This is a genomic window from Streptomyces sp. NPDC002825, assembly GCF_040295385.1.
Classification (GTDB): Bacteria; Actinomycetota; Actinomycetes; order Streptomycetales; family Streptomycetaceae; genus Streptomyces.
In genome coordinates, this window is sequence record NZ_JBEOVH010000017.1 from 57,266 (window position 1) to 114,433 (window position 57,168).

Sequence of the window (57,168 nt, forward strand, 5' to 3'; positions counted from 1 at the left end):
CGGCGCGGTCCCGGGTGACCCGGTCCTGCAGGCCGAGGACGAGAGCGGCGGCCTCGTCGACGGTGATCAGGGCGTCGTCCGCGGCGTCGTCCGCGGCCGTGGAGCCGGCGGGCCGTCCGGGGGCGATCTGCCGCACCCGACTGGCCGTGCCCGGCGCACCCGCCGCACCGGCCCTGCCCCTCGTTCCCTCGGGGCGCCCCGCGTTCTCCTGCCTCTTCGGGTTCACGAACCGACGGAGGACCTCGCGGGCGAGTCGCAGTGTCCCTTCGCGCAGCTCCTCACGTCCCTTTTCTTCGGCCCCGTCGATGATCCGGGGGACGATCGAGGCGGCAGCCGTGTCGAGAGCGGCCCGCTGCTCCTCGTCCGCGGGCCCGCCGCGCGGCTTCAGCCGGTTCTCCATGTCCCGCAGGGAGCCTCGTACCTGCACTCCGGCGTAGGTGGCGGCCGCCGCCATCACCGAGGTGCCGCTGAGCGCGAGTGGGGTTCCGTCGGGCGGGCAGCAGCGCTGGTCGGGGCAGCAGTACGAGAAGTAGAGACCGTCGGTGATGCACAGGGCCTCGTAGACGGGGATGTCGAGGGCGCCGCAGGCGGTCCGCAGTCGCTGCGCGAAGGGCTTCAGCCGCTCCATGACCCTGCGGCCCGTCTCGCCGGGAGCGGGGTCCTGGCAGAGGAAGACGACGATGCCGTCCGGCCGGTCGCCGGACCGGGCGCCTCCCTCGACGAGGCATTCGGCGAGGTGGTCCGCGGTGGACGCCCACTCCCGTGGCGAGCGCGGGATTCCGAGCCTGACCCGGCCTCCGAAGCGGCCGTGCTCCCCGTGGAGGGCGACCAGGACGACGGAGTCCGTGGGATGGAAGCCCAGCACGAACGGCAGGGCGTCGGCCAGCTCCGCGGGGCCGCGCAGGGTGATGCGCTGGGCACGGGAGAGTCCATTGGATTCGTGGTGATTCGCGTTCATGGTCAGGACGGTCTCGCGATCTCCCGAAATCCGAAACCCCTGTGGATAACTCCCGGAACGGGGCATCCGCCGGACCTCGAGTTGTCCACAGGTTCGCTCTCTCATTCGCGCGATGTCCGAGGCATCGGGTTGCATGGAGGCATGACCCAAGCAGCCCCGCTGGAAGACCGCGCCGCCCTCCGAGCCGCCGCCGACGCCGTGCTCGCCCGTCTCGTCTCCGACCCGACGGGCAGGGCCAGACTGCGCGAGGACCAGTGGCGGGCCATCGAGGCCCTGGTCGCCGACCGGCGCCGGGCCCTGGTGGTGCAGCGAACCGGCTGGGGCAAGTCGGCCGTCTACTTCGTGGCGACTTCGCTGCTGCGCGAGCGCGGCAGCGGGCCGACCGTGATCGTCTCCCCGCTGCTCGCGCTCATGCGCAACCAGGTGGAGGCGGCGGCCCGGGCGGGCATCCGCGCCCGGACGATCAACTCGTCGAACACCGAGGAGTGGGAGACGGTCCAGGAGGAAGTCGCCGCCGGCGAGGTGGACGTGCTCCTGGTGAGCCCGGAACGGCTCAACAATCCCGACTTCCGCGATCAGGTCCTGCCCCGGCTGGCCGCCGCCACCGGGCTGCTCGTGGTCGACGAGGCGCACTGCATCTCGGACTGGGGCCACGACTTCCGGCCCGACTACCGCCGGCTGCGGACGATGCTGGCCGACCTGCCCTCCGGCGTTCCGGTGCTGGCCACCACCGCGACGGCGAACGCCCGGGTGACGGCGGACGTGGCCGAGCAGCTCGGCACGGGCGCGGGCACGGACGCCCTCGTCCTGCGCGGGCCCCTCGACCGGGAGAGCCTGAGCCTCGGCGTGGTCCGGCTGCCGGACGCGGCACACCGCCTGGCCTGGCTCGCCGACCACCTGGGCGAGCTGCCCGGCTCCGGCATCATCTACACCCTGACGGTCGCCGCGGCCGACGAGGTCACCGCCTACCTGCGCCAGTGCGGGCACATCGTGTCCTCCTACACCGGCCGCACGGAGAACGCCGACCGGCAGCAGGCGGAGGACGATCTGCAGGCCAACCGGGTCAAGGCGCTCGTGGCGACCTCGGCCCTCGGCATGGGCTTCGACAAGCCGGACCTGGGTTTCGTCGTGCACCTCGGGTCGCCGTCCTCCCCCATCGCGTACTACCAGCAGGTGGGCCGGGCCGGGCGAGGGGTGGAGCACGCGGAGGTGCTGCTGCTGCCCGGCCAGGAGGACGAGGCGATCTGGCGCTACTTCGCCTCGGTGGCCTTCCCGCCCGAGGAGCAGGTGCGCCGCACCCTCGACGTGCTCGCGCAGGCCGGCCGGCCCCTGTCCCTGCCCGCGCTCGAACCGCTGGTCGAGCTGCGCAGGACGCGTCTCGAGACCATGCTCAAGGTCCTCGACGTGGACGGCGCCGTGCACCGGGTGAAGGGCGGCTGGGAGAGCACCGGACAGCCCTGGGTGTACGACACCGAGCGGTACGCCTGGGTGGCCCGGCAGCGGGCCGCCGAGCAGCAGGCGATGCGCGACTACGCGGCGGCCACCGGGTGCCGGATGGAGTTCCTGCGGCGCCAGTTGGACGACGAGGAGGCCGCGCCGTGCGGCCGCTGCGACAACTGCGCGGGGATCAGGTTCGATCCGAAGGTGTCCGAGACGGCGCTGGACACGGCCAAGGGCGAGCTGGGGCGGCCCGGCGTGGAGGTCGAGCCCCGGAAGATGTGGCCCACCGGGCTCGCCGCGGTCGGGGTCGACCTGAAGGGCCGTATCCCGCCCGGGGAGCAGTCGTTCGGCGGCCGGGCCCTGGGGCGGCTCTCGGACATCGGCTGGGGCAACCGGCTGCGTCCGCTGCTGGCCGACGGCACTCCGGACGGGCCCGTGCCGGACGATGTCGTGCAGGCGGTGGTGCACGTGCTGGCGGACTGGGCGAAGGGACCCGGGGGTTGGGCCTCCGGTGCGCCGGACGCGCCGGCCCGGCCCGCCGGTGTGGTGACGGTCGCCTCCCACCGGAAGCCGCGTCTGGTGGGTTCGCTCGGGCAGCGGATCGCCGAGATCGGCAGGATGCCCTTCCTGGGCGTGGTGGAGTACGCGCCGGAGGCGGAGGATCTCCGGCTCTCGCGGACGAACAGCGCCCAGCGGGTCGTCGGTCTGCAGCGGACTCTGACGGTCCCTCCGGAGCTGGCCGGGCGGCTGGCGGGGGCGGGTGGGCCGGTTCTCCTCGTGGACGACTTCTCCGACACCGGCTGGACGTTGGCGGTGTCGGCGCGGCTGCTGCGACGGGCCGGAGCGGAGGGCGTGTTTCCGCTGGTGCTCGCCGTCCAGGGGTGAGACAGGAGGGAGAACGGGGAGTGAACAATGGGCAACTGGGCAGGGATATGAGTGGCATACCGACTCAATCCCGTCAGCGGTCTCAATTGCTCGTTGCCGCTCGCGCACGGGCCCGCAAGAATTGGGAAACCGCCCCGCACGGCCCGTCAGCGGTCCGGAAGGACTGTGCCGTGGTGCGCCCTCACCCGACCTTGCCCGCCCAGCGGGCGCGTATCCGAAGGGAGGACCGTGACCCTCGGATTCGCTCCGCCCACAGCCGCCTCGCTCAGATCGTCGTCCCAGTCCGCCAGCCGCCTCGCTCGGATGCTCGAACCCTCCGAGTGGGCCGCGGCGGGAATTCCCCTGCTGCGCAACCCTCGTGAGGTCGTCAGCGGCCTTCACTCACGGCACGCGCCCACGCCCTCGACGGCGGTCATCGCCGTCCTGGACCACGAGGAACGGCTCGCCGCCAGCGCCTCGTTCGTGCGCCGCCCCGTCGCGGCGGACGGCTGGGAGTTCCGCAACGCGCTCCTCGCGCATCTGCGCCGGGTCATTCCCCATGACCTCCGCAGACGCGCGCCCGTGCGGACCGCGGTTCTGCTGTACTGCCGCGAGGGCGACGAGCGCTGGACGGAGGAGGACGGAGCCTGGATGTGGGGGCTCCGGGACGCCTGCACCCTGCACGGGCTCCGCTGCGGCGCGTACATCACGCTGACCGGCGGAGGCTGGCAGGTGCTCGGCGAGGGCCGGGGAGGCCGGCGGCCGAGCTCCGACTCGCTTCCCCTGCCGCTGGGCGACGGGCCGGCCGAACTGGGCCTGCTCGCACCGAGAACCGCGAGCGGCGCGACCGAACCCCTGCGCCGAGCGGCCGCACGCTGATCGCACGGACCGCGCCGGGCCCCCGCCGGGCCCCATGGGGTCCGGCGGAGGGGCGGTCGGTCAGACGCCGGCGCCCAGGAGCGCGGTGATGCGCTGCGGGTCACCGCAGACGACGAGCAGCGCCCCCGCGCGGGTCATCGCCGACGGGAGGGCCCGGGCGGCCGACTCCTCGTCACCGCCGTTGACCGCGACGATCACCACGGGGCGGGCGGCGGCCCGCTCCACGGCCGCCGCGTCCGCGAAGAACACGTCGTCGCCGCTGTCCTGTTGGGCCCAGTAGGCGGCCTCACCGAAGGACAGCTCGTGGGCCGCCCACGGGTGCGGGTCACCGGTGGTGAGCACCAGGATCTCGCCGGGCGCCCGCCCGCTCTCGAGGAGCAGGTCCAGGGCCTCCTCGGCGGCGTCGAGCGCGCCGTCGACCGGGGCCGGGATCAGCTGGAGCTGCGGAGTGGATCGCCGGTCGGAACGATTCTCCGCGGACGTGGCCGGAGACTGTCCGGCACCGGGGTGCGGCATCGGTGCCGTGGGCCTGGCCGGGCCGGGACCGGGGCGTCCGGGACGCGGAGAGGCCGCGGAACGCGGGCCGGGTACGGGACGGGGGGTCGACGCGGGGCGGCCGGCGGCCGCGGTGGCGCGGGGACCCTGGGCGCTCTCGTGAATCTGAGGCTCCTCGGGGATGAGAGGCATGAATGGATGTTTATCAAACGCCGCTGCGCGGAGCACCGGCGGGTGGGCACACATGTGCACCCCGGCCACGTGGACGGCCCTCTCGGACAGGGCCCCCGTGACCGGAAGTTCAGAAGTCGAAGCCGAGTTGGCCCCCGCTCTCCAGCGCGGCCGCCTCGGCGGAGAGGCGGACCTTTTTGAGGTGGCGCCACTGGGGCAGCGCGTCCAGGTACGACCAGGAGAGTCGGTGGTACGGGGTGGGCCCCAGCTCTTCGAGCGCCGCCTTGTGGACCGGCGAAGGGTAGCCCGCGTTGGCGGCGAAGGCGTAGGCCGCGTACGTGGCGCCCTCGGCCTCGAGCTCCGCCATGAGGGCGTCGCGCCGGACCTTCGCGATGACGGAGGCGGCCGCGACGGCGATGCAGGACTGGTCGCCCTTGATCACCGTACGGACTTGCCAGGGGCTGCCGAGGTAGTCGTGCTTGCCGTCCAGGATCACCGCGTCGGGCCGCACGGGAAGGCCTTCGAGGGCCCGGATGGCCGCGAGCCGCAGCGCCGCGGTCATCCCGAGTTCGTCGATCTCCAGCGGAGAGGCATCGCCGAGCGCGTACGCGGTGACCCAACCCTCGAGCTCCGCCGCCAGCGCGTTCCGGCGCTTGGGGGTGAGCAGCTTCGAGTCGGTGAGCCCCTCGGGGGGCCGGCGAAGGCCGGTGACGGCCGCGCACACCGTGACGGGGCCGGCCCACGCTCCGCGTCCGACCTCGTCGACCCCGGCGACGATCTTGGCGCCGGTGGTGGCTCGGAGCGACCGCTCGACGGTGTGGGTGGGAGGTTCGTACGGCATGGCGCCAGACAGGTTACGCCGCCTGACGCCACCCGCGATACCCGGATTCGCCACAGACGCCCGGAGGGCCGTCACATCCGGTCCGGATTCCCACCCCACAGCCCGCCGGCGCCGAAAGACCGCCCCTCAGCAGTCCCCGCCATCCGGACCGGCTCAGGCACGCAGCAGCGGCACCATGATCCGGTCGATGACATCGGCGATCTCACCGTCGGACCATTCGCTTCCGCACACCTTGGACCGGTACATCATCATGGCGGGAATGACATCCAGGACGAGATCGTCGATCGCGTCGGCCCGCACCTCTCCGCGCGTGATGCCGCGCTGCAGCACGTCCTGGAAGAGCCGTTTGGACGGTTCGATCACACCCGTCTCGATCAGCCCATGGAAGCGTGCGGCTGCCTCGGCATCGCATTCGTGAAGCACGGAACGCAGGGCGAAGCCGGGCTTGGAGTACATGACGTCCCTGACCTGGCGGCACAGCTCGTACAGGTCCTCACGCACGCGACCGGTGTCCGGAGCCTCGTCCAGCGACGGCAGTCCGGCCTGAAGGGCGTCCGCGACGAGGTCTTCCTTCGAAGGCCACCGGCGGTACACCGCGGCTTTGCCCGTCTGCGCGCCGACCGCGACACCCTCCATCGTGAGGCCGCTCCAGCCGACGCTGCCCAGCTGGTCGAGCGCGGCCTCCAGGATGGCCCGCTCGAGAACGGGCCCGCGGCGTCGCAGCGCCGCCCCCTCCGGCCGGGCGGCGGCCGTGGAGCGCGAAGTAACCATCAGGATCTCTCCGTTGACGCGATTCGATTCGTCGGCAGTGCCCAGTGAACGGTTGCGTTCACTGAGGGGGACTCACTACCGTGGCGAACAGTGAACGGGTGCGTTCACTAATTCTTCCGTGGGGGATCCATAGTGACAACTTCTCCGGTGGACACACAGACCAAGGACGAGCCAGGTCACGCCGCCAGTCGGCCGGGCATCGCCTTGACCGTCATCGCCGCCTGCCAGCTGATGGTCGTCCTCGACGCCACCATCGTGAACATCGCACTGCCGCACATCCAGGACGCGCTCTCCTTCTCGACCACCGACCTGTCGTGGGTGCTGAGCGCCTACACGCTCACCTTCGGCGGCCTGCTGCTCCTCGGCGGACGCGCCGGCGACATCCTGGGCCGCCGCCGGGTGTTCATGGCCGGAATCCTGCTCTTCACGTTCGCCTCGCTGCTCGGCGGCTTCGCCCAGGAGCCCTGGCAGCTGCTCGCGGCGCGGGCCCTGCAGGGCGTCGGCGGCGCGATCGCCTCGCCCACCTCGCTCGCGCTGATCACCACGACGTTCCCCGAAGGACCGGAGCGCAACCGGGCGTTCGGCGTGTTCGCCGCGGTCTCCGCCGGTGGCGGTGCGATCGGCCTGCTCGCCGGCGGCGCGCTCACCGAGTGGCTCGACTGGCGCTGGGTCTTCTTCGTCAACGTGCCGATCGGCCTGCTGATCGCCTTCCTCACTCCGCGCTACATAGCCGAGTCCGAGCGTCACCCGGGCCGGTTCGACATCGCGGGCGCCGCGACCTCGACCCTGGGCATGGCGGCGCTGGTCTACGGCTTCATCCGGGCGTCCGAAAAGGGCTGGAAGGACGGCCTGACCATCGGCTCCTTCGCCGCCGCGGTGGTCCTCCTCGTGGCCTTCGCCGTGGTGGAGTCGCGCGCCAAGGAACCGATCACCCCGCTGCGCATGTTCGCGGACCGCAACCGCTCGGGCACGTACGTGATCATGCTCAGCCTGTCGGCCGCCATGTTCGGCATGTTCTTCTTCATCGTGCTCTGGGTGCAGAACGTCCTGGGCTACAGCCCGGTCCAGGCCGGACTCGCCTTCCTGCCGGTGACGGTGGCGATCGGCGTCGGCGCGGGGCTCGCCCAGCGGCTGCTCCCGGTCCTCGGCCCCAAGCCGTTCATGGTCACCGGAGCGACGCTCACCGGCGTCGGCCTCGCCTGGCTGACGTTCATCTCCTCGGACAGCAGTTACGTCACCGGGGTGCTCGGCCCGATGATCGTGTTCGGCTTCGGCATGGGCCTCAACTTCGTGACGCTCACGCTCACGGCCGTCTCCGGGATCGCCCAGCACGAGGCGGGCGCCGCGTCGGGTCTCCTCAACGCGACCCAGCAGGTCGGCGGCTCGCTCGGCCTCTCGATCCTGGTCACCGTCTTCGGCACGGCGAGCCGCGAGGAGGGCGAGAAGCAGCTGCCGGACTTCCTCGCGCACTCGACGCCCGAGCAGCAGGCCGAGGCGCTGAAGGCGAAGGAGCTGCCGGCGCCCTGGGGCCACGAGGTGCTGACCTCCGGCATCTCCTCGGCCTTCACGGCGGCGGTCGGCATGGTGCTGATCGCACTGGTCACGGCCGTTCTGGTGATCCGGGTCCGCAAGAGCGACCTGGAAGCACTGAGCGGCCGCGCCGAGGCCGCGGGCCCGATGGCCTAGGGACACGCCGAGGCCCCGGATCCGGTGGCCCGGGGACGCCCGCGGCCGAGGCCCCGGGCCAAAGGGCACAGCCACGCACACGTACCCGAAGCCGGAGGTCCGACGGCCCGGCCACGCGCACGCGTACCCGAGCTCCCGGGGCAATAGCCACAGCCACGCGCACGCGTACCCGATCGCACCGATGTCCCCCGCCCCATTCGGAGGCGGGGGACATCGCGCCGTTTCAGGCCGTGCCGTCCGGGACCCACCCCGGAAGTTCCTCGGTCTGTCGCAGCCACTCCTCCGGCGGCGCGCCGCCCGCCGCGGCGACCACGCCACCGGCGATGGCGCAGGTCGTGTCGACGTCGCCGCCGACCTGCGCGGTCGTCCAGAACACCCGCTCGAAGTCGCCGAGCCCGCGCGCGGCCGACCAGAGCGCGAAGGGGACCGTGTCGTGGGCGCTGGTCCGCCGTCCGCTGCCGAGCACCGCGGCGACCGTGCTCGCGTCGTCGTAGTCGAGCATGTCGCGGGCCCTGCGCAGGCCCGCGCCGACCGCGCTGCGCGGCACCAGGGCGATGACCCCGTCGAGCAGGGCCTCGGGCGTGGGCGGCCCGGCGGGGTCGGCGGCGATCGCAGCCGCGGCGGCGACGGCCATGGTCCCGACCACGGCCTCCCGGTGCTGGTGGGTGGTGTACGCGGAGATCTCGGCCTGGTGGGTGGCCTGCTCGGGGTCGTCGGCGTACCAGGCTCCCAGCGGGGCGATCCGCATCGCGGCGCCGTTGCCCCAGGAGCCCTGCCCGTTGAAGAGCGCGGCGGCGAGTTCCCGCCAGTCGCCGCCCTCCCGGATGAGCCGGAGCATCCGGTTGACCGCAGGGCCGTAGCCCCGGTCGAAGTCGTGGTGCTCCGCGAAGGACAGGGCCAGGGCGTCCTGGTCGATCCGGTGGTGGCGGGCGAGGACGGCCAGGACGGAGCAGGCCATCTCGGTGTCGTCGGTCCACTGCCAGGGGCCGGCGGGCAGCTCGCGCCGCTTCAGCAGGGGGTAGTGGGCGGGTACGAAGAACTGGGAGCCCAGGGCGTCTCCCACGGACAGCCCGCGCAGGCTGGCCAGGGCGCGATCGAAGCGCCGGTCGGGTGAGGAGTCAGCGGTCATCGGTCTGCCACTCTATCCGGTGGGGCCGTACGGTTCCGGGGTACGCCAGCGTTCGAACGGCCTGTCCAGGCGGTAGCGGCCGTCCTCCCCGAGCAGGAGCATGCGGGTCTCGGCGTTGCCGGGGTTCGACAGCGACTCGAAGTCCGCGACGGTCCAGTGGAACCAGCGCATGCAGAACAGCCGCATGGTCAGCCCATGGGTGACGAGCAGGACGTTGGGCGGATGGTCGGGCGCCTCGAAGCTGCGGTACAGGCTCTCCAGGAAGGCGCCGACGCGGTCGTAGACGTCGGCACCGGACTCGCCCTGCGCGAAGCGGTAGAAGAAGTGCCCGTACGCGTCCCGGTACGCCTTCTGCAGGCGCACGTCCTCCCGCTCCTGCCAGTTGCCCCAGTCCTGCTCCCGCAGCCTGGGCTCCTCCCGTACCCGTACCTGCCCCGCGGGGAGCCGGAAGGCCCGGAGGGTCTCATGGGTGCGGCGGTAGGGCGAGACGTACACGCTGACCGGCTCGTGCCCGAAGAGCTCCCGCAGCCGCTCCCCCGTGGCCTCGGCCTGCCGCCGGCCGGTCGCGGTCAGCCTCAGGGCGTGGTCGGGCTCGCGTTCGTACACCGTGTCATCGACATTGCCCTCGGACTCTCCGTGCCGTACGAGAACTATGCGCCGCGGTCGTGCCATACCCCGACCCTAGATCGCCCCTCTGCGGCAGGCTCAGCCGAGGGGGCGCCCGGAGCCCATCCGGGGTACGTGCCGGGGGGAGGCTCAGACCGTCCAGGACGGTTCGAGCTGCACGACGTCCCCGTTGAGCGCGGCCACGTCGGCCGCGGTACGGGCCCGCAGCCCGAGCCGCTCCACGCGCTCGACCCGGTATTTTCCGTGCTCGGCGGCGGACTGCCACAGGGAGAGCACCAGGAACTCGCTGCCGGGGGCCTCGCCGAACAGGCCCCGCAGCATGCCGGGAGACCCGGCCATGGCCGGGTTCCACACCTTCTCCTGCATGAGCGCGAAGTGCTCGGCGCGGTCCTCGTGGACCCGGCAGTGCGCCACCCGCGCCACGTCGGCGTCGGCGAACCGCGGCTCGAACCCCGTCTTCACGTCGAAGCGGTGGTCGAAGAGCTTGACCTGGATGTCCTTGAACGTGCCCGCCTGGGAGGCCGCCAGCCGGTCGTGCGACCGCGCCATGAACGAGTCGTAGAAGGCCCGGCTCTCCCAGAACGCGAAGATGTGGGCGACGTCCGGGCGCCCCCGGCTCCACCCGCCGCCCTGGCCCCGGAATCCCGGCTCACCGAGCAGCCCCGCCCATTTCCGCTGTCCCCGCTCGAACCCTCGACGGTCCACCACGGTGCAGCGAATCCACTTGACCAGCACCGCGCCATCGTACGGGGCCGGAGAGCGCCCCGGCAGACCCTGTCAGAGTCCCGCCGCGTGCACGCGCTCCAGACCGGCGCGCTCCTCGTCGTCCAGTTCGATCCCGAACTCGGCCTCCAGTGTCGCAGCCAACTCGGCCACCCCCACGGTCCGTTCCTCGGCGGATCCGTCCGTGCGCGTCATGGAGAGGCGCTCGCGCACCAGCGCCTTGCGCACGTCCGCGCCCGGCCGCTGCGCCACGACCTGGCCGAGGAATCGCGACTGCGGGTGGCTGGAGCTGTAGTGGTTCATGACGGTGAAGTCGCCGGGGTAGAGGGCCTGCGGCGAGAAGGCGTACAGGTCGGTCCAGCCCTCCGGCCGCAGCGAGCGCAGCACATGGATGCCCTCGTCCTCGACACCGATCCCGAAGGTCCAGCCGCCCTGCTCCACGCGCGCGCCGTCCCGCAGCGGCACGGGTTCGAGCGGCCCCTGCCAGCCGAACCCGACGTCGGCGAGCCACTGTTCGCCGTCGACCGTGACCACGAGGAGCGCGTGGGTGACCGGCGGCAGCGCCGCACCCCGCGAGCGGTTGCGGGCGCCGCGGCCGGCCACCCGGAAGCCGATCCGTTCGAGGACCGCCGCGAAGAGGGAGTTCTGCTCGTAGCAGTAGCCGCCCCGGCGCCGCTCGACGAGCTTGCCCTGAAGGCTCTTCAGGTCCAGGGGCACGTTCCTTTCGAGCGCGACGTCGAGGTTCTCGAACGGAATGGCCGAAACGTGCGCCCGGTGAAGGGCCGTCAAGGTCCTGACGTCGGGGACGAGTTCACCGTCCCTCTCTCTGTCGTATTCGATTCGAGCCAGATATGCGTCGAGATCCAGCTCGTCACCGCTCCACAAACCGCTCTCCCCCTCAAGCGCCGGGTCCTCTGTCGTAGGCACATGACACCATGAGTAATCGGCCCACGACCACGGGCTTTTGAACGGGTCGACGGTACGAGGCGAGGGCGTGCGCGGGGGCGTGCGCGGAGAGGGGAAGCACCATGAGCGGACTCAACAAAGGGGTGGCTCGCGTCGAGGTCACGCTCAAGTGGGACCCCGCCCCGGCCGGCGCGCCGGCCCACGACCTGGACATCGTCGCCGGGGTCTTCCGTACGGACGATCCGTACGGCGCGCCCGCCCATCTGGTGCACTTCGGCAGCCGCTCCCCGGACGGCACGATCACCCTCCACCGCGACAGTCGTACGGGGCAGGGCTTCGGCTACGACGAGGCCATGACCCTGGAGCTGGACCGGCTGGACGCGCGGTACGCGCGCGTGGTGGTGGGCGTCGCCATCCAGCAGGGAGGCGGGCGGCTGACCTTCGGCGACATAGCGAACACGGGCATACGGGTCCGCGAGGGGTACACCGACCTGCTGACCCACGACTTCGCGGACGTCCCCGGGGCCCGCTCGGCGACGGTCGTCGAATTCACCCGCGACGGCGCGGACGGCTGGTCGTACCGGTCGATCAGCCGCGGTTTCGACGCCGACCCGCAGACCTTCGGCACGATCCTGGGCACCCCCGCGGCCTGACGCCTGCCCGGTCATGCGAGAAGGGGCGCCGACCGGCGGTCGGCGCCCCCTCACAGGCGATCGGACGGGCGGTCCGGTGCGCTCAGCGGCTCTGGCCGCTCGGCGCACCGGCCGGCGTCAGCTGCAGCCGCTGGTCGAGCCGCAGCCCTCGCAGATGTAGCAGGAACCGGCCCGCTGCATCTTGGTGCCGCAGGAGAAGCAGAGCGGAGCGTCGGCGCTGATGCCGAGCTGCATCTCGACGAGCTCCGCGGAGGTGTGGGCCTGCTTCGGAGCCGGGACCTCGACCTTCGGGGCCGGGGCCGCGACGGCCTTCAGCTCCTGGGTGCGGGGCGCGGACTGGGCGAGCGCCTCGACGTCGACGTCCTCGTCCTCGGGCTGCTCGTACGAGCCGGTGTCGAGGTGACGCTGGCGCTCCTCGGCCGAGTGGATGCCGAGGGCGGAGCGGGTCTCGAAGGGCAGGAAGTCCAGCGCCAGGCGGCGGAAGATGTAGTCGACGATCGACTGCGCCATCCGCACGTCCGGGTCGTCCGTCATGCCGGCCGGCTCGAAGCGCATGTTGGTGAACTTCGAGACGTACGTCTCGAGCGGGACGCCGTACTGCAGGCCGACCGAGACGGCGATGGAGAAGGCGTCCATCATGCCGGCGAGGGTGGAGCCCTGCTTGGACATCTTCAGGAAGACCTCGCCGAGACCGTCGTCCGGGTAGGAGTTGGCGGTCATGTAGCCCTCGGCGCCACCGACGGTGAAGGAGGTGGTGATCCCCGGGCGGCCCTTGGGCAGACGCTTGCGGACCGGGCGGTACTCGACGACCTTCTCGACGGCCTCGCGGATCGTCGCCTCGGACTTCGCGGTGACCTCGGCCTTCTCGTCCTCCTTCTTCTTCGCGGAGAGCGGCTGGCCGACCTTGCAGTTGTCGCGGTAGATCGCGAGCGCCTTGACGCCCATCTTCCAGGCCTCGAAGTAGACCTCCTCGACGTCCTCGACCGTGGCCGTCTCCGGCAGGTTCACGGTCTTGGAGAGGGCGCCGGAGATCCACGGCTGGATGGCGGCCATCATGCGGACGTGGCCCATCGCGGAGATGGAGCGCTCGCCCATGGCGCAGTCGAAGACCTCGTAGTGCTCGGTCTTCAGGCCGGGGGCGTCGATCACATTGCCGTGCTCGGCGATGTGGGCGACGATCGCCTCGATCTGCTCCTCCTGGTAGCCCAGGCGGCGCAGGGCCTGCGGGACGGTGCCGTTGACGATCTGCATCGAGCCGCCGCCGACGAGCTTCTTGAACTTGACCAGGGCGAGGTCGGGCTCGAGGCCGGTGGTGTCGCAGGACATCGCGAGACCGATGGTGCCGGTGGGGGCGATGACCGAGGCCTGGGCGTTGCGGAAGCCGTTCTTGGCGCCGAGGCGGATCACGTCCTGCCAGGCCTCCGTGGCGGCGGCCCAGATCGGCGAGTCCAGGTCGTCCATGCGGACGGCCTTGGTGTTCTCGTCGGCGTGCTGCTGCATCACGCGCTGGTGCGGCTGGGCGTTGAGGGCGTAGCCGTCGTAGGGGCCGACGACCGCGGCAAGCTCGGCGGAGCGCTTGTACGAGGTGCCGGTCATCAGGGAGGTGATGGCGCCGGCGAGGGCGCGGCCGCCGTCGGAGTCGTACGCGTGGCCGGTCGCCATCAGCAGGGCGCCGAGGTTGGCGTAGCCGATGCCGAGCTGGCGGAAGGCGCGGGTGTTCTCGCCGATCTTCTGGGTGGGGAAGTCGGCGAAGCAGATGGAGATGTCCATCGCGGTGATGACGAGCTCGACGACCTTGGCGAAGCGCTCGACGTCGAAGGACTGGTTGCCCTTGCCGTCGTCCTTGAGGAACTTCATCAGGTTCAGCGAGGCGAGGTTGCAGGACGTGTTGTCCAGGTGCATGTACTCGCTGCACGGGTTCGAGCCGTTGATGCGGCCGGACTCGGGGCAGGTGTGCCAGTGGTTGATCGTGTCGTCGTACTGGATGCCCGGGTCGGCACAGGCCCACGCGGCCTCGGCCATCTTGCGGAAGAGCGCCTTGGCGTCGACCTCCTCGATGACCTCGCCGGTCATGCGCGAGGTGAGGCCGAACTTCCCGCCGGACTCGACGGCCTTCATGAACGTGTCGTTCACGCGGACGGAGTTGTTGGCGTTCTGGTACTGGACGGACGTGATGTCGTCGCCGCCCAGGTCCATGTCGAAGCCCGCGTCACGGAGGGCGCGGATCTTCTCCTCCTCCTTGACCTTGGTCTCGATGAAGTCCTCGATGTCGGGGTGGTCGACGTCGAGGATGACCATCTTGGCCGCGCGACGGGTCGCGCCGCCCGACTTGATCGTTCCCGCGGAGGCGTCGGCGCCGCGCATGAAGGAGACCGGGCCGGAGGCGTTGCCGCCGGAGGAGAGCAGCTCCTTGGAGGAGCGGATACGGGAGAGGTTCAGGCCGGCGCCGGAGCCGCCCTTGAAGATCATGCCCTCTTCCTTGTACCAGTCGAGGATGGACTCCATGGAGTCGTCGACGGACAGGATGAAGCAGGCGGAGACCTGCTGGGGCTGCGGCGTGCCGACGTTGAACCAGACCGGCGAGTTGAAGCTGAAGATCTGGTGCAGGAGGGCGTAGGCCAGCTCGTGCTCGAAGATCTCGGCGTCGGCGGGCGAGGCGAAGTAGCCGTGGTCCTCGCCGGCCTTCGTGTACGTCTTCACGATCCGGTCGATGAGCTGCTTGAGACCGGTCTCGCGCTGCGGAGTGCCGACGGCACCGCGGAAGTACTTGCTGGTGACGATGTTGACCGCGTTCACCGACCAGAAGTCGGGGAACTCGACGCCACGCTGCTCGAAGTTGATCGAGCCGTCGCGCCAGTTGGTCATGACGACGTCACGGCGCTCCCAGGCCACCTCGTCGTACGGATGCACGCCGGGGGTGGTGTGGATGCGCTCGATGCGCAGGCCCTTGCTCGCCGACTTGGCTCCCTTGGTGCGGGAACCACGTGCCGGGCCGCTCGCCGTCTCTGTCATGCCGCCTCCCATATACGGGCAAAACACACTTTGGCACCCAGATAGTCCCAGGGCACCGTCTTCTGTACGTCGTTCTGTACTGCTGCCACAGGGACCACAGGGGTCGCCCGGGGCACGTCTGCCGGGCCGCACGGCGGCCGGTCGCCGGGCCGTCGAACGGCCCGGTCCGCCGATCAGTCGGCGGCGGTGGCGGGAACGGGGACCTCAGGGGTCGCACCGGTCCCGCGGTTCTCAGCGGGAGGCCGCACGCGGAGCTCCGCGATGGCGGCCTCGAAGTCTTCGAGGCTGTCGAAAGCCTTGTACACGGACGCGAAGCGCAGGTACGCGACGAGGTCGAGCTCCTGCAGGGGGCCGAGGATGGCCAGACCCACGTCGTGGGTGGTCAGCTCGGCACTTCCGGTGGCGCGCACCGCCTCCTCGACCCGCTGGCCGAGCTTGGCGAGGGCGTCCTCGGTGACCGGTCGCCCCTGGCACGCCTTGCGCACGCCGGAGATGACCTTGTTACGACTGAAGGGTTCGGTGACGCCGGAGCGCTTCACCACCATGAGCGAGCAGGTCTCCACCGTCGTGAAACGACGGGAGCAGTCGGGGCACTGGCGGCGGCGTCGGATCGACGTCCCGTCGTCGGTGGTGCGACTGTCGACGACACGGCTGTCGGGGTGCCTGCAGAAGGGACAGTGCATTGGTTCCGACCCTCCTCACGGCACGACTGACGAGCCTCGCCGGCCCGTCAAGGCCCTGCGAAGCGACCACCAGCATAGGCGATAGGGGCACCCCCGGCAGACCGGGGACCACTACCCCTGGGTGGCCGATGCCATCCAACCACTAGATCTTGGGTTGGGGACACTAACGGCCCCTCCGCGTGTCGCAGCCCGGGCGCTCCCGCGGATCCACGCCTCCGGGTGCGACACTGGGACGGTGCACCGGTCGCTCGCGACCCAGCGGCGAAGGCTACCGTAACGACCGATTTGGGACGGCGGAGTGAGCGGGCTCATACACCCCCGCACATACGCGCGTAAGGCAATCTGCGAATTTTCACTCGAACGTGTGTTTGGCGCAACCTTTCGAAAGCCACTACCGTTGTGCCAGCCAGGGAGACCATTCGAGAGGGGCCGACGACGTGACCACCACCGCAGACAGTGCCACCATCACCGCCCAGGACCGCTCCCAGGGCCGACTCGAGCCGGTGCACGCCATGAATGACGCAAGCATGAACGGCGAGGAGCCCGGGCGACCCGCCCGCGCCCTCCCCGGGCGACCTCCAGGCATCCGCGCCGACAGCTCCGGACTCACCGACCGGCAGCGCAGGGTCATCGAAGTCATCCGCGACTCGGTCCAGCGGCGCGGCTACCCGCCGTCGATGCGGGAGATCGGGCAGGCGGTCGGCCTCTCCAGCACCTCCTCGGTCGCACATCAGCTCATGGCGCTCGAGCGCAAGGGCTTCCTCCGCCGCGACCCGCACCGGCCCCGCGCCTACGAGGTCCGCGGCTCCGACCAGCCGAGCACCCAGCCGACGGACACCACCGGCAAGCCGGCCGCTTCGTACGTGCCGCTGGTCGGCCGGATCGCGGCCGGTGGCCCGATCCTGGCCGAGGAGTCCGTCGAGGACGTCTTCCCCCTCCCCCGCCAGCTGGTCGGCGACGGAGAGCTGTTCGTCCTGAAGGTCGTCGGCGACTCGATGATCGAGGCCGCCATCTGTGACGGCGACTGGGTCACCGTCCGCCGTCAGCCCGTCGCGGAGAACGGCGACATCGTCGCCGCGATGCTCGACGGCGAGGCCACCGTCAAGCGCTTCAAGCGCGAGGACGGCCACGTCTGGCTGCTCCCGCACAACGCGGCGTACCAGCCGATCCCCGGCGACGAGGCCACCATCCTCGGCAAGGTCGTCGCGGTGCTCCGGCGGGTGTGACACTCCCCGCCGGCTCTGACCGGGCCCCGGGACCCACTGCGCCGGTCCCGGGGCCCTGCCGTGTCCCGACCCGCTAGCCAGCCGTCCTCGAGGCGGCGTCGATGGCCGCGAGCGATTTCCGCACCTGGTTGCGGTCCGTCGTGTACCAGAAGTCGGGCAGCGAGGCCTTCAGATAACTGCCGTAGCGGGCCGTGGCCAACCGGGGATCGAGGACCGCGACGACACCCCGGTCACCGGTGGCCCGGACGAGTCGGCCCGCGCCCTGGGCCATCAGCAGGGCCGCGTGGGTCGCCGCGACCGCCATGAAGCCGTTCCCGCCGGCCTCCTCGACGGCCTTCTGCCGTGCGCTCATCAGCGGGTCGTCCGGGCGGGGGAACGGAATCTTGTCCATGACGACCAGCTGACAGCTGGGCCCGGGGACGTCCACGCCCTGCCACAAGGACAGCGTCCCGAAGAGACAGGTCTTGGGGTCGGCCGCGAAGTTCTTGATCAGCTCGCCCAGCGTGTCCTCGCCCTGGAGCAGGATCGGCAGCTCCGGGATCCGCGCCCGCAGCTCCTCCGCCGCCTGCTGTGCGGCACGCATGGAGGAGAAGAGACCGAGGGTCCGCCCGCCGGCCGCCTGCATCAGTTCGGTGAGCTCGTCGAGCATGTCTCCCCGCTCCCCGTCGCGCGCGGGGCGCGAGAGGTGCTTGGCGACGTAGAGGATGCCCTGCTTCGGGTAGTCGAACGGGGAGCCGACGTCGATGCCCTTCCAGACGGGGAGGTCGTCGCCCTTGGTGCCCTCGGGGGCCAGTCCGAGCGAGGCCCCCACCCCGTTGAAGTCGCCGCCGAGCTTGAGCGTCGCCGAGGCGAGCACCACGGACCGCTCCGCGAAGAGCTTCTCGCGCAGCAGGCCCGAGACGGTCAGCGGCGCGACCCGCAGCGAGGCGCCGAACCGGTCGTGACGCTCGTACCAGACGACGTCGTACTCGGAACCGTGGGTGATCCGCTCCGCCACGCCGTGCACGGTCTCCACCGAGGCCATGGCCTGCTTGCGCACCGCGTCCTCGTCCTGCACGGCCCGGTCCCGGGTGTTGCCCAGCGCCGTGATCACGGCGCGGGCCGCGTCCCGCAGCGCCATCAGCGCGTACGCCAGGTCCTCCGGGATCTCCTCAAGGCGGCCCGGAAGCGCCAGCTCCATGACCCGCTCGAAGCCCTCCGCTGCGGTCTGGAGCTGGTCGGCCGTCTTCTCGTCCACGAGCTTCGCGGCACGGCGCACGGCCCGGTTGACCTGGCCCGGCGTGAGCTCGCCGGTGGCCACACCCGTGACCCGCGAGACCAGCTCATGGGCCTCGTCCACGATCAGCACCTCGTGCTGCGGGAGCACCGGGGCGCCCTCGATGGCGTCGATGGCGAGGAGGGCGTGGTTGGTGACGACGACGTCCGCGAGCTTGGCGCGCTCGCGTGCCGCCTCGGCGAAGCACTCCGGCCCGTACGCGCACTTGCTCGCGCCGAGGCATTCCCGGGAGGAGACCGATACCTGGGCCCAGGCCTTGTCGGAGACGCCGGGCGTCAGGTCGTCCCGGTCGCCGGTCTCCGTCTCGTCCGACCAGTCCCGGAGCCGCAGCAGGTCCTGGCCCAGCTTGCTCGTGGGAGCGGCCGCCTCGAAGGGGTCGAAGAGGCCGTCCTCCTCGTCCTGCGGGACACCTTCGTGGAGCCGGTGCAGACAGAGGTAGTTCGACCGGCCCTTGAGCATGGCGAACTGCGGCCGGCGGCGCAGCTGCGGATGCAGTGCGTCGACCGTCCGGGGAAGGTCGCGCTCGACGAGCTGGCGCTGGAGCGCCAGGGTGGCCGTGGCCACCACCACCCGCTCGCCCTGGGCGAGCGCCGGCACGAGGTAGCCGAGCGACTTGCCCGTGCCGGTGCCGGCCTGGACGAGGAGGTGGGAGTTGTCGTCGATGGCCTCGGCCACGGCCTCGGCCATGGCGACCTGGCCGGGCCGCTCCGTGCCGCCGACGGCGGATACGGCGGCGTGGAGGAGGTCGGGGAGGGATGGCTTCGTCATAGCCCTTCCACCCTACGGGGCGGCACTGACAGCCGGGGCACGCCCGCGGTTCACGCGAGGGGGTTGGGGACGGTGCCGTGGACGGCCGCGTGCGGGCGCTCGGACCGGTCCCGGTAGCCGTCCAGGTGCAGACGGTTGCGGTTGAGACAGAGCCGCTCGATGCGCGGGGTCAGGAGGTCGAAGAGCTCGAAGCGTTCCTTCAGCTCGGGGAAGCGCCCCTGGTGCCGCAGGATCTCGGCCCGGACGAGACTCCAGAAGTCGTCTTCGGGCACACCGAGTTGGTCCTCGCAGAGCGGCGCCAGGTAGCGGAAGACGCCCACGAAGAGCCCTGAATGGATGAACTGGGTCAGGAATCCGGGCTCCTCCGTCAACAGGACGCCGCGGACATCATCCGGGAGGGTGGCGTGTTCGGGTAGCGGGTGGGCACTGATGTTCACATCGTCGACGAAGTCCTTGATCGCCAGCCGGACGGGGACCTCGTCGCCGTCGTACACGACGATGGCGTTCTCGCCGTGGGGCGAGAAGACCGTGCCGTATCGGTAGAGGAAGTGCAGCAGCGGGGGGAGCAGAGCGGTGAAGAGGTGCTGGAGCCAGACTGCGGGGGCGAGCCCGGAGCGCTCGACGAGCTCGGCGACGAACGCCCGGCCGTCGGGGTCGGTGTGGAGCAGGGAGGCGAGGGTGCGGGCCCGCTCGCCCGGGGGCAGCCTCAGGGGTTCGCGCCAGATCGCGCCGAGGAGTTCCTTGTACTGGTACGGGACTTCGGGCAGCCGGTCGTACAGCGGGTGCTCGACGGTGACGGAGGCGACCTCGCCGAGGAGAATCACTCCGCACTCGTCCCGGAGGAAGGGGTCGGCGTCGCGCAGGCCGTGGACCCAGGCGGTCACGGCGGGCGCGGCGAGGGTCCGCTCGGTGGGGAGTCCGCGCCAGACGAGGGTGTTGAGCACCGACAGCGGCAGCTTCACGGTGTGCCGGTCGGGGCGGCTGGTGTTGAGGAAGGTACGGACGGACTGCTGCGGCAGACGGAGGTCGCCGTCGGCGGTGAGCGGGACGACGGTCCCGGCGGCGATGGCCGGCGCGTAGAGCGGCAGCAGGATCTCGTCCCACTGCCAGGGGTGGACGGGCAGCAGGAGGTAGCCGTCGGGTTCGTGGCCGCGGGCGGTCAGTGCGGCGCGGAAGGCGGCGTGCACCTCGGGGTCGAGTTCCCGGGCGTAGAGCCGGTCGGGGGTTTCGAGGCCGGATACGCCGCGGTAGGCGGCGAGGCGGTTGCTGACGGCGATCCACGGCAGGCGGGTCGCGCGGCGGGCCTCGGGGGCCCAGTCGGCGGCGTCGGTGGCGGAGAAGCCGATGCGGCCCTTGTTGAGGACGAGCCAGGGGTGGCCGGTCTGGTGGCCTTCGAGTGCGGCGTAGGAGAGTTCGGCGAGCCGGGCGGCGGGGAGGGCCGTGTGGTCGAGGCGGGCGTCGGCGCACAGGGTCGCGGAGAGCTCGCGGATCAGATGGCCGAGGGTGGCGCCGTCGAGCTGGAGGAGGCGGCGGGCGCGGACCAGGAAATCGAAGGGGTCGGTGAGGGGCAGGCCCTCGTGGGTGACGGAGCCGGCGAGGACGTGCCAGCTGCCGTAGGCGCCCCGGCGGGCACGGAAGGTGAGCGTGGTGCCGTCGTCGAGGCGCAGTGCGTACCGGTCGGGTTCGCCTCCGGCCGTGGGCACGGGTTCGAGGATCTCCTCGTACGAGAACTCCGAGAGGGCCTTGGCGAGGAGGCGGGAGCAGGCCCGGGTCCAGGCGGCGGCGTTCAGCTCGGGAGGCGCGAGCAGCTCGGGCGCGGTGACGGCTCCGTCGGGGGCAGCCGGGGTCGCCGGGCTGGGTGGTGCGGAGTCGTGGGGTGCAGGGGACGTCGACACGAGGACTCCTCGGGGTGGGAACCGCTGTGGGTCGAGCGGTGTATGTGAGGCAGAGGGGTGTTCACAGAACGTGACGAAGGGCCCGGTCACGGATCATGAGCGCGGCTCTTTTGTCGGGGAGGTCGACTTCCGCCGCGTAGCGGAAGCCGCCGGTGAGGAACGCGGAGACGGAAGGGGTGTTGCGGATGTCGGGTTCGGCGACGACGCGGGTGCAGCGGGGACGGTGGTCGAGGACCAGATCGGCGACGGCGCGCAGCAGCGTGGTGCCGACGCCGCGGCCCCGGTCCGTGGCGCCTCCGATCAGCAGGTGGATACCCGTGTCGTGGGGAAGCGCCGGGTAGTGCCGGGCGAGCGGGTCGAGATCGGCACGGTAGATCTCGAAGTAGCTCATGGGCGTGCCGTCGAGGACGCCGAGGCAGGGGACGCTCCGGCCGTCGCCCTCGAGTTGGGCGCGGACGTGCTCGGCGGTGACGGTCTCGGGTCCGGCGAGTTCCCAGAAGGCGGCGACGGCGGGGTCGTTCATCCATCCGGTGAGGAGGGGCAGATCGCGTTCGAGCCGCACGGGTACGAGCCGGAAGGAGCCCACGGCGGTGTCGGCGGGGCTCCAGGCGGCGACGGAGTCCAGCAGATCGCCGTCGAGGAGGGCGACGAGGTCGTCGACCCTCAGGTCCAGGGTGTCCTCCCCCGGCGGGTCGACCGGTGGGCGGGTGGGTGACACGGTGTCGCTCTCCTCTCGGCGGTGTGGTCGGGGCGGGCGTGGGGCGCCGGCAGGGTGGTTCAGCTACGGAGGGGGTTGGTGACGGTGACGTACACGGACTGGGTGTCGACGGGCCCGACGAGCTCGTCCAGGCCGTGGAGGCGGGTGAGGAGGTTGGCCTTGCTGCGCAGGGTCGCGGCTTCCAGGAGCCGGTGCGGCAGGGGTGAGCCGAGGCTGGTGGCCGAGACGAGGAAGCTGCGGAAGGCGGCGAGGAGGACGCGTTCGTCGGCGAGGTGCTGGGCGCCGAAGGCGCCGATGAGACCGAGGACGTTGTTGATGCCGAGGTAGTAGGCGAAGCGTTCGTCGGTGACCTGGTCGGAGACGAAGGTGTCGCTGTCGGCGCCGATGCCGGGGAGGCGGCTCTCCAGCTCGCCCCGGTGGGACTCGCGGAAGTAGTAGCCCTGGTTGTCGCGGTAGCGGCCGCCGACCGGCCAGCCGTCCGGGTCCAGGAGCACCAGGGTGTTCTGCTGGTGGGCTTCCAGGGCGATGCCGGCGTGGCCGTCGAGCCAGAGGACGGGGCGGACGACCTGGTCGAGGTAGCGGAGGAACCACTCGGCGGCGACGGCGGTCGTGGGGCGGCCTGTGCGGGCGGAGAGCCGTCCGATGAGGTCGGCGAGCCGGGAGCGCATGGTGGTGGCTCCGGGCCAGGGGCGGGGTGCCGTGAGGGAGGCGATGCAGACGGCGTCGTCGCCGGGGCCGAAGGGGTTGTGGCGGATCATGACGTCGAGGCCGGGGACGGGGGTGCCGTCGGGGGTGTCCACGGCGAGCCAGGCGGGGTCGCGGACGATGTCGAACGACGGGTGGGCGGCCTGCCACTCGTCGACGAGGCCGGTGCGGAGCAGCCGGTGGACCTCGACGCCGCGGTGGAGTTCCTTGCGGAGGTTCTCGCGGCGGGAGTTGGTGATGCGCAGGCCGAGGGAGAGCTTGAGCATGGCCCGGGCGCCGGGGCGGTGCACGGTACGGACGGAGGAGGTGGGGTGCCAGGGGCTGCCGTGGAGGCCGAGGTCGTGGAGGAGGCCGGCGTCGAGGAGGGCCCGGACGTCGGGGCGGTGCAGGAGTTCGCGGGCCTGCCAGGGGTGCAGGGGCAGCGGGGCGGTGCCGGTGGGGAGGGTGAGTCCTTCGGCGAGGGCCGAGGCAAGTTGCTCCGCGGTGACGGGCCGGCCCTGTTCGGTCCACGCGGAGTCGGTGGCCAGGAGGGTGCGGTCGACGGCGATCCAGTGGAGGGGGAAGGAACCGTGGAGTTCGGGTGAGTAGAGCCGGCCTTCGGCCTCGGAGAGTCCTTCGCGGCTCTTGGGGGTGGGGTGGAGCGGGTGGCCGAGCAGCAGGGACTGTTCGGCGGCGAGGAAGAGGTCGGCGTCCGGGTGCGGCTCGGGGCGGCGGCGGCGCTCGGTGAGGAAGTCGGCGGTGCGGCGGGCGGAGTCGGCGACGCGGCCGACGAGGTCGGTTCCTTCGGAGCGGCCGGTCTCACGGCTCAGCAGGGCGGCCACCGTGACGGCGTCGGCGGCCGGCGCGGAGGCCGGGAGTCCTTCGAGGGCGGGCGCTCCGAAGCGGTGCCAGCCGGTGGGGGACCAGTAGCGGACGGGGACGAGGAGGGCCGTGCCGCTGGCGTCGAGGGGGATGCGCAGGGTGGTGGATCCGGGGGCCGGGAGGTTCTTCTCGCGGACCCAGCAGCGGAGGAGGTTCTCGACGGCCGCGGCGTCGGCGGCCCGGTGCGGGTCCGGGTCGTCCAGCGGGTCGGGGCTGCCGGCCGGGCGGCGGCTCGGGGGCTCGTACGGCCCGGTGTGCTGGCGCGGGACGGTGGGCTCCTCGGCGCCGAACGCGTCCACGCCGAACTCCTCGGACCTGAACGGGTCCGGGAGGACCGCCTGCGTGCTCCGGCGCTCGGGGCGGAGGGCCGCGGAGTGAGCGGGCTCGGCGGAAAGGGGCGCGGAGTGCGGGGGCTCCGCGGGGAAGGTCGCGGAGTGAGCGGGCTCCGGGAGGAGGGGCCCGGAGAGTGGGCGCTCCGGGTGGAGGGGAGCCGAGTGAGCCCCCTCCGCGGGGAAGGTCGCGGAGTGCGGGGGCTCCGGGAGGAGGGGTGTGGAGAGTGGGGGCTGCGGGTGGAGGGGGTTCGTGGTGCGGGGTGGTTCGGTGATGGGGGGCGGGGTGACGGGGGTGGCGTTCACGGGGGCTTCCTTGGGGGTGGGGGCCGGGGCGGTCCGGGGTCAGTGGGACGGGCCGGAGGCGTTCCGGGGGGCCGTGGCCCGGGGGGAGGCGGGCGGGTGGGGGGCGTGGGCCCGTTCGGCCGCGGCGAGGGCGTCGGCGAAGCGGTCAAGGACGGCGTCGGCCTGCTCGTCGGTGAGGGTGAGCGGAGGCAGGAGCCGGACCACCGCGGAGTGGCGGCCGCCGAGTTCGACGATGAGTCCGCGGGCGAGGCACTCCTGCTGGACGGCGAGGGCCAGCGCGGGGGCCGGGGGCGGGACGGGGTCGTCCGGGCCGGCCGCTTCGGGATCGACGAGTTCGACGCCGATCATCAGGCCCCGGCCGCGGACGTCGCCGACGCAGGGGTGTGCGGCGGCGAGGCCCTGGAGGCGGCCGAGGATACGGGCGCCGAGGGTGCCGGCCCGTTCGGCGAGCTTGTTCTCGCGGACGTACGCGAGGGTGGCCGCGCCGGCGGCCATGGCGAGCTGGTTGCCGCGGAAGGTGCCGGCGTGGGCGCCGGGTTCCCACGCGTCGAGCTCCGACCGGTAGACGATGACCGCGAGCGGGAGGGAGCCGCCGATGGCCTTGGAGAGGACCATCACGTCGGGCACGACGCCGCTGTGCTCGACGGCCCAGAAGGCGCCGGTGCGGCCCACGCCGGTCTGGACCTCGTCGACGACGAGCGGGACGGAGCGGTCGGCGGTGACGCGGCGTATCCGGCGCATCCAGTCGTCGGGGGCGGGGATGACCCCGCCCTCGCCCTGGACGGCCTCGACGATCATTCCGGCGGGGGTGGTGACGCCGCTCTTGGGGTCGTCGAGGAGGTTCTCGGTCCAGCGGGCGGCGAGTTCGGCGCCGCGCTCGCCGCCGACGCCGAAGGGGCAGCGGTACTGCTGCGGGTAGGGCAGCCGGGTCACGCGGACGTCGGTCGCGCCTCCTGAGGCGTCGAGGGCTCCGGCCGTCATGCCGTGGTAGGCGCCGGTGAAGGCGAGGAGGCCGCTGCGGCCGGTGGCCGTCCGGACGAGTTTGAGGGCCGCCTCGACCGCGTCCGTGCCGGCGGGGCCGCAGAACTGGATGCGGGCGTCGTCGGCGAGTTCGCCGGGGAGGGTGGCGAACAGTTCGGAGGTGAAGGCGTCCTTCACGGGGGTGGCGAGGTCGAGGACGTGGAGGGGCGCCCCTGAGTCGAGGACCTTCCTGATGGCTTCCAGGACCACGGGGTGGTTGTGGCCGAGGGCGAGCGTCCCGGCGCCGGACAGGCAGTCGAGATAACGGCGACCGTCGGCGCCCTCGATGGTCAGCCCCCGGGCCCGTACGGGGACGATCGGCAGGGAGCGGGCGTAGGTGCGGGCGGCGGACTCGCGTTGGGACTGGCGGCGAAGGATGCCCTCGTACTCGCCCCCTCGGTCCGGCTGGTCCGTCGGCCGGGTGTGCGTACGCGCGGCCGGTGGGACGGCCGGAGCTGATTCGGTCACGGCCACGGCTGGGTGTCCTCCCGCTGTAACAGTTGCGTTGCACATCGGGGCGTCGTGAAGCCGCCGCAAGGGCCGTCCAGAACGCCACCGTTGTGTCCCCCGTACGTACCAACGACGGGAACTGCCCGGGATCACGGGCCGGGAGGCAGGAACTTGGCGTGTCCCGGATCACGGCACGGCAACGGCCGAGGGGTGCCCGGAACCGTGGACGGGGCGCGTACCGTCCCCTCCGGCACCGGCATAGTGGGGGCGGTCGGTCGTGTCCGCGAGGGCGCGGCCGGTGTTCGCCCATGCACCATGCACAAGTTGACGTAGTCCCAGGGGGATCACGAGATGCGATCGATTCGTCCGCTGCTGATGGCGGCTTCCGCCGTCGCGGCGCTGACGCTCACCGTCACTGCCTGCGGTCCGAGCGAGGAGAACGCGGGAGGGGACAAGCCCGTCGCGCCCGCGAGCCTGGACCCGGACAAGATCAAGATTCCGGAGGACCTGAAGGACCGCCTGAAGGAACACGGGATCGACCTGGACAAGTGGCGGAACGGCGAGTGGAAGAACTGGGACCGCGACAAGTGGCTTCGTGAGGCCAAGGACTTCGTCAACCCGATCATCGAGGACCTCTGGGACCCGGACCGGATGCGCGAGGCCGAGCGCCCCGACAAGCCGGTCGAGGAGGAGGACATCTCGGGCGACAAGGGTGTCACCGACCCGACGCCGGAGCCGGTGAAGGCGAAGGCGGTGGCGGCGAAGTACCACGACAACGCCCCCGAGTCCGGCAAGGTCTTCTTCGACAGCCCCGAGGGCTCGATGGTCTGCTCGGCCACGGTCGTGAAGGACCCGGCGCACCCGGGCAAGTCCAACCTGGTCTGGACGGCCGGGCACTGCGTGCACAAGGGCAAGGAGGGCGGCTGGTACCGCAACATCGCCTTCGTGCCCTCCTACAACGACGCGGCGATGGAGACGGCCGCGCTGGAGAAGGCGACGCGCGAGCAGATCGCGCCGTACGGCGTGTGGTGGGGGGACTGGGTCAAGACCTCCGACCAGTGGATCGCCGAGGGCGCGTCCACCGGTGGTGCCGGTGCTCCGTACGACTTCGCGGTCATCAAGGTGACCCCGGAGAAGGGCTCCTCGGGCAAGTCGCTGGAGGAGACGGTCGGTTCGGCGCTGCCGGTGGAGTTCAACGCTCCCGCGGTGCCGAAGATCGCGAGCCTGACGGCGACCGGCTACCCGGCGGCGCCGCCGTTCGACGGCCAGAAGGCGTTCCAGTGCCAGGACAAGCCGGGCCGGCTGTCCCTGAAGTCCGACCAGCCGACGATGTACCGGATCGGCTGCACCATGACCGGTGGTTCGTCCGGCGGCGGCTGGGTCGCCGAGGGCCATGACGGCAAGCCGGCGCTGGTGTCGAACACCTCGATCGGCCCGTCGACGGCCGGCTGGCTCGCGGGTCCGCGCCTCGGTCCCGAGGCGAAGGCCATCTACGACGAGGTCAGCAAGAAGTACGCCGGCCAGTAGGCGCGGCATCGCCGGAGGCGGGACCGCCGGGTCCCGCCTCCACCCGTGTTCGGCGCAACCGGCATACTGTGCACCGCTCATGACACGTCCATGGCAATACCAACGGGGAATACATTCATGCGTTCCGTACGACTCCTACCCGCAGCCCTCGGTCTGGTCACCGCGCTCACGCTGACCGCCACGGCCTGCGGCCCCACCGAGACCCCGGCCGACGGCAAGCCGTCCGCCGGAGCGAGCAGCTCCGCACCCGCCGCCGACGGCGGTGACGCCGGCTCCGACCTCACCAAGGACCTCGCCGACAAGCTCAAGAAGCACGGCGTCGACCTGGACAAGTGGAAGAACGGCGAGTGGAAGAACTGGGACCAGGACACCTGGCTCCGTGAGGCCGAGGACTTCGTCAACCCGGTCATCGACGGACTCTGGGACCCGGCGCGCATGCAGTCGGCGAAGAGCCCGGACCAGACGATCACCGCGCAGGCCGGCAGCGGCGGGACCGACCCGACGCCCCGCCCCGTGCAGGCGCAGCGCGAGAAGACGCCGTACCACCGCAACGCGGCCCCGGTCGGCAAGATCTTCTTCGACTCGCCCGAGGGCTCCATGGTCTGCTCCGGCACGATCGTGAAGGACCCTCGCCGGCCCGGGAAGTCCAACCTTGTCTGGACGGCCGGCCACTGCGTCCACGCCGGCAAGAAGGGCGGCTGGTACCGCAACATCACCTTCGTCCCGGCCTTCAACGACCTGGGCAAGTCCCCCGCCGCGCTGCAGAACGCGCAGCCGCACGAGGTGTACCCGTACGGCCAGTTCTGGGCCGACTGGGCGGTGACCTCGGGCGAGTGGATCAACGCGGGCGGCACCAACCAGGCCTGGCCGTACGACTACGCCGTGCTGCACGTACAGCCGGAGCGCGGCGGGAAGTCCCTGGAGGAGACCGTCGGCGTCGCCCTGCCGGTCGACTTCTCCGCGCCGACGGCCGCTCAGTCCGGGACGATGGGCGCCTGGGGCTACCCGGCGGCGCCGCCGTACAACGGCATGATCATGCACAAGTGCCTCGACCGGCCCACGCGGCTCACCACGGCTCCGGCCACGCCGACGATGTACCGGATCGGCTGCACGATGACGGGTGGTTCCTCGGGCGGCGGCTGGTTCCGCGTCCTGCCGAACGGCACGACGGCGCTCGTGTCGAACACCTCGATCGGCCCGGCCGGCGGCAACGGCTGGCTCGCCGGACCGCAGTTGGGCCGGGGCGCCAAGGCCGCCCACGACATGGTCAGCAAGAAGTTCGCCCGCTGACCCGAGCGACAACAGAGGGCGCTGCCTCCCCCGTGACGGGAGAGGCAGCGCCCTCGGTCGTACTGCCGTGGATCAGTGCGCGGCCGGAACGTACGGCGCGAGCAGCGCCGCCAGCTCCTCGTGCACCCGGGCCTTGAGCAGGGTGCCCTCCGGGGTGTGCTCCTCGGACTGCACCTCGCCCTCGGCGTGCACCCGCGAGACGAGACCGCCCTGCGTGTACGGCACGAGGACCTCCAGCTCGACCTCCGGGCGCGGCAGCTCGGAGTCGATGAGCGCGAGGAGCTCCTCGATGCCCTGGCCCGAACGGGCCGAGACCACGATGGAGTGCTTCTCCATCCGCAGCAGGCGCTGGAGCACCAGCGGGTCCGCCGCGTCGGCCTTGTTGATGATGACGATCTCCGGCACGTTCACCGCGCCGACGTCCCGGAAGACCTCGCGCACGGCGGCCAGCTGCTCCTCCGGGGCGGGGTGCGAGCCGTCCACCACGTGCAGGATGAGGTCGGACTCGGCGACCTCCTCCATGGTGGAGCGGAACGCCTCGACCAGGTGGTGCGGCAGGTGTCGGACGAAGCCGACGGTGTCGGCCAGGGTGTAGATCCGGCCGGTGGGCGTCTCGGCCCGGCGGACGGTCGGGTCGAGGGTGGCGAACAGCGCGTTCTCCACGAGGACGCCCGCGCCCGTGAGCCGGTTGAGCAGGGAGGACTTGCCGGCGTTGGTGTATCCGGCGATGGCGACCGACGGCACCTTGTTACGGCGGCGCTCCTGCCGCTTGATGTCGCGGCCGGTCTTCATCTCGGCGATCTCCCGGCGCATCTTCGCCATCTTCTCGCGAATGCGGCGCCGGTCGGTCTCGATCTTGGTCTCACCGGGACCACGCGTGGCCATGCCGCCACCGCCGCCGCCACCCATCTGACGGGAGAGCGACTGACCCCAGCCGCGCAGTCGCGGCAGCATGTACTGCATCTGCGCGAGCGCGACCTGGGCCTTGCCCTCTCGGGACTTGGCGTGCTGGGCGAAGATGTCGAGGATGAGGGCGGTCCGGTCGACCACCTTCACCTTGACGACGTCTTCGAGGGCGATGAGCTGGCCGGGGCTGAGCTCGCCGTCGCAGACCACGGTGTCGGCACCGGTCTCCAGGACGATGTCGCGCAGTTCGCGCGCCTTGCCCGAGCCGATGAAGGTGGCCGGGTCCGGCTTGTCGCGGCGCTGGATCACGCCGTCGAGGACGAGGGCGCCCGCCGTCTCGGCGAGGGCGGCGAGCTCCGCGAGGGAGTTCTCCGCGTCCTGCACCGTCCCGGAGGTCCAGACGCCGACCAGCACGACGCGCTCCAAGCGCAGCTGGCGGTACTCGACCTCGGTGACGTCCTCGAGCTCGGTGGAGAGACCCGCGACACGCCGCAGCGCAGCGCGCTCGGAGCGGTCGAACTGGTCGCCGTCCCGCTCTCCGTCGATCTCGTGGCTCCAGGCGACGTCCTCTTCCATCAGGGCATCGGCCCGAAGGCTCTCGGTACGGCTCGTCTCCGCGAAGCTCTGGTCCTGGGAAGGGGAAGAAGAGGAGGTCATTGGGTCCTAACGTCGATGAGGAGATGTGTGTCTCTGCCGGTCACAACGCCTGCGGGTGCCGGAAGATTCCCGTCCGCGGCCGCGTCGCCGGCCAGAAGATGGTGACACGGCCGCGCGCGGCCCGTCACCCGGGTTTCGGCGCTGTCCTCGCGGCCTCGACCGGGCGGCTGCGCCAGTCCGGGTGCCCGGGCATGGCGGGGGTCTTCGCCTCGTACAGCCAGCCCCGGAAGAAGGAGGTGAGGTCCCGGCCGGCGACCTCGCTGGCGAGGGCCGTGAAGTCGGCGGTGGTGGCGGTCCCGTCCCGGTGCTCGGCGACCCAGCGGCGCTCCACGGTCCTGAAGGCCTCGGCGCCGATCTCCTGGCGGAGCGCGTAGAGGACGAGGGCGCTGCCGTCGTAGACGACGGGCCGGAAGAGGCTGATCTTGTGGTCGGGAGAGGGCGGCTCGGGGGCGGCGGGCGGTCCTCCGGCGGCGCGCCAGCCGTCGGAGGCGGCGTAGGCGGCCTTCATGCGCCGCTCCAGGGGCTTGTCGGCGGTCTCCTCGGCGTACAGCGCCTCGTACCAGCTGGCGTGTCCCTCGTTGAGCCACAGGTCGGACCAGGTGCGGGGCGAGACGCTGTCGCCGAACCACTGGTGGGCCAGCTCGTGGACCATGACGGAGTCGACGTACCACTCGGGGTAGGCGGGCTCGGTGAAGATGCCGCGCTCGAAGAGGGAGAGGGTCTGGGTCTCCAGCTCGAAGCCGGTGGCCGCGTCGGCGATCAGCACGCCGTACGTCTCGAAGGGATACGGGCCGACCTGCTTCTCCATCCACTCCAGGTGGCCGGGGGTGCGGCGCAGCCAGGGCTCCATGAGCTGCCGGTCGGCGGTGGCGACCACGTCCCGTACGGGCAGCCCGTGGGGGCCCGCGCGGTGGACGACGGTGGAGCGGCCGATGGAGACCTGGGCGAGCTCGGTGGCCATGGGGTGCTGGGTGCGGTACGTCCAGGTGGTGGTGGTGCCGTGGTCGACGCGGCCCTCGGGGAGCCCGTTGGCGACGACGGTGAACTCGCTGGGGGCGGTGATCCGGAAGGTGAAGCGGGCCTTGTCCGCGGGGTGGTCGTTGGAGGGGAAGACCCGGTGGGCGGCGTCGGCCTGGTTGGCCATGGCGAGCCCGTCGCCGGTGCGGACCCAGCCGCCGGTGTCGGCGGGGCCGGTGGGGTCGCTGGTGTGGGTGACGGTGATCTCGACCTCCTCCCCCGCGTCGATCGGGGCGACCGGGGTGACGACCAGGTCCTCGCCGCTGCCGGCGTACTCGGCGGGCAGGCCGTCGACGGTGACGGCGGAGACCGTGCCGTGGGTGAAGTCGAGGTTGAGCCGCTCCAGGTCCTCGGTGGCGCGCGCCTCGATGCGGGTGACGGCGGCGAGCGGCTTGGTGTTCACCCCCGGATAGGTGAGGTCGAGGGTGTACGCGAGGACGTCGTAGCCGGGGTTGCCGAGGTGCGGGAAGAGCGGGTCCCCGATGCCGAGCGGCGCCGGGGCGGGCAGGGCGGCGGCGACGAGCCCGGCGGAGGCGGCGACCAGGACGGCGGAGCGGAGCCACCGCGCGCGGGGCAGGGGGGTTCGGACGAGCGGCATGGGCCAGGGCCTTTCCGGAGGAATGGCCCTACGGCTACCAGGGCGGCCGCCGCGCACCGGGGCGGCGCGCGCGCCGGCCACCCGAAGGGGGTCACGGGAAGGGCAACCGAAGGTGACGTGCCGCGGCGGAGCCGGCCGTCTCGGGCGGCGGCGGAGGGCGGCCCGTCACGGGCGGCGGCAGAGCCGGCCACCTCGGGCGGCGGCAGAGCCGGCCGTCTCGGGCGGCGGCGGAGGGCGGCCCGTCACGGGCGGCGGCGGAGGGCGGCCCGTCACGGGCGGGGCAACCGAAGGTGACGGACCGAAGCGGAGGGAGGCCGGCCGGAAGGGCCTGGTCGCGCGAAGGTGATCGCCCGCGGGGGTCCGCTCGCCCGCGGCGCCGCGTCGGTTCGGCCCGTCGTCAGCCCACGCCGCGCGGGTGGCGGGCGCGGCTCACGTCGTACACCCCCGGCACGTCCCGCATGGCCTTCATGAGGGCGGCGAGGCCGGCCACGTCGGGGAGGTGGAGGGTGTACGTGTGGCGGACCCGCTGCTCGCTCGGCGGTTCGACGTTCGCCGAGACGACGGCGGCCCCGGAGGCGGCGATGGCCTCGGTGAGGTCGGCGAGCAGTCCCGGCCGGCCGAAGGACTCGGCGACGAGCGTGACCCGGCCCTGCGCGGTCTCGCCCCAGCGGACGGTGACGGGCTCGCGGCCGAGGTCGCGCATGGCGTCGACGGCCGAACAGCGGGCCCGGTGGACGGTGACCGAGCCGCCGCGGACCCGGAAGCCGGTGATCTCGTCGGGCGGTACGGGGGTGCAGCAGCCCGCGGGCCGGACGGTCGCGGGCGGCTCGCCGTCGAGCTCGGCGTGGAGCTCGGCACCGGAGCGGCGATCCGCGGGGACGCTGGGCTGCGGCCGGGGGTCGGTGGGGGCGGCGGGGGGCGCGGCGCTCTCGGGGTGTGCCTGGAGCCAGCCGGTGATCGCGATCCGCGCGGCGGGCGTACGGGCGTGGTCCAGCCACTGCGGGGACGGCCCGGACACGGTGTCCTGGGCGAGGAGCAGTTGGACGGTGTCGCCGTCGCCGAGGACGGTGCTCAGCGGGGCGAGGCGGCCGTTGACGCGGGCGCCGAGACAGGCGTGGGCGGCCTCCCCGTGCTGGGCGTAGGCGGCGTCGATGCAGCTGGCGCCGGCGGGCAGGCTGATGGTGCCGGGGGCGCTGCCGTCGGCGCGGAAGACGGTGATCTCGTCGTCCTCGGCGAGGTCGGCGCGGAGCGAGGTCCAGAAGGTGTCGGGGTCGGGCGCGGACTGCTGCCAGTCGAGGAGCCGGGAGAGCCAGCCGGGGCGGGTGGGGTCGACGCGCTCGCCGTCGTCCGTCTGCGGGAGTCCGGTGCCCGGGGCCGCCGGGTCCGGCTCCTGGCCGAGGTGGGGGTTGCCGAGGGCGACGACTCCGGCCTCGGCGACCTTGTGCATCCGGTGGGTCCGGATGAGGACCTCGGCGACGGCGCCGTCGGGGGCCGCGATCGCGGTGTGCAGGGACTGGTAGAGGTTGAACTTGGGGGCGGCGATGAAGTCCTTGAACTCGGAGATCACCGGGGTGAAACAGGTGTGGAGCTCGCCGAGGACCCCGTAGCAGTCGGCGTCCTCGGCGACGAGGACGAGGAGCCGTCCGAAGTCGCAGCCGCGCAGCTCGCCGCGCTTGAGGCGGACCCGGTGGACGGAGACGAAGTGCCGGGGGCGGACGAGGACTTCGGCGCCGATGCCGGCCTCGCGCAGGACGGCGGTGACCTGCTCGGCGACGGCGCCGAGCTCCTGGCCGGCGGCCGGGTTGTCCGCGATGAGCGCCCGGGTGGTCTCGTACTCCTCGGGGTGGAGGATCGCGAAGACCAGGTCCTCCAGCTCGGTCTTGAGGGCCTGGACGCCGAGCCGCTCGGCGAGCGGGATGAGGACGTCGCGGGTGACCTTGGCGATCCGGGCCTGTTTCTCGGGGCGCATCACGCCGAGGGTGCGCATGTTGTGGAGGCGGTCGGCGAGCTTGATGGACATGACGCGGACGTCGCTGCCGGTGGCGACGAGCATCTTGCGGAAGGTCTCGGGTTCGGCGGCGGCGCCGTAGTCGATCTTCTCGACCTTGGTGACGCCGTCGACGAGGTAGGCGACCTCGTCGCCGAACTCGCGGCGCACCTGATCGAGCGTCACCTCGGTGTCCTCGACGGTGTCGTGGAGGAGGGAGGCGGTCAGGGTGGTGGTCTCCGCGCCGAGTTCGGCGAGGATGAGGGTGACGGCGAGCGGGTGGGTGATGTAGGCCTCGCCGCTCTTGCGGAACTGGCCGCGGTGCGAGGACTCGGCGAGGGCGTACGCCCGGCCGAGCACCGTCAGGTCGGCCTCGGGATGGTGGGCGCGGTGGGCCTCCGCGACATGGCTGATGGCGTCGGGCAGCCGGTCACGGGGCGCCGGTCCCGCGGTGGCGCCGAGCAGGGCGGCGCGGCCGAGGCGGCGCAGATCGATCCGGGCGCGTCCTCGTCTGCGGACGGCCACGTCGGTGGGGGCGGCCTCGGGGTTGGTGGCCTCTGCGCTCATGGGGCACCTCCGGCAACGTCGACCGGCGGTGGGCGGGCCAGGCGTGCCCGGGGGGCCGGTGCTTGATGCTACCGACCCCACCACGTGGCGCAGTCACGCTCTCGCTCAGCGTGAAACGGATCACCCATTCGAGCGATAAATCAGTCGTTGACAGTTTCGAATCCGTCGCGCACGGTCACGGCGCGGGAACCAGCCACGCCGGGTCGACGGTGCCCTCGGCGACGATGACCGCCGGCCCGGTCATGTCGATCCGTCCGTCGGGGTGCTCGGTGATGACCAGGGTCCCGCCGAGGACGTCGACGGTGTACGTGACGGGGGTGCCGGACTCGGCGGGGTCGAGGCCGTCCCGGCGGGCGGTGGCGACTGCGACGGCGCAGGCGCCGGTTCCGCAGGAGCGGGTCTCGGAGGCGCCGCGCTCGTGGACGCGCATGGCGACGTGGCGAGGGCCGCGGTCGGCGACGAACTCGATGTTCACCCCGTCCGGGTAGACCGCGGCGGGCTCGTACGGCGGCTCGTCGTAGAGGGTCCCGGCGTGGGCGAGGTCCTCGACGAAGGCGACCGCGTGCGGGTTGCCCATGTTCACGTTGCGGGCGGGCCAGCTGCGGCCGTCCACGGTGACGGTGACGCCGGCCTCGGGGAGCACGGCGCGGCCCATGGCGACGGTGACGGAGCCGTCCTTGTCCAGGTGGACGTACTTGACGCCGCCGCGGGTGGCGACGGCGACCTCGCCGGCGGTGACGTGCCCGGCGTGCTCCAGGTAGCGGGCGAAGACCCGCACACCGTTCCCGCACATCTCGGCGACCGAGCCGTCGGCGTTGCGGTAGTCCATGAACCACTCGGCCTCGTCGGCCAGGTGGCGCGCGTCGGGGTGGGCGGCGCTGCGCACGACGTGCAGCAGCCCGTCGCCCCCGATGCCGGCCCGCCGGTCGCACAGCCGCGCCACGAGGGCGGGCGGCAGGTCGACGGCGTTCTCCGCGTCGGGGACGATCACGAAGTCGTTCTCGGTGCCGTGGCCCTTGAGGAAGGGGAGCGGCGAGGTCTGCGTGCTGGTCACGCGATCAACTGTACGGGCCGGGCCCGACACCCGCCCGGCCCGTCCACGGGCCGGCCCTCCCGGCCAGGGCGCGCTCTGGCCCCCGAGCCCCGGGCCCCGTCCCACACGGGCCCGCGCCGGGGCCCGCACGGGGCGGGCGACTCCACGGGGAAGCGGGGCGTGTACGGGCCCGCGCCCGGGCTCCGTACGGGGTGGGCGACTCCACAGGGAGACGGGGCGTGTACGGGCCCGCGCCCGGGCTCCGTACGGGGTGGGCGACTCCCTACGGGGGCGGATGTTCCCCCGCGTCCTGGTTCAGCGCAGGCGGGCGACGCGCCAGACGGCCAGGGCCTGGTCGTCCCGCGCGTGGTCGTTCAGCGCAGGCGGGCGACGCGCCAGACGGCCAGGGCCACCAGGGCCGCGATCGTCGACACGTACAGGGCGAGGACGCGCCAGTTCGGGCGCTCGCCCGAGCCGCGGGGCGGGAGGCCCGGCCAGGTGTAGCCGACCTTGCGGGCGGCCATCATGCCCCAGCCCGCCGCGCAGGAGCTGATCAGCAGACCGAGCATCGCGACGACGGCGCCGCCGTCCCCCGAGCCGAAGGCCAGCGGGAACGCGAACATCAGCGAGCCGACAGCGGCCAGGCCCACGATCGGGGCGAGCTGCCAGATCCGCAGCCGGCGCTGCGGGCGCAGCTCGACCTCGACCTCGTCGGCGTCGACCTCGACGGCCGTGCCCACGGCGTCGTCCGGACCGTCGGGGGACAGCCCCGAGGCCGTCCCGAGAGGGGCGTCGTCCGTCGGATGACCCGGGGTGTCCCCCGACGGATCCGCCGTCGGGTCGCCCAGGGCCGCCTCGTGCTGTTCTCTGTCGCGAGGGCCGGCCTCCATCGCCACGCGCCCTCCCCACTCGGACTTCACTTGGTCGATCGATGCTCGATGATGGCACGCTCATGACCGCCGAAATGACGGGCAGGGCGTCCCGATGCCATCACGTGATCAGGCTGTAACCGCTCGTTCGACCAACGACAGCGCCTCCCGCGGGAGTTCCCCGCGGTGATCGGCGGCTCCACTGAGCCAGTGCACGCGCGGGTCGCGGCGGAACCACGAGTCCTGGCGCCGCGCGAAGCGCTTCGTGGCCCGTACGGTCTCCGCGCGCGCCTCGTCCTCGGTGCACTCCCCGGCGAGCGCCGCGAGGACCTGCTGGTAGCCCAGGGCGCGGGCCGCGGTACGTCCCTCGCGCAGTCCGAGCGCCTCAAGGGCGCGCACCTCGTCGACGAGACCGGCCTCCCACATCCGGTCCACGCGCGTGGTGATCCGTTCGTCGAGCTCGGGGCGGGCCACGTCGACGCCGATCTGGACGGTGTCGTAGACGGAGTCGTGGCCCGGGAGGTTGGCGGTGAAGGGCTTGCCGGTGATCTCGATCACCTCGAGGGCCCGGACGATGCGCCGGCCGTTGCTGGGCAGGATCGCGCGGGCCGCCTCGGGGTCCGCCTCGGCGAGCCGGGCGTGCAGGACGCCGGAGCCGCGCTCCTCGAGCTCGGCCTCCAGGCGCGCCCGGACGGCCGGGTCGGTGCCGGGGAACTCCAGGGCGTCGACGGCCCCCCGTACGTACAGGCCTGAACCGCCGACGAGGACCGGGGTGCGGCCGGCCGCGAGCAGCCGGTCGATCTCGGCGCGGGCGAGCCGCTGGTACTCGGCGACACTGGCGGCCTCCGTGACGTCCCAGATGTCGAGGAGGTGGTGCGGGACGCCGCCGCGCTCCTCAAGCGTCAGCTTGGCGGTTCCGATGTCCATCCCCCGGTAGAGCTGCATCGAGTCGGCGTTGACGACCTCGCCGCCGAGCTGCTGCGCCAGGAATACACCCAGATCGGACTTTCCGGCCGCCGTGGGGCCGACGACGGCGATGACCCGCGGGGCGGGAGCTGCGCTTCTCACCGTCCCAGTCTCGCAAACCTCCCGGCCGGTCCCCGAACGAGCTACGTGACGGGCCCCATCCGGCTTCGTTGCCTGTTGCGAGGTTCCGGCCGTCGAACATCACGGGACCCTCCCCGTCCAAGTACGCTATGGAGTAAATATGGGTGTTTTTGCAATGTTTCGCCGGAAGAAGCAGGCCGACACCGGGGCGGACGTCACGGCCGAGGCAGCCGAGGCCGAGGCCCCGACGGCTGCCGCGGAGGACGTCGAGACGGACGAGGTGACGGCCGAACCGGCGGCCGCCGAGGCCGTGGAGATCCCGAAGCAACAGTCGGCCGAGGCCGCCGCCGACAACGAGGCGGGCGAAGGCGCCCGGAAGTAGGACACGGAACACGGGCCCCCGGGGTCCGCGGAGGGAAGGTGCTCCATGGGTCTCCTGGATTCGCTGAAGGGCAAGCTCGGCCCGGCCAAGGACAAGGTCGCCGACCTCGCGCAGCAGCACGGCGAGAAGATCGACCACGGCCTGGACAAGGCCGCGAAGCTGGTCGACGAGAAGACCAAGGGCAAGTACAGCGACAAGATCCAGTCCGGTACGGGCAAGGCGAAGAACGCCATCGACCGGATCGGTCACAAGGACGACGGCACGCCCGGGAGCGGTGGCGCGACGCCGCCGCCGGCCGCCTGACGACCGACGTCACCCGACAGTCCCTCCGCACGGCGGACGGCCGCGGAGCATCGCGCTCCGCGGCCGTCCGCCGTCGTGTGCGTGGCCTCTACGACCAGGCGGCGACGAAGTACCCCACGCCGTACGGGGCGTCCTCGAAGAGCAGCCGGCCGTCGAGGCCCGCACCCTCCGCGGCGCCGGCCAGGACCTGCCAGGGGGCGCGACCGGCCGCCTTCAGCTCGCCCGCGAGCCCAGCGTCCAGCGCGAGCAGCGCGGCGACGTCGGCCGTGCCGAGCGCCCCGGCGGCCTCCGCGTCGAAGCCGGCGGCGCGCTCGTCCAGGTAGCCGGGGGCCTTCACCGTCCGGCAGGCGCTGCCGTCGCCCATCACGAGGAGGGCGACGCGCTCGGCGGAGGCGGCGAGCTCGCGGCCGGTCGCGGCGCAGACGTCCGTCGCCGTCGCCTCGGTCACGCCCAGGCCCTCGATCGGGGCGTCGGCCCAGGCGGCGCGGGTCAGGAGCCAGGCGGCGACGGAGAGGGAGGCGGGGAGGGGACGGGGAGTCGACGGGCCGTCGCCCAGCTGTACGGAGAGGTCGACGCCGAATCCGGCGAAGGAGCCGGTCGCGCCGGCCGGGTAGGCGCCGTGCGCGCCCTCTTCGGCGGGGCCGACGACGTACAGCCGGTCGGGGCGAGCGGCCGCGAGCAGCCCGACGGCGTCGGCGCAGGCCGCGCGGGCGGCGTCCAGCTCGGGGGCGGCGCCGGTCGCGATCTCGGGGAGGAGGAGGGGCGGGGCGGGGCAGACGGCTGCGGCGACAAGCATGATCGGCAGCCTACTGCGCGCCGCGTCCGTCGCGGGCGCTCGCTCCGCCGGGGCGGCGCCCACCCCCGTTGCGGGCGGCGTCCACCCCCGTTGTGGGCGGTGCCCACGCCCGTTGTGGGCGGTGCCCACGCCCGTTGTGGGCATGCGTTCCGCCGGGGCGTGGGGGTCCCCCCTGCTCGAGCGAAGCCGAGAGCTTGGGGGAGGGTGGGCACAACGGACGGCGCCCTTACCGGCGCCAGAGGCTCAAGCGCCCTGACCCGCACCACCCGCTCGGTGCATGCGGTGCGGGTCCAGGCTCGGAACGCGGAGGCGCCGCTGAGGGCGCCGTCCCGTGTGCCCACCCGTCCCTCCCCCTAGGACTTCGTCCTGGGGGGACCCCCATGCGGGACGATTGCCCACACGGCAGCGGGCGCGGGCCCCGCGGTGTCAGTGCGTGCCGCAGGCCGGGGTTTCCAGGGGCGGGAGGGGGGCCGGGGCGCCGATCTGCGGGAGGCCCAGGAGGACGCCCGCCGGCTTCGGGGCCGCCGTGCGCTTCTCCCACGCGTCGCCCGCCCGCGTGCGGCGGACCGAGGAGACCTCGCCCTCGGCGAGCAGGTGGTGCGGAGCCGCGTACGTGATCTCGACCGTCACCACGTCACCGGGACGCACGTCCTGCGAGGGCTTCGTGAAGTGGACGAGCCGGTTGTCGGGGGCGCGCCCGGAGAGGCGGTGCGTCTCGCCGTCCTTGCGGCCCTCGCCCTCCGCGACCATGACCTCAAGGGTGCGGCCGACCTGCTTCTTGTTCTCCTCCCAGGAGATCTCCTCCTGGAGGGCGACCAGACGCTCGTAGCGCGCCTGCACGACCTCCTTCGGGATCTGGCCCTCCATGGTGGCCGCCGGGGTTCCGGGCCGCTTGGAGTACTGGAAGGTGAAGGCGTTCGCGAAGCGGGCCTCGCGGACGGTGTGCATGGTCTGCTCGAAGTCCTCCTCGGTCTCGCCGGGGAAGCCCACGATGATGTCGGTGGAGATCGCGGCGTGCGGAATGGCCGCGCGGACCTTCTCGATGATCCCGAGGAAACGCTCCTGCCGGTACGAGCGGCGCATCGCCCGCAGGATCGAGTCCGAGCCGGACTGGAGCGGCATGTGCAGCTGCGGCATGACGTTCGGCGTCTCGGCCATGGCCGCGATGACGTCGTCCGTGAAGTCGCGGGGGTGCGGGGAGGTGAAGCGGACCCGCTCCAGGCCCTCGATCTGCCCGCAGGCGCGCAGCAGCTTGCTGAAGGCCTCGCGGTCGCCGAGGTCGGAGCCGTACGCGTTGACGTTCTGCCCGAGCAGGGTGATCTCGGAGACGCCCTCGGCGACGAGCGCCTCGATCTCGGCGAGGATGTCGCCGGGCCGGCGGTCCTCCTCCTTGCCGCGCAGGGCGGGGACGATGCAGAAGGTGCAGGTGTTGTTGCAGCCGACGGAGATCGACACCCAGGCGGCGTACGCGGACTCGCGGCGGGTCGGCAGCGTGGAGGGGAAGGCCTCCAGGGACTCGGCGATCTCGATCTGCGCCTCTTCCTGGACGCGGGCGCGCTCCAGGAGGACCGGCAGCTTGCCGATGTTGTGCGTGCCGAAGACCACGTCGACCCAGGGGGCCTTCTTGACGATGGTGTCGCGGTCCTTCTGGGCGAGACAGCCGCCGACGGCGATCTGCATGCCGGGGCGCGCGGTCTTCATCGGGGCGAGCCGGCCGAGGTTGCCGTACAGCTTGTTGTCGGCGTTCTCGCGGACCGCGCAGGTGTTGAAGACGACGACGTCGGCGTCGCCGTCCGCGCCCTTGGGGGCCCGGACGTAACCCGCCTCTTCCAGCAGACCGGAGAGCCGCTCGGAGTCGTGGACGTTCATCTGGCACCCGTAGGTGCGGATCTCGTAGGTCTTGGTGCCGTCAACGCTCACTGCGGTGCTCCGGTCGCTGCTGCTCGTCATGCGTCCAAGGGTAGGCGGTCCGGGGAGACGCCCCGTCCCACGCCGGGGGCCGCCGCACCCCTGCGGTTTTCCGCAGGGAGGCCGGGCGGGAAGCCTCGTACCGGGGGTGAGGTGGGATTTCTAGCGTGGACGGTGCCGGGGCGGAGGGCCTCGGAACCCGCTGCCGTCCTGGAGATCCGCCGTGCCGATCACCCCGCTCCTCTCCCGCCCCGCCCTGGACCTGGCCCTGGCCGGGGAGCCCGCCGACGGATTCGCCGGCTGGGCGGCCGGACTCGTCGACACGATGGGCGGGCCCGGCGCCGGGCTCGCCATCGCGCTCGAGAACCTCTTCCCGCCGCTGCCCAGCGAGGTGATCCTGCCGCTGACCGGCTTCGCCGCCGGGCAGGGCGTCCTCAGCCTCGCCTCGGCGCTGTTCTGGACGACGCTGGGCTCGGTGGTCGGCGCCGTGGCCCTCTACTGGATCGGCGCGCTGTTCGGACAGCGGCGGATGCACGCGCTCTGGGCCCGGCTGCCGCTGGTGAAGGTCTCCGATCTGGAGCGGACCGAGCGGTGGTTCGCGCGGCACGGCACGAAGGCGGTCTTCCTCGGGCGGATGGTGCCGATCTTCCGCAGTCTCATCTCCGTGCCCGCGGGGGTCGAGCGGATGCCTATGCATCTCTTCCTCACCCTCACCACGCTCGGCAGTCTCGTCTGGAACAGCGTCCTCGTCATGGCCGGCTACTGGCTCGGGGACCGCTGGGACCTCGTCGAGGGGTACGTGGGCGTGCTGTCCAAGGCCGTTCTGGTGCTGGTCCTCGTGGCCCTGGCCGCGTTCCTCGCCGTACGGCTCCGGGGGCGCGGCCGCGCTCAGCACCGCCGTACCTCGTGAGCGGCCGGCGGGAACCCGTACCGGACGAAGTAGGCTCCGGGATCGTGCGCGGGGGCGAAGGGGAGGCATCGGCGGGCCGGCGGTTCGTCGGCGTGCTGCTCGGCTGCCTCAGCCCCCTCCTCTTCCTGGTCCCCGGTCTCGTCCTCGGCCCCCTTCTGCTGTGGCCCCGCGCGCGGCCCGTCCTGATGGCCGGGGCCCGGCGGCTCGCCGCCCTGGAGCGGAGCCGCCGCTCGGTCTTCTTCGGCGACCGGTTCCCCGGCGCGTACGAGGTCCCCGACCGGCGGCTGCTCCGCTACCTCGCCGCCCGCGTGGGGGCCGGCCTTGTGACCGGGATCGTCCTCGGGCTCCTCGTCTTCGGCGAGGTCCTGGCCGTGCTGCTCGTCCGGGGCGTGGTCCGGGGCTCGCTCGGCTGGACCGAGCTCCTCGGTCAGCTGCTGCTCGGCGGCGTCCTGCTCTTCCTCGACGTCCAGGGCCTGTACGCCCTCACCGCGCTCGACGCCCGCCTCGCGCGCGCGTGCTTCGGCCCCTCCGAGCAGGAGCTGCTGCGCCGCCGCATCGACGAGCTCGCGCTCAGCCGGGCCGCCGTGGTCCAGGCCGTGGACAGCGAGCGCCGGCGGATCGAGCGCGACCTCCACGACGGCGTGCAACAGCGGCTGGTGGCCCTGGCCATGCTGCTCGGCCGGGCCCGCCGGGGCCGGGAGCGCGACCCGGAGCAGGCGGACGCGCTGCTGTGGCAGGCGCACCGGGAGGCGCAGGACGTGCTGGCCGAGCTGCGGGACGTGGCGTGGCGGGTGTACCCCGCGGCCCTCGACAGCCTGGGCCTGGAAGAGGCGCTCGGCGGGGTGGCGCAGCGCTGCGGGATCCCGCTGCGCGTCCGCTTCGAGGCCGGGGACGCGCCGCTGCCCCGGCCGGTGGAGACCGCCGCGTACTTCGTGGTGTCGGAGGCCGTCACCAACGCCGCCAAGCATTCCGCCGCCTCCGCCGTCTCCGTGTGCGTCACGCGCGTCGGCCCGCTGCTCACCGTGCGGGTCGAGGACGACGGCCGGGGCGGCGCGGACCCGGCGGGCAGCGGGCTCACCGGGCTGCGCAGCCGGGTCGCCGCGCTCGACGGGACCCTGCGCGTCGACAGCCCTCTCGGGGGACCCACCACTCTTGTCGCGGAGCTGCCGTGCGCGTGATCCTGGCCGAGGACTCGACCCTGCTGCGGGAGGGCCTGGTGCGCCTGCTCGTCGAGGAGGGCCACGAGGTGCTCGCCTCGTTCGGCGACGCGGAGAACCTCGTCGCCGAGGTCGAGGCGCGGCGGCCGGACGTCGTGGTCGCCGACATCCGGATGCCGCCGACCCACACCGACGAGGGGCTGCGGGCCGCCGTGGAGATCCGTGAGCGGCTGCCGGAGACGGGGGTGCTCGTGCTCTCGCAGTACGTCGAGCGCAGCTACGCGGCCCGGCTGCTCGCCGCCGGCGCGGAACGGGTCGGCTACCTCCTCAAGGACCGGGTGGCGCAGGTCGAGGAGTTCCTCGACGCGCTGGAACGGATCCACGCGGGCGGGGCGGCGATCGACCCGCAGGTCGTGCACCAGCTGGTCGTCCGCAGCACCCACGCCGATCCGCTGGCCCGGCTCACGCCCCGCGAGCGGGAGGTCCTGGAGGTGCTGGCCCAGGGCTACACGAACGCGGCCATCGCCCGGCAGCTGCACCTCTCGCTGAGCGCGGTCGAGAAGTACCTGGGCGTCGTCTTCGACAAGCTGGAGCTCCACCGGACCGACGGCTACAGCCGGCGGATCCTGGCCGTGCTGCGCTACCTGGAGGCCTGAGTCATCGGGAGGCCCGCGCCCACTCCGCGAGGACCTCGTCCGTGTGCTCGCCCGGTCGCGGGGCGCGGCCCGGGGCGTCCGCCGGGGTGCGGTCGAAGCGGGAGGCGGGGGCCGGCTGAACGGTGTCGCCGACCTCCACGAACGCACCGCGCGCGGCCAGCTGGAGCGCGGGTTGACCGGCAGGATGCGGCCCTTGTAGCCGTACCGGAGGAGGTAGTCGAGCGGCTTGCGGCCCAGGGCGCCGGGGCCCTCGCTGGCCCCGATGACGGCGATGGATTCGGCTTCCCAGAGGGCCGAGGTGTCACTCATGCGATGGCCTCGATCTTCTTCTCGTTCGGGTCGTTCGTGTCGCTGTCGCGGGGAGGTTCCGCCGCGGCGAAGAGGCGGGTGAAGGCGGCGATGTGCCGGGCGCCGTCCGGGTCCGCGGCCAGCTCCCGCACCAGGACGGTGGGCTGGTGCAGGGCCTTGTCGACGATGCGGCGGACGGTGCGGCCGATCTCCTGCCGCGCCGTCGAGCCCGTCGAGACGGCGGGCGAGCCGGTCGAGCTCGGCCTCCGCCGCCTCGGTGGCAGCCGTGCGCAGGGCGGTGAGGACGGGCTTGGCGCCGGCGAGCCGGAGGCCCGTACGGAACTGCTCGACCTCGGCGTCGATCAGCTCGTGCGCGGCCTGGACGCTGGCCGCCGAGATCTCGTCCTCCTGGCCCTCCTCCGCGATCCGGCGCCGGTCGACGAAGGTGACGCCGGGCAGTTCCGCCGCCGTGGGGGCGATGTTGTGCGGCAGGGACAGGTCGAGCAGGAACAGCTCGCGGTCGTCCCGGGAGGCGCGCGCCTCCTCGACGTGCCGGGCGGTGACGAGGTGGCCGGTGGCGGCGGTGGCGCCGACGACGTCCACCTCGGTGGGGAGCCGGGGCACGTCCGTGAGGTCGTAGCCCACTCCCCCGGTGGTCTCGGCGAGCCGCTGGGCCTTCTCCGGGGTGCGGTTGGCGACGTGCACCCGGTCGAGGCCGGAGCGGCGCAGTGCGGCGACGACGCCGGCGAAGGCGCCGGCCCGATGACCAGGGCGGTCTTGCCGTGCAGGGAGGCGGTCGGGCCGGCCGGTCCGGTCGACGAGGGTCCCGGCGAGGAAGCTGCCACAGACGCCGCCGATGCCCCAGACCCAGAGGTACGGCACCGCGCTGTCCACATCGGCGACGCGGTGCAGGACCGGTTCGAGGTAGGTGTAGAGCCCGAGGCCGGCGACGGTCTGGGTGAAGGTGACGGCGACGGCCACGGCGACCCGGGGGCGGGCGAGGGCGCCGATCCGGTCCCGCAGCGAGGGCGCGGCGGCTCCCCGCACGGGCGGCAGTGCCGTCGCGACGCCGAGCAGGGCGGCGAGGCCGAGGCCGCTGATCAGCCAGAGGGCCGCGCGCCGGCCGGAGCCGGCCGCGACGAGCAGCCCGAGCGGCACGCCGAGCACGGTGCCGGCGCTCATGCCGCCGAGGACGAGGCCGGGGGCCCGCCCGCGCCGCTCGGGCGTCACGAGCGCGACGGCGGCGGTGGCGGCGGCCGGGGTGAAGAGGCCCGCTCCGGCGCCGGCGAGGGCGCGGGTGCCGAGGAGCGCGGCGTACGAACCGGCCAGCGCGGTACCGGTGTTGGCGAGGACGAAGACGACGAGCGCGGTGACGAGCCCGGTGACGAGGACGGCACGGGTGCCCCAGCGGGCGAGGACGGCCGAGAGCAGCGGCGGCGACCAGGGCGTAGCAGAGGGTGAAGGCGGTGACGGACTGCCCGGCGAGGGAGACCGAGACGTCCAGGTCGGCGCCCGTGGCGGGGAGCAGTCCGGCCATCGCGTAGGCGTCGGCCCCCATGGCGAAGGAGCCGAGCGCGAGCAGGGCCACGGCGCGCGTGCCGCCCCTCACACCCCCTTGTGGTCGTCGCACGGAACCGGCCCTCGTACGGCCGGGGTTCGCGTACGGAGCGGTCCTCGGGACGCTACTGACCCACGGCGCCGCTGGGGGTCCTCACCACCGAAGAGGGTTCGGAGTTCCGCAGCCTCGCGCCCTCGGGCCCGTCGGATCGGCCGGTCACCGCCCTACGGTGGATCTCTCCAGGAACCCCAGGAGGGAGTCCACCGTGCTCGACCTGTCCGTCATCAACGCGATGTTCCTGCCCGATCTCCCGGAACCGGCCGACTGGGAGCGGCGGTTCGGGCCGCGCGCCCTGCCGGACGGCGCCGAGGTCACGCGCTTCGCGCCGAGCCCCACCGGACACCTGCACATCGGCGGCCTCCACACGGCGGCCGTGGCCCGGGCGCTCGCCCGCCAGTCGGGCGGCGTGCACGTCCTGCGCGTCGAGGACACCGACCGCTCCCGCCGGGTGGAGGGCGCCGCGGAGGAGTTCTCCCGCCTGCTGGAGGCCTTCGGGCTCGCGCCCGACGAGGGCGGCGCCGCCGGGGACGGCGCGTGGGGCCCGTACCTCCAGTCGAGCGCCGGGAGATCTACCTCAGCCATGTGCGCGAGCTCCTGAGGCGCGACCGCGCGTACCCCTGCTCCTGCGGCAAGGAGCTGCTCGCCCGGAGCGCGGAGGAGCAGCGCGCGAGCCGCTCGCCGCTCGGTTGTCACGGACGCTGGGCGCCGTGCCGGACGCTCGCCCCGGAGGAGGCGGCGCGGCGGCTCGCGGCGGGCGAGCCGTACGTGGTGCGGTTCCGCTGCCCGTACGAGTTCCCCGGCCGGGTGCGGTTCACGGACCGCATCCGGGCCTCCGTCACGATGCAGGACAACGGCAACGACATCGTCCTCCTCAAGTCCTCCCAGAAGGAACTGCCGCTGCCCACCTATCACTTCGCGCATGTGGTGGACGACCACCTGATGCGGGTGACACTCGTGGTGCGCGGCGAGGAGTGGCTCTCCTCGACCCCGGTCCCTCTCCAGCTGCACACGGCACTGGGCTTCGAGCCGCCCAGGTACGCGCACCTCGCCCCGCTCATGAAGGCGGAGGGACCCTCGCGCCGCAAGCTGAGCAAGCGCAAGGACCCCGAGGCGTCGGTCGGCTATCCCCCGGCCGCCGTCCAGCACTACCTGCGGGGCCGCGCCAACGTCCGGCTGATGGACGTCCCCACCGCCGAGGCGCTCGCCGCCGACGTCCGGCTCGACGGCATGCGCCCCTCGGGTCCTCTGCTCGACCTGCCCAAACTGCACTCGCTGAGCCGCGAGTTCATCGCCTCCCTCACGCCGGACGCGCTGTACGGGCAGCTCCTCGCCTGGGCGGAGGAGTACGACACGGAGCTCGCCTCCGTCCTCGCGCACCACGAGGAGCTGGCCCTGGCCGCCGTGGCCACGGGCCGGCCGGAGGGCGCCCCGGCCCGCAAGGACCTGGAGCGCTGGTCCTGCTCCCGCGACCGGTACGGCTTCTTCTTCGCGGAGCTCTTCGGTCGTCCCCCGGCGCCGGGGGACGACCGCTACGGCGGCCTTCCCGAGGACCAAGTGCGTTCCGTCGCCTCCGAGTTCGCGAGCCTCTCTTTCGAGAAGCGGTACACGAACCTCGGGGAGCTCGCCGGGCGCCACGGCTTCGCCCCGGACACGGCCTCCTGGCGCTGGGACCCGAACCGCTGGGCGGGACCGCCGAGGCTGATCGCGAACGTGGCCCGGGTGGCGCTCACCGGCGCCACCCGCAGCCCCGATCCGGTCGCCGTGGCCCGCGCCCTGGGCCGGGACGAGGTGGTGCGCCGCCTCACCGCCGTGGCGGGGTGAGGCGGCGGACCGGCACTCGGCGGGCCGGCGTCTTCGCTGCGGGCATAGGAAAACTCCCTTGGGACAGGGGTGAGTTGGTCGGCTCGGAAGGGACGCCAGGGGCGGACAGGGGACTGTCCTCAAGATCACCGAGCGCGCTCCGACGCTAACCGCGATCACCCCCGCGCCCCGGCACGACACACGGCACGGCGCGCACCGACGACCTCGCTCACCGCTTCGGCGGAGCGCACTCGGGGCCGGCCCGTCCGTTCGTACGGACTCCGGGGGTGCGGGCGTGAGGGCGGGCGGCCGTACGGGGCAGGGGTCGCCGGGCAGGCCGGCTCGCGCGTACCGGCCCGGCAGCTACTCGCCAGTACGGAAGCGCCCGGGCCTCCCGCACCAGCCGATCCTGGCCAGACACGCCGCCCACCTGGCAGGATCGGCTGCATGTTCGCCTCGCTCTCCCGTGCCGCCCGCCGCCGTCTCCTGGCGGTCACGGCCGCGCTGCTCGCGGTGTGCGGGGTGCTCGCGTGGTGGCTGATTCCCTTCGGTTCCCCCGCCCCGAGCGGCTCCGTCACCTTCAGTACGGGTGTCCCCACCGGCGTCTACCAGATGTACGGGCGACTCCTGAAGAACGCCCTGGCGCAGGACCTGCCCGAGGTGTCGATAAAGCTCGTGGACAGCGAGGGCTCCCAGCAGAACCTGGCCCGGGTGGCGACCGGCGAGGCCGATTTCACGGTCGCGACGGCCGACGCGGTGGCCCAGTACCAGCGCGAGCGCAGGCCCGGCTTCGAGCGGCTGCGCGGCTGCGCACGGCTCTACGACGACTACGTACAGCTGGTCGTGCGCAAGGGCTCCTCGGTGCAGAAGGTCCAGGACCTGCGCGGGCTCCGGGTCGGCGTGGGACAGGCCGGCTCCGGCGTGCGGCTGATCGCCGACCGGGTCCTCGCCGCGGCGGGTCTGACCCCCGACCGGGACGTCGAGTCGGTCGCGGCGGGCATCGACACGATGCCGGGGCTCCTGGAGCGGGACGAGCTCGACGCCTTCTTCTGGTCGGGCGGCCTGCCGACCGACGCGGTGCAGAAGCTGTCCGAGCGGTTCCCGGTCCGGCTGATCGCGCTGGACTCCCGCCTGGTCGACCGGCTGCACGACGTCGGCGAGTCGACCCGGCTCTACCGCTCGGCGGTGATCCCGGCGGACGCGTACGCGAAGGCGCAGGACGGCCGGCCGATCGAGACCCTGGCGGTGGCGAACCTGCTGGTCACCACGGTGGACGCGGACGAGGACCTGGTGGAGGGCTTCACCCGTACGGTGATCAGGAGCAGGGACGGCATCGGCCGCCAGGTGCACCCGGCCCAGCTGGTCGACCTGCGGACGGCCGTCTACACCGAACCCCTGCAGCTCCACGACGGCGCCCGCCGCTACTACCGGTCGGTGAAGCCCTAGGGGCCTGTCCGACCCTGATCCGCCGGACAGGCCCCTAGGGGGCTTCCGGCGCGTGCCGGGGCACGGTGACCGTCACCCTCAGCCCGTGCGGCTCGTTCGGGGCGAAGGTCACGCCTCCGCCGCCCGCCGTCAGCAGGACGCGCGCGATGGAGAGGCCGAGGCCCGAGCCCTTGATGTTCTGGTGGCGGCCCGAGCGCCAGAAGCGGTCGCCGACGCGGCCGAGCTCCTCCTCGGTGAGGCCGGGCCCGTGGTCGGCGACGACGACGGCCACGGTCGACCGCTCGGGGACGACGGTGACGTCGACCGACTCCCCGGCGGGGGTGAACTTGAGCGCGTTGTCGATCACGGCGTCGAGGGCGCTGGACAGGGCCACCGGGTCCGCCCAGGCGGTGACCGCCCCGCACTCCCCGGTCAGGCTGACGCCCTTGTCCTCGGCGACCGGGCGCCAGGACGCGACCCGCTCGGCGGTGAGCGCGCCGACGTCGGTGAGGCGCAGCTCGGCCGCCGCGTGCTCGGCGAGCGCGAGGTCGAGCAGGTCGTCGAGGACCTGGGCGAGGCGCTTGCCCTCGGTGCGTACGGAGGCGATCTCCTCGTTTCCCTCGGGCAGCTCAAGGGCGAGCAGCTCGATCCGCAGGAGCAGCGCGGCCAGCGGGTTGCGCAGCTGGTGGGAGGCGTCGGCGACGAAGGCCCGCTGCTGTTCGAGCGCGTCCTCGACGTTGTCGGCCATCTCGTTGAAGGAGCGGGCGAGGCGCCGCAGCTCGGGGGGCCCGCCCGTGGCGGCGACGCGGGAGTTCATCCGCCCGGTGGCGATGTCGTGGGTGACGGCGTCCAGGACCCGGACCGGTCGCAGCACCCAGCCGGTGAGCCGGAACGCGGCGCCGACGGCGAGGAGCATGGCGGCGGCCTCACCGGCGAAGATCAGCAGCCAGCCGCGCAGGATGCGGGAGCGGAGCTGTCCGGTGGGCGAGTCGGTGACGACGACGGCGACGACGTCCCCGTCGCGGACGACGGGTGAGGCGATGGTGAGCCGGGCGTGCCCCTGCCAGGGCCAGACCTGGGGCGGGTCGTGGCTGCGGCGCCCGAGCAGGGCCTCGTTGAAGGCGCGCCGGCCCTCCCCGTCGTAGGGGACGACCCAGTCCTCGGGGGCGGCGGCCATGGCGCGGTTGTCGCGGTAGAAGACGCCGGCCCGGATGCCGTACACGTCGTGGTAGCTGGCGAGTTCGCCGCCGAGGGTGCTCTGCCGCTCGTCCGTGGCGGGGTTGCTCTCGTTGACGAACTGGGCGAGGGCGGCGAACCGCGCGGCGTCGTCGAGCCGGTCGACGACGACCCGCTGCTGCTCGGACGCGGCGAGGCTGGCCGCGAGCGGGAAGCCGAGGGCCAGCAGCACGCCGGCCATCAGCACGATGAGCAGCGGGAGGAGTCGGGTGCGCACGAGGGGGCCGTCCGGTCCTTACGCGGGGGCGACGAGGCGGTAGCCGACGCCCCGTACGGTCTCGATCAGGGCGGGCATCCGCAGCTTGGAGCGCAGGGAGGCGACGTGCACCTCGAGGGTGCGGCCGGTCCCCTCCCAACTGGTCTGCCAGACCTCGCTGATGATCTGCTCGCGCCGGAAGACGACGCCGGGCCGCTGGGCGAGGAGGGCGAGCAGGTCGAACTCCTTGCGGGTGAGCGGGACGCTCTCGCCGTCGACGCTGACCCGCCGGGTGGGCAGCTCGATGGTGACGGAGCCGAGCCGCAGCAGGGCTCCTTCGGCGGCACCGGTGCTCCCGGCGCCCTCCTCGGCTCCGGTGCTGCGCCGGCTGACGGCGTGGATGCGGGCGAGGAGCTCACCGGGGTCGTAGGGCTTGACGACGTAGTCGTCGGCGCCGAGGTTGAGCCCGTGGATCCGGGAGCGCACGTCTCCGCGCGCGGTCACCATGATCACCGGGGTGGTGGTGAGCTTCCGGATGCGGCCGCAGACCTGGTAGCCGTCCTGGTCCGGCAGGCCGAGGTCGAGCAGGATCACTCCGTACGAGGGCCGCTCGCCCTGGGCGGTGGGCAGGACGGCCTGGAGGGCCTCCTCGCCGTTGCGCGCGTGCGTGACCGTGAAGCCGTGCTTCGCGAGGATCGCGGAGAGGGCGGCGGCGACGTGGTCGTCGTCCTCGACGAGCAGCAGTCGCATGCGTACCTCCTCCGTGGTGAATGTCTGCCGATGGCGGCTCTCTGTGTACCAGGTGGTACCAGGGCATGAACACCGAACATGGGTGTCACAGTCAAGTGTCCCCCTGTTACGCCGACGTTTCCGTTATGGACCCGGTACGGCACAGGGCGTCACCTTCACACGCTGTGTCCAGTTGCGGCCGTATCGTTATCCTCAATTTCCCCTCAGATGTGATGACGCTCGTCTCATCGGGTCTCTAGTGTCCTCCCCAACCGAGGAGGACGGAGCAAGAGCCGATGAGCGGAGAGTCAGTGTCCAAGAGTCCCGAGGCCACCCCGCGTGCCGCGGACGACCTGGTCGTACTGTCCGACGTGAACAAGCACTTCGGCGCACTGCATGTCCTCCAGGACATCGATCTGACGATCACCCGCGGCGAGGTCGTGGTGGTCATCGGACCCTCCGGGTCCGGCAAGTCGACGCTGTGCCGCACGATCAACCGGCTGGAGAGCATCGACTCCGGCACCATCACCATCGACGGCAAGCCGCTGCCCCAGGAGGGCAGGGAGCTCGCCCGGCTGCGGTCCGACGTCGGCATGGTCTTCCAGTCGTTCAACCTCTTCGCACACAAGACGGTGCTCGAGAACGTGATGCTGGGGCAGATCAAGGTCCGCAAGACGGAGAAGAGCGCCGCCGAGGCCAAGGCCCGGGCCCTGCTCGACCGGGTCGGGGTCGGCACCCAGGCGGACAAGTTCCCCGCTCAGCTCTCCGGGGGTCAGCAGCAGCGCGTGGCGATCGCCCGCGCGCTGGCGATGGACCCGAAGGTCATGCTCTTCGACGAGCCGACCTCGGCCCTCGACCCGGAGATGATCAACGAGGTCCTGGAGGTCATGCAGCAGCTGGCCCGGGACGGCATGACGATGGTGGTCGTGACCCACGAGATGGGCTTCGCGCGCTCCGCCGCCAACCGCGTCGTGTTCATGGCCGACGGAAAGATCGTCGAGCAGGCCGCCCCCGAGGAGTTCTTCAGCAACCCGCGCAGCGACCGCGCGAAGGACTTCCTCTCCAAAATCCTTCACCACTGAGCGGGTTCTCGACCTAGTCTCCCAACTCACGCCTACTCAAGGGACTTTCCTCCATGAAGCTTCGCAGCGTCTCCGCCGCCGCCGCGGCCGCCGCCGTCCTCGCCCTGACCGCCACCGCCTGTGGCAGCGGCTCCGACTCCGGCAGCAACGGCGACAAGATCAACATCGGCATCAAGTTCGACCAGCCGGGCCTCGGCCTGAAGACCCCGGACGGCACGTACGCCGGTTTCGACGTCGACGTCGCCAAGTACGTGGCCAAGGAGCTCGGTTACTCCGAGGACAAGATCAACTGGAAGCAGGCGCCCAGCGCCGAGCGCGAGAACCTGATCAAGAACGGTGACGTGAAGTTCGTCGTCGCCAGCTACTCGATCAACGACAAGCGCAAGAAGGAGGTCGACTTCGCGGGTCCGTACTTCCTGACCCACCAGGACCTCCTCGTCCGCGCCGACGACAGCTCGATCACCAAGGTCGACGACCTCAACTCCAAGAAGCTCTGCTCCGTGACGGGCTCGACGTCCGCGCAGAACGTCAAGGAGAAGCTCGCCCCGAAGGCCGACCTCCAGCAGCTCGGCGGCTACTCCGAGTGCCTCACCGGCCTGGAGAACAAGGCCGTCGACGCCCTGACCACGGACGCCTCCATCCTCGCGGGCTACGCCTCGCAGAAGGAGCACCAGGGCAAGTTCAAGCTCGTCGGTCTGAAGATGAGCGACGAGAACTACGGCATCGGCCTCAAGAAGGGCGACGACGAGCTCCGCGGCAAGATCAACAAGGCGCTGGAGAAGATGGTCTCCGACGGCACCTGGGAGAAGCTCGTCAAGCAGCACTTCGGCCCCTCGGGCTACCAGTACGAGCCCGCGCCGAAGATCGCGAGCTGAACCACCCCGCCCGACGTCGTGACGGCCGCCCCGCGCACGGGCGGCCGTCGCACCGGCACCGGCCGCCGCCCACGCGGCGGCCTCCACACCGACCGACCACCAGGGGAGAGCGCGGGGCATCGTGTTCGACTTTCTTGATTCCGGGCAGTACGACCTGCTCGGCGCCTTCTGGGTGACGGCTCAGCTCGCCCTCTACTCGGCGATCGGCTCGCTGATCTGGGGCACCGCCCTGGTCGCCATGCGGGTCAGCCCGGTCCCGCTGATGCGGGGCTTCGCCACCGCGTACGTGAACGTCGTCCGGAACACTCCGCTGACGGTCGTCCTCGTCGCCTGCCTGCTGGGTCTCAACCAGACCCTCGGCATCTCGCTCGGCGCGGACCGCTTCGAGGACATCGGCTTCCGTCTCGCCGTCCTCGGACTCGTCGCGTACACCGGCACCTTCGTCTGCGAGGCGCTGCGCTCGGGCATCAACACCGTGCCGCCGGGCCAGGCCGAGGCCGCCCGCGCCCTGGGCCTGAGCTTCACCCAGGTCCTCCGCCTCGTGATCCTCCCGCAGGCCTTCCGCGCCGCGGTGACCCCCCTCGCCAACGTCCTGATCGCCCTCACGAAGAACACCACCGTGGCGGCCGCGATCGGCGCCGCCGACGCGGCGTTCCTGATGAAGACGATGATCGAGAACGAGGCCGACGCGCTCTTCGTCGTCTTCGCGATCTTCGCCTTCGGCTTCATCGTCCTCACCCTCCCCACCGGCCTGATCCTGGGCTGGGCGGCCAAGCGACTGGCGGTGAAGCGATGAGCTCCGTCCTGTACGACACCCCCGGCCCGCGCGCCAAGCGGCGGAACGTCGTCTACACGATCGTCTTCCTCGCTGTCCTCGCCCTGGTGGCCTGGTGGGTGCTCGACGCCCTGAACGCCAAGCAGCAGCTGGACGCGGACAAGTGGAGCCCGTTCGTCACCGACTCCGAGGTCTGGACGACGTATCTGCTGCCCGGCCTCACCGAGACCCTCAAGGCCGCCGCGCTCTCCATCGTGATCGCGCTGCCGCTCGGCGCGGCCCTCGGCATCGGCCGGCTCTCCGACCACCGCTGGGTACGGGTGCCCGTCGGCGCGCTCGTGGAGTTCTTCCGCGCGATCCCGGTCCTGCTGCTGATGATGTTCGCGAGCGCGCTGTACTCGCAGTTCACCACCGTCAGCTCCGACTTCCGCCCGCTGTACGCGGTCGTCACCGGTCTGGTGCTCTACAACGCCTCGGTCATCGCCGAGGTCGTCCGGGCCGGCGTCCTCTCGCTGCCCCGGGGCCAGGGCGACGCGGCCGTCGCGCTCGGCATGCGCAAGGGCCAGACCATGCTGTACGTGCTGCTGCCGCAGGCCGTCACCGTCATGCTGCCCGCCCTGGTCAGCCAGCTCGTCGTCATCGTGAAGGACACCGCGCTCGGCGGCGCCCTGCTCGGCCTCGAGGAGCTCCTCAGCCAGAACCGGCAGATCACGGCCAACTACGGCGCCAACACGATCGCCACCCTCGCGGTCATCGCCCTCATCTACATCGTCATCAACTTCATCCTGACCAGCCTCGCCGCCCGGCTGGAGAAGCGGCTGCGGCAGGGCAGGAAGACCCCCTCGGTGGCCCTCCCGGCCCAGGCCGGAGCCCCCGCGGTGGAGTCGGACGCGGTCAGCGGCGCCTGACCCCGCTGGGGTCCGTGGGACAACAGGGGTGGGCCGGAGCGGTACTGACTTCAGGTCAGCCGCACCGCGCCCACCCCGTCGCTTGACGCAAGCACCCTCAGTGGGTTGCATACGGTCTGTGATCAACCACCGGGCTCGTGCCACACTCAGCTGTGCTGCCCCCATGACCGTCCGGCCTACAGGAGCCGCGCCGTGGACCCGGTGATCATCGTGGGCGCGGGGCCGGTCGGCCTCGCGCTCTCCCTCGCGCTCGCCGCGCAGGGCGTGCCCAGCATCGTCCTCGACGAGGGCGCCGGCAAGGAGGAGTCCCGCCCGGCGCGCAGCGTCGTCCTGCGCGCCGACATGGCCGCGATGGTCGAGCGGCTGGGCTGCACGACCCTCCGTGACGAGGGCGTCCGCTGGATCGGCTGGCGCGGGATGCGCCGCCGCCAGGAGGTGCGCCGGCTCACCCTCGACCTGGGCCTCGGCGGCACCGAGGAGTGGTCCGAGGACCCCGCCGCGCCCGCCTCCCCGGCCGCCCCGCTGCACATCCCCCAGCACGCCCTGGCCCGCGGCCTGCGCGACGCCATCTCCCGGCAGAAGCTGATCCGGATCGTCACCGAGTCCCGGCTCGACACCATCGAGCAGGACCGGGACGGGGTCGTCGCCCACACCCGCGGCCCGGAGGGCACCTGGTGGCGCGGCAGCCACCTCGTCGGCTGCGACGGGGCCCGCTCGACCGTACGCAAGCTGCTCGGGATCCGCTTCCCCGGCCGGACGGCGGTGGAGCGGCACGCGGTCGCCGCGCTGCGCACCGAACTGCCCTGGCCCGGCGAGGCCCTGTTGCACCGTCAGCCGCCGTGGCGCGGCTCGGGCGAGGAGATCACCGCCCGTCCGCTGCCCGACGGGGTGTGGCGGATCGACTGGCTTCTGCCGCCCCGCGGCGACCTGGTCACCCCGGACGCGCTGGTCGCCCGGATCCGCGAGACCCTGGCCGGCTGGTGCGAGGGTGTGACACCCCCGTACGAGCTCATCGACACCGGCGTCCACACGGTGCACCACCGGCTCGCCCGCCGCTGGCGGGTGGACCGGGTCCTCCTCGCCGGGGACGCGGCGCACCTGCTCGGCGCGGTCGGCACCCAGGGCCTCGACGAGGGGCTGCGGGACGTGGACAACCTCGCGTGGAAGCTCGCCCACGCCTGGCACCACGGCGGGTCGGAGCGGCTGCTCGACAGCTACCAGAGCGAGCGGCGGACGGCCGTCGCGACCCGGCTGCGCGCGGCGGACCAGTCCCTGCCCGTACTGCGCGGCGGCGGGGGCTTGCGAACGTACCTGCCGGGGGCCACGCGCGGCCACGACGCCCTGCTGACCGACGGTCACGTGGGGCGCGGTCCGCTCGGCGCGCCCCCGGCGTACCCCCACTCCCCCCTCGCGCCCCCGTACACCGAGGGGCAGACGCCCGTCGGCACGCCGCCGGGCGCCCCGGTCGAGGACGTCCGCGTGACCGCCCCCGACGGCACGACCGTACGGCTCCGGGACCGGCTCGGCCAGGGCCGCCTCCTGGTTCTCCTCGTCGCACCCGGCACCGGGGTGTGGGACCGGCGCCACTGGCGGAGCGCGGGGGTGATGCCCCGGCTCGAAGAGGCGGTCCAGGCGCTCCCGATGAAGGCGGAGGTCCTGGTCACGGAGGCCTACCCGGGCGCTCCGGCCCACGCCGTCCTGCTCGTGCGGCCGGACGGGCACCTCGTCGCCGCCTTCTCCGGGGTCCGCCCGGAGGAGCTGTACGCGGCGGCGGACGCGGCCCGCGGCGGCTCGGCCACCGAGGAGGCGCCGGCGGAGGAGGCCGCCGAGGTGTCCGTGGCGGGCGACCGCACGGCGGACATGCATTGATTCCCCCAGGCGCGCATGGTGTACTCCGGAGCGTGACCGACACCGATGTGCGCCTGTGGCGGAGGGTCCATATGGACCTCCTCCGCTATGCGGGCTGCGTGTGTCGCCCGTCCTGCTGATCTCGCCCCTTTCCCCGCGCGCGCCCCGCCACCGACGCATGTCCGTGTGCCGTGTGCCGTCGCGCGCTCTTCGCGAACCTCAGGACGGTCATCCGTGCCCCAGCACGTCACCCCCCTTCCCCCTGCCCTCTCCCCCGCCCCCACCCCCTCCCCGAGCTCGGCGGAGCTCCGCGACTTCGTCCGTCGTACGGCCGCCGACACGGAACTCGTCGACTCCCTGCCGCTCGACCCCGAGGGCCGTACCTGGGTACGGCTCGACGGCCCCGGCGGCAGCGAGGCCTGGCTCATCGGCTGGCCACCGGGCACCGGCACCGGCTGGCACGACCACGCCGAGTCGCTGGGCGCCTTCGCGACCGCGCGCGGCACGCTGACCGAGAACGCGCTCGCGGTCCGGCTGCCGGCGAGCGGCTGGAAGACCCTGGAACTGGCCGACGGCCTCGACCGCTCCCGGCGCCTCCCGGAGGGCACCGGCCGGGCGTTCGGCCGCCACCATGTGCACGAGGTGCTGAACGAGTCGACGGACACCCACGCGGTGTCGGTGCACGCCTACTATCCGCCGCTCCCGCTGATCCGGCGGTTCAGCCGGACGGGCGCGGTGCTCCGTCTCGAGCAGGTCGAGCGTCCGGAGGACTGGCAGTGAGCGACGAGCGAGTGGGCATCGACGAGCTCCTGGAGCGGGTCAGGTCGGGCCTCGACCGGATCGAGCCCCGGGCCGCCTACGAGGCGTACGAGGCGGGTGACGCGCTCCTGGTGGACACGCGCTACTCCGCCCTCAGGGAACGGGACGGCCTGATCCCGGGCGCGCTGATCGTGGAGCGCAACGAGCTGGAGTGGCGGCTCGACCCCCTGGGCAGCCACCGCGCGGCCGAGGCGGACAGCCACGACCTGCGGGTGGTGGTCCTCTGCAACGAGGGCTACGCCTCCTCCCTCGCGGCCGAGTCCCTCCGCCGCCTGGGCCTGCACCGGGCGACGGACCTGATCGGCGGCTTCCAGGCCTGGAAATCCGCCGGCCTCCCGGTCCTCCTCCCAGCAACCCGAGGCTGACGGAACACCTGCCCCGGCCCACCCGGGACCCGCGCCTGACCCGGCCCGCCCCTGCTGACCCGCCTCACCGGGCGTCCCCCGGACGCCTTGCCCCGGGGCCCTGCACCGGACGAGTCCTTCTGTCCCCCCGCGGCAGAAGGACTCGTCTCAGAAGGGCTCGTCCAGGCCTTCCGTGTCCTCGCCCTCGGCCTCCAGGGCCTGG

48 protein-coding genes and 4 pseudogenes (2 of these 52 only partly in view) are annotated in these 57,168 nt (G+C 72.6%); 23 read left to right on the forward strand and 29 right to left on the reverse strand.

The genetic code is table 11. From position 1 onward, the window contains the following. A protein-coding gene (locus ABT041_RS22160; RefSeq protein WP_351186967.1) for a DUF4192 domain-containing protein crosses the window boundary here: on the reverse strand, window positions 1-958 show its 5' portion. It extends 503 nt beyond the left edge of the window; 958 of the gene's 1,461 nt are visible here — the first part of the coding sequence; it begins with the start codon at window positions 956-958; the stop codon falls past the left edge of the window. A gap of 141 nt (window positions 959-1,099) precedes the next feature. Here ABT041_RS22160 and ABT041_RS22165 point away from each other — a divergent pair, with 141 nt between their 5' ends. Continuing rightward, on the forward strand, window positions 1,100-3,283 hold the full coding sequence (locus tag ABT041_RS22165; RefSeq protein WP_351186969.1) for a RecQ family ATP-dependent DNA helicase: 2,184 nt from the start codon (window positions 1,100-1,102) through the stop codon (window positions 3,281-3,283). 228 nt (window positions 3,284-3,511) lie between these two features. Then, entirely contained in the window at window positions 3,512-4,141 is a 630-nt protein-coding gene (locus ABT041_RS22170) for a hypothetical protein (protein ID WP_351186971.1), read from the forward strand. Between the two features lie 60 nt (window positions 4,142-4,201). Here the strand turns inward: ABT041_RS22170 and ABT041_RS22175 are convergent, their stop codons facing one another. The 3 genes from ABT041_RS22175 to ABT041_RS22185 all read right to left on the reverse strand — a co-directional run bounded on the left by ABT041_RS22175 (window position 4,202) and on the right by ABT041_RS22185 (window position 6,419). After that, the gene (locus ABT041_RS22175) at window positions 4,202-4,828 is read right to left on the reverse strand and encodes a hypothetical protein (protein WP_351186973.1); all 627 of its coding nucleotides are present in this window, start codon (window positions 4,826-4,828) and stop codon (window positions 4,202-4,204) included. 109 nt (window positions 4,829-4,937) lie between these two features. Beyond that, window positions 4,938-5,648 (reverse strand): ribonuclease HII, encoded by a 711-nt coding sequence (gene rnhB, locus ABT041_RS22180; protein ID WP_351186975.1) that lies wholly within the window; start codon window positions 5,646-5,648, stop codon window positions 4,938-4,940. A gap of 153 nt (window positions 5,649-5,801) precedes the next feature. Beyond that, window positions 5,802-6,419, reverse strand: coding sequence for a TetR/AcrR family transcriptional regulator (locus tag ABT041_RS22185; protein ID WP_351186977.1), 618 nt, complete (start codon window positions 6,417-6,419; stop codon window positions 5,802-5,804). A gap of 147 nt (window positions 6,420-6,566) precedes the next feature. Between ABT041_RS22185 and ABT041_RS22190 the strand changes: the two genes are divergently transcribed. After that, a complete protein-coding gene (locus tag ABT041_RS22190; RefSeq protein WP_351186979.1) occupies window positions 6,567-8,105 on the forward strand; it encodes an MFS transporter in 1,539 nt (512 codons plus the stop codon). 223 nt (window positions 8,106-8,328) lie between these two features. Here the strand turns inward: ABT041_RS22190 and ABT041_RS22195 are convergent, their stop codons facing one another. From ABT041_RS22195 to ABT041_RS22210, 4 genes are all read right to left on the reverse strand, one after another. Further along, on the reverse strand, window positions 8,329-9,234 hold the full coding sequence (locus tag ABT041_RS22195) for an ADP-ribosylglycohydrolase family protein (protein ID WP_351186981.1): 906 nt from the start codon (window positions 9,232-9,234) through the stop codon (window positions 8,329-8,331). 12 nt (window positions 9,235-9,246) lie between these two features. After that, a complete protein-coding gene (locus ABT041_RS22200; protein ID WP_351186983.1) occupies window positions 9,247-9,906 on the reverse strand; it encodes a histidine phosphatase family protein in 660 nt (219 codons plus the stop codon). An 84-nt stretch (window positions 9,907-9,990) separates the two neighbouring features. Then, entirely contained in the window at window positions 9,991-10,596 is a 606-nt protein-coding gene (locus tag ABT041_RS22205; RefSeq protein ID WP_351186985.1) for a YdbC family protein, read from the reverse strand. A 42-nt stretch (window positions 10,597-10,638) separates the two neighbouring features. Further along, a complete protein-coding gene (locus tag ABT041_RS22210) occupies window positions 10,639-11,511 on the reverse strand; it encodes an arylamine N-acetyltransferase family protein (protein WP_351186987.1) in 873 nt (290 codons plus the stop codon). A 101-nt stretch (window positions 11,512-11,612) separates the two neighbouring features. On the opposite strand from ABT041_RS22210, the gene ABT041_RS22215 reads away from it, so the two are divergent. Then, entirely contained in the window at window positions 11,613-12,143 is a 531-nt protein-coding gene (locus ABT041_RS22215) for a TerD family protein (RefSeq protein ID WP_351186989.1), read from the forward strand. 117 nt (window positions 12,144-12,260) lie between these two features. On the opposite strand, the gene ABT041_RS22220 is transcribed toward ABT041_RS22215, so the two are convergent. Then, the gene (locus tag ABT041_RS22220; RefSeq protein WP_351186991.1) at window positions 12,261-15,155 is read right to left on the reverse strand and encodes a vitamin B12-dependent ribonucleotide reductase; all 2,895 of its coding nucleotides are present in this window, start codon (window positions 15,153-15,155) and stop codon (window positions 12,261-12,263) included. A 173-nt stretch (window positions 15,156-15,328) separates the two neighbouring features. After that, complete coding sequence (gene nrdR / locus ABT041_RS22225; RefSeq protein WP_351186993.1) at window positions 15,329-15,838, reverse strand: transcriptional regulator NrdR; 510 nt, start codon at window positions 15,836-15,838, stop codon at window positions 15,329-15,331. A gap of 437 nt (window positions 15,839-16,275) precedes the next feature. On the opposite strand from nrdR, the gene lexA reads away from it, so the two are divergent. After that, entirely contained in the window at window positions 16,276-17,064 is a 789-nt protein-coding gene (gene lexA / locus ABT041_RS22230) for a transcriptional repressor LexA (RefSeq protein WP_015036661.1), read from the forward strand. Window positions 17,065-17,137: 73 nt separating this feature from the next. On the opposite strand, the gene ABT041_RS22235 is transcribed toward lexA, so the two are convergent. From ABT041_RS22235 to ABT041_RS22255, 5 genes are all read right to left on the reverse strand, one after another. Beyond that, entirely contained in the window at window positions 17,138-19,108 is a 1,971-nt protein-coding gene (locus ABT041_RS22235) for an ATP-dependent DNA helicase (protein ID WP_351186995.1), read from the reverse strand. A 50-nt stretch (window positions 19,109-19,158) separates the two neighbouring features. Next, window positions 19,159-21,003: an IucA/IucC family protein gene (locus tag ABT041_RS22240; RefSeq protein WP_351186997.1), complete on the reverse strand. Its 1,845-nt coding sequence runs from the start codon at window positions 21,001-21,003 to the stop codon at window positions 19,159-19,161. A gap of 61 nt (window positions 21,004-21,064) precedes the next feature. Further along, window positions 21,065-21,721 carry a GNAT family N-acetyltransferase gene (locus tag ABT041_RS22245; protein ID WP_351186999.1) on the reverse strand — a complete coding sequence of 219 codons (657 nt, stop codon included), beginning with the start codon at window positions 21,719-21,721 and terminating at the stop codon, window positions 21,065-21,067. A 59-nt stretch (window positions 21,722-21,780) separates the two neighbouring features. Next, window positions 21,781-23,586 carry an IucA/IucC family protein gene (locus tag ABT041_RS22250; protein WP_351187001.1) on the reverse strand — a complete coding sequence of 602 codons (1,806 nt, stop codon included), beginning with the start codon at window positions 23,584-23,586 and terminating at the stop codon, window positions 21,781-21,783. Between the two features lie 375 nt (window positions 23,587-23,961). Beyond that, complete coding sequence (locus ABT041_RS22255; RefSeq protein WP_351187003.1) at window positions 23,962-25,416, reverse strand: diaminobutyrate--2-oxoglutarate transaminase family protein; 1,455 nt, start codon at window positions 25,414-25,416, stop codon at window positions 23,962-23,964. Window positions 25,417-25,743: 327 nt separating this feature from the next. Here ABT041_RS22255 and ABT041_RS22260 point away from each other — a divergent pair, with 327 nt between their 5' ends. After that, a complete protein-coding gene (locus ABT041_RS22260; RefSeq protein WP_351187005.1) occupies window positions 25,744-26,919 on the forward strand; it encodes a trypsin-like serine peptidase in 1,176 nt (391 codons plus the stop codon). Between the two features lie 117 nt (window positions 26,920-27,036). Further along, on the forward strand, window positions 27,037-28,209 hold the full coding sequence (locus ABT041_RS22265; protein ID WP_351187007.1) for a trypsin-like serine peptidase: 1,173 nt from the start codon (window positions 27,037-27,039) through the stop codon (window positions 28,207-28,209). Between the two features lie 72 nt (window positions 28,210-28,281). Here the strand turns inward: ABT041_RS22265 and hflX are convergent, their stop codons facing one another. The 6 genes from hflX to miaA form a co-directional block, all read right to left on the reverse strand. Next, window positions 28,282-29,772, reverse strand: coding sequence for a GTPase HflX (hflX, locus tag ABT041_RS22270; RefSeq protein ID WP_351187009.1), 1,491 nt, complete (start codon window positions 29,770-29,772; stop codon window positions 28,282-28,284). 124 nt (window positions 29,773-29,896) lie between these two features. After that, on the reverse strand, window positions 29,897-31,387 hold the full coding sequence (locus ABT041_RS22275) for a M1 family metallopeptidase (RefSeq protein WP_351187011.1): 1,491 nt from the start codon (window positions 31,385-31,387) through the stop codon (window positions 29,897-29,899). A 397-nt stretch (window positions 31,388-31,784) separates the two neighbouring features. Next, window positions 31,785-33,941: a RelA/SpoT family protein gene (locus ABT041_RS22280; protein WP_351187013.1), complete on the reverse strand. Its 2,157-nt coding sequence runs from the start codon at window positions 33,939-33,941 to the stop codon at window positions 31,785-31,787. A 175-nt stretch (window positions 33,942-34,116) separates the two neighbouring features. Further along, window positions 34,117-34,995 carry a diaminopimelate epimerase gene (gene dapF / locus ABT041_RS22285; RefSeq protein ID WP_351187015.1) on the reverse strand — a complete coding sequence of 293 codons (879 nt, stop codon included), beginning with the start codon at window positions 34,993-34,995 and terminating at the stop codon, window positions 34,117-34,119. Window positions 34,996-35,348: 353 nt separating this feature from the next. Then, window positions 35,349-35,864, reverse strand: a complete 516-nt coding sequence (locus ABT041_RS22290) for a hypothetical protein (RefSeq protein WP_351187094.1) — start codon at window positions 35,862-35,864, stop codon at window positions 35,349-35,351. A 108-nt stretch (window positions 35,865-35,972) separates the two neighbouring features. After that, the gene (miaA, locus tag ABT041_RS22295) at window positions 35,973-36,911 is read right to left on the reverse strand and encodes a tRNA (adenosine(37)-N6)-dimethylallyltransferase MiaA (RefSeq protein ID WP_351187017.1); all 939 of its coding nucleotides are present in this window, start codon (window positions 36,909-36,911) and stop codon (window positions 35,973-35,975) included. Window positions 36,912-37,050: 139 nt separating this feature from the next. On the opposite strand from miaA, the gene ABT041_RS22300 reads away from it, so the two are divergent. Together ABT041_RS22300 and ABT041_RS22305 are read left to right on the forward strand one after the other, a co-directional pair. Beyond that, window positions 37,051-37,272: a gliding motility protein gene (locus tag ABT041_RS22300; RefSeq protein ID WP_351187019.1), complete on the forward strand. Its 222-nt coding sequence runs from the start codon at window positions 37,051-37,053 to the stop codon at window positions 37,270-37,272. A gap of 45 nt (window positions 37,273-37,317) precedes the next feature. Continuing rightward, window positions 37,318-37,575: an antitoxin gene (locus ABT041_RS22305; RefSeq protein ID WP_351187021.1), complete on the forward strand. Its 258-nt coding sequence runs from the start codon at window positions 37,318-37,320 to the stop codon at window positions 37,573-37,575. 88 nt (window positions 37,576-37,663) lie between these two features. On the opposite strand, the gene ABT041_RS22310 is transcribed toward ABT041_RS22305, so the two are convergent. Together ABT041_RS22310 and miaB are read right to left on the reverse strand one after the other, a co-directional pair. Further along, window positions 37,664-38,371, reverse strand: coding sequence for a class III extradiol dioxygenase subunit B-like domain-containing protein (locus tag ABT041_RS22310; RefSeq protein WP_351187023.1), 708 nt, complete (start codon window positions 38,369-38,371; stop codon window positions 37,664-37,666). A 426-nt stretch (window positions 38,372-38,797) separates the two neighbouring features. Next, entirely contained in the window at window positions 38,798-40,321 is a 1,524-nt protein-coding gene (gene miaB, locus ABT041_RS22315) for a tRNA (N6-isopentenyl adenosine(37)-C2)-methylthiotransferase MiaB (RefSeq protein ID WP_351187025.1), read from the reverse strand. A gap of 181 nt (window positions 40,322-40,502) precedes the next feature. On the opposite strand from miaB, the gene ABT041_RS22320 reads away from it, so the two are divergent. The 3 genes from ABT041_RS22320 to ABT041_RS22330 are packed head-to-tail and all read left to right on the forward strand — an operon-like array spanning window position 40,503 to window position 43,002. Beyond that, window positions 40,503-41,189, forward strand: coding sequence for a DedA family protein (locus ABT041_RS22320; protein WP_351187027.1), 687 nt, complete (start codon window positions 40,503-40,505; stop codon window positions 41,187-41,189). A 44-nt stretch (window positions 41,190-41,233) separates the two neighbouring features. Beyond that, the gene (locus tag ABT041_RS22325) at window positions 41,234-42,367 is read left to right on the forward strand and encodes a sensor histidine kinase (protein WP_351187029.1); all 1,134 of its coding nucleotides are present in this window, start codon (window positions 41,234-41,236) and stop codon (window positions 42,365-42,367) included. Next, window positions 42,358-43,002, forward strand: coding sequence for a response regulator transcription factor (locus ABT041_RS22330; RefSeq protein WP_351187031.1), 645 nt, complete (start codon window positions 42,358-42,360; stop codon window positions 43,000-43,002). Before ABT041_RS22325 ends, ABT041_RS22330 begins: the two co-directional genes overlap by 10 nt. Window position 43,003: 1 nt before the next feature. Here the strand turns inward: ABT041_RS22330 and ABT041_RS22335 are convergent, their stop codons facing one another. From ABT041_RS22335 to ABT041_RS22345, 3 genes and pseudogenes are all read right to left on the reverse strand, one after another. Beyond that, window positions 43,004-43,141 (reverse strand): hypothetical protein, encoded by a 138-nt coding sequence (locus ABT041_RS22335; protein WP_351187033.1) that lies wholly within the window; start codon window positions 43,139-43,141, stop codon window positions 43,004-43,006. A 41-nt stretch (window positions 43,142-43,182) separates the two neighbouring features. Continuing rightward, window positions 43,183-43,311 (reverse strand): annotated as a pseudogene (locus tag ABT041_RS22340) (hypothetical protein); the annotation flags it as partial. Further along, window positions 43,308-44,721, reverse strand: a pseudogene (locus ABT041_RS22345) (MFS transporter). The pseudogenes ABT041_RS22345 and ABT041_RS22340, both read right to left, overlap by 4 nt. Window positions 44,722-45,140: 419 nt before the next feature. On the opposite strand from ABT041_RS22345, the pseudogene ABT041_RS22350 reads away from it, so the two are divergent. From ABT041_RS22350 to ABT041_RS22360, 3 genes and pseudogenes are all read left to right on the forward strand, one after another. After that, a pseudogene (locus tag ABT041_RS22350) lies at window positions 45,141-45,958 on the forward strand (glutamate--tRNA ligase); the annotation flags it as partial. A gap of 177 nt (window positions 45,959-46,135) precedes the next feature. Further along, window positions 46,136-46,729, forward strand: coding sequence for a hypothetical protein (locus ABT041_RS22355; RefSeq protein ID WP_351187096.1), 594 nt, complete (start codon window positions 46,136-46,138; stop codon window positions 46,727-46,729). A gap of 426 nt (window positions 46,730-47,155) precedes the next feature. After that, the gene (locus ABT041_RS22360) at window positions 47,156-48,154 is read left to right on the forward strand and encodes a TAXI family TRAP transporter solute-binding subunit (protein ID WP_351187035.1); all 999 of its coding nucleotides are present in this window, start codon (window positions 47,156-47,158) and stop codon (window positions 48,152-48,154) included. 34 nt (window positions 48,155-48,188) lie between these two features. Here the strand turns inward: ABT041_RS22360 and ABT041_RS22365 are convergent, their stop codons facing one another. Then, window positions 48,189-49,586, reverse strand: coding sequence for a sensor histidine kinase (locus tag ABT041_RS22365; RefSeq protein ID WP_351187037.1), 1,398 nt, complete (start codon window positions 49,584-49,586; stop codon window positions 48,189-48,191). A gap of 18 nt (window positions 49,587-49,604) precedes the next feature. Further along, entirely contained in the window at window positions 49,605-50,315 is a 711-nt protein-coding gene (locus tag ABT041_RS22370) for a response regulator transcription factor (RefSeq protein WP_351187039.1), read from the reverse strand. A gap of 275 nt (window positions 50,316-50,590) precedes the next feature. Between ABT041_RS22370 and ABT041_RS22375 the strand changes: the two genes are divergently transcribed. From ABT041_RS22375 to ABT041_RS22410, 8 genes are all read left to right on the forward strand, one after another. Next, the gene (locus tag ABT041_RS22375; protein ID WP_502976572.1) at window positions 50,591-51,376 is read left to right on the forward strand and encodes an amino acid ABC transporter ATP-binding protein; all 786 of its coding nucleotides are present in this window, start codon (window positions 50,591-50,593) and stop codon (window positions 51,374-51,376) included. 53 nt (window positions 51,377-51,429) lie between these two features. Next, on the forward strand, window positions 51,430-52,251 hold the full coding sequence (locus ABT041_RS22380) for a glutamate ABC transporter substrate-binding protein (protein WP_351187041.1): 822 nt from the start codon (window positions 51,430-51,432) through the stop codon (window positions 52,249-52,251). A 121-nt stretch (window positions 52,252-52,372) separates the two neighbouring features. Continuing rightward, window positions 52,373-53,047: an amino acid ABC transporter permease gene (locus ABT041_RS22385; RefSeq protein WP_351187043.1), complete on the forward strand. Its 675-nt coding sequence runs from the start codon at window positions 52,373-52,375 to the stop codon at window positions 53,045-53,047. Then, complete coding sequence (locus ABT041_RS22390; RefSeq protein WP_351187045.1) at window positions 53,044-53,934, forward strand: amino acid ABC transporter permease; 891 nt, start codon at window positions 53,044-53,046, stop codon at window positions 53,932-53,934. The genes ABT041_RS22385 and ABT041_RS22390 overlap by 4 nt, the downstream gene beginning before the upstream one ends. Window positions 53,935-54,126: 192 nt before the next feature. Further along, a complete protein-coding gene (locus ABT041_RS22395; protein ID WP_351187047.1) occupies window positions 54,127-55,803 on the forward strand; it encodes an FAD-dependent monooxygenase in 1,677 nt (558 codons plus the stop codon). Window positions 55,804-55,874: 71 nt separating this feature from the next. Beyond that, window positions 55,875-55,922 (forward strand): hypothetical protein, encoded by a 48-nt coding sequence (locus ABT041_RS22400; RefSeq protein WP_311314449.1) that lies wholly within the window; start codon window positions 55,875-55,877, stop codon window positions 55,920-55,922. Between the two features lie 94 nt (window positions 55,923-56,016). Beyond that, complete coding sequence (locus ABT041_RS22405) at window positions 56,017-56,562, forward strand: cupin domain-containing protein (protein ID WP_351187049.1); 546 nt, start codon at window positions 56,017-56,019, stop codon at window positions 56,560-56,562. Next, window positions 56,559-56,966 carry a rhodanese-like domain-containing protein gene (locus ABT041_RS22410; protein ID WP_351187051.1) on the forward strand — a complete coding sequence of 136 codons (408 nt, stop codon included), beginning with the start codon at window positions 56,559-56,561 and terminating at the stop codon, window positions 56,964-56,966. Before ABT041_RS22405 ends, ABT041_RS22410 begins: the two co-directional genes overlap by 4 nt. A 147-nt stretch (window positions 56,967-57,113) precedes the next feature. Here the strand turns inward: ABT041_RS22410 and recX are convergent. Then, window positions 57,114-57,168 (reverse strand): annotated as a pseudogene (recX, locus tag ABT041_RS22415) (recombination regulator RecX) (its annotated part continues 659 nt past the right edge of the window); the annotation flags it as partial.

What these genes read in the sequence shown, in the direction of transcription:
- ABT041_RS22165 (WP_351186969.1), top strand. Translation starts at nt 1,100, where the DNA reads ATGACCCAAGCAGCCCCGCTGGAAGACCGCGCCGCCCTCCGAGCCGCC.
- ABT041_RS22175 (WP_351186973.1), bottom strand. Translation starts at nt 4,828, where the DNA reads ATGCCTCTCATCCCCGAGGAGCCTCAGATTCACGAGAGCGCCCAGGGT.
- rnhB (WP_351186975.1), bottom strand. Translation starts at nt 5,648, where the DNA reads ATGCCGTACGAACCTCCCACCCACACCGTCGAGCGGTCGCTCCGAGCC.
- ABT041_RS22185 (WP_351186977.1), bottom strand. Translation starts at nt 6,419, where the DNA reads ATGGTTACTTCGCGCTCCACGGCCGCCGCCCGGCCGGAGGGGGCGGCG.
- ABT041_RS22195 (WP_351186981.1), bottom strand. Translation starts at nt 9,234, where the DNA reads ATGACCGCTGACTCCTCACCCGACCGGCGCTTCGATCGCGCCCTGGCC.
- ABT041_RS22200 (WP_351186983.1), bottom strand. Translation starts at nt 9,906, where the DNA reads ATGGCACGACCGCGGCGCATAGTTCTCGTACGGCACGGAGAGTCCGAG.
- ABT041_RS22215 (WP_351186989.1), top strand. Translation starts at nt 11,613, where the DNA reads ATGAGCGGACTCAACAAAGGGGTGGCTCGCGTCGAGGTCACGCTCAAG.
- ABT041_RS22220 (WP_351186991.1), bottom strand. Translation starts at nt 15,155, where the DNA reads ATGACAGAGACGGCGAGCGGCCCGGCACGTGGTTCCCGCACCAAGGGA.
- nrdR (WP_351186993.1), bottom strand. Translation starts at nt 15,838, where the DNA reads ATGCACTGTCCCTTCTGCAGGCACCCCGACAGCCGTGTCGTCGACAGT.
- ABT041_RS22235 (WP_351186995.1), bottom strand. Translation starts at nt 19,108, where the DNA reads ATGACGAAGCCATCCCTCCCCGACCTCCTCCACGCCGCCGTATCCGCC.
- ABT041_RS22260 (WP_351187005.1), top strand. Translation starts at nt 25,744, where the DNA reads ATGCGATCGATTCGTCCGCTGCTGATGGCGGCTTCCGCCGTCGCGGCG.
- ABT041_RS22265 (WP_351187007.1), top strand. Translation starts at nt 27,037, where the DNA reads ATGCGTTCCGTACGACTCCTACCCGCAGCCCTCGGTCTGGTCACCGCG.
- hflX (WP_351187009.1), bottom strand. Translation starts at nt 29,772, where the DNA reads ATGACCTCCTCTTCTTCCCCTTCCCAGGACCAGAGCTTCGCGGAGACG.
- ABT041_RS22275 (WP_351187011.1), bottom strand. Translation starts at nt 31,387, where the DNA reads ATGCCGCTCGTCCGAACCCCCCTGCCCCGCGCGCGGTGGCTCCGCTCC.
- ABT041_RS22280 (WP_351187013.1), bottom strand. Translation starts at nt 33,941, where the DNA reads ATGAGCGCAGAGGCCACCAACCCCGAGGCCGCCCCCACCGACGTGGCC.
- ABT041_RS22290 (WP_351187094.1), bottom strand. Translation starts at nt 35,864, where the DNA reads ATGGAGGCCGGCCCTCGCGACAGAGAACAGCACGAGGCGGCCCTGGGC.
- ABT041_RS22300 (WP_351187019.1), top strand. Translation starts at nt 37,051, where the DNA reads ATGGGTGTTTTTGCAATGTTTCGCCGGAAGAAGCAGGCCGACACCGGG.
- ABT041_RS22305 (WP_351187021.1), top strand. Translation starts at nt 37,318, where the DNA reads ATGGGTCTCCTGGATTCGCTGAAGGGCAAGCTCGGCCCGGCCAAGGAC.
- ABT041_RS22310 (WP_351187023.1), bottom strand. Translation starts at nt 38,371, where the DNA reads ATGCTTGTCGCCGCAGCCGTCTGCCCCGCCCCGCCCCTCCTCCTCCCC.
- miaB (WP_351187025.1), bottom strand. Translation starts at nt 40,321, where the DNA reads ATGACGAGCAGCAGCGACCGGAGCACCGCAGTGAGCGTTGACGGCACC.
- ABT041_RS22355 (WP_351187096.1), top strand. Translation starts at nt 46,136, where the DNA reads ATGCGCCCCTCGGGTCCTCTGCTCGACCTGCCCAAACTGCACTCGCTG.
- ABT041_RS22360 (WP_351187035.1), top strand. Translation starts at nt 47,156, where the DNA reads ATGTTCGCCTCGCTCTCCCGTGCCGCCCGCCGCCGTCTCCTGGCGGTC.
- ABT041_RS22370 (WP_351187039.1), bottom strand. Translation starts at nt 50,315, where the DNA reads ATGCGACTGCTGCTCGTCGAGGACGACGACCACGTCGCCGCCGCCCTC.
- ABT041_RS22375 (WP_502976572.1), top strand. Translation starts at nt 50,591, where the DNA reads ATGAGCGGAGAGTCAGTGTCCAAGAGTCCCGAGGCCACCCCGCGTGCC.
- ABT041_RS22380 (WP_351187041.1), top strand. Translation starts at nt 51,430, where the DNA reads ATGAAGCTTCGCAGCGTCTCCGCCGCCGCCGCGGCCGCCGCCGTCCTC.
- ABT041_RS22390 (WP_351187045.1), top strand. Translation starts at nt 53,044, where the DNA reads ATGAGCTCCGTCCTGTACGACACCCCCGGCCCGCGCGCCAAGCGGCGG.